This window comes from Gilvirhabdus luticola (assembly GCF_040117515.1).
In the GTDB taxonomy this organism is placed as follows: Bacteria; Bacteroidota; Bacteroidia; order Flavobacteriales; family Flavobacteriaceae; genus Gilvirhabdus; species Gilvirhabdus luticola.
Window position 1 is genome coordinate 519,045 of sequence record NZ_JBEEEN010000002.1, and the last position, 46,669, is coordinate 565,713.

Annotated in this window: 34 protein-coding genes and 2 tRNA genes (1 of these 36 running past the window's edge); 13 read left to right on the plus strand and 23 right to left on the minus strand. The window is 33.0% G+C overall.

The features are described 5' to 3' along the window. The 3 genes from AAFP94_RS06830 to lspA all read left to right on the plus strand — a co-directional run. Nucleotides 1-82 carry the 3' end of a hypothetical protein gene (locus AAFP94_RS06830; protein WP_316661788.1) on the plus strand. The gene continues 398 nt to the left of window position 1, outside the view, so the window shows 82 of its 480 coding nt (coding positions 399-480); the start codon falls outside the window, past its left edge; it ends in the stop codon at nt 80-82. A gap of 107 nt (nt 83-189) precedes the next feature. Beyond that, complete coding sequence (gene fabD, locus AAFP94_RS06835) at nt 190-1,083, plus strand: ACP S-malonyltransferase (protein ID WP_316661789.1); 894 nt, start codon at nt 190-192, stop codon at nt 1,081-1,083. A 3-nt stretch (nt 1,084-1,086) separates the two neighbouring features. Beyond that, a complete protein-coding gene (gene lspA, locus AAFP94_RS06840) occupies nt 1,087-1,593 on the plus strand; it encodes a signal peptidase II (RefSeq protein WP_316661790.1) in 507 nt (168 codons plus the stop codon). Between the two features lie 20 nt (nt 1,594-1,613). Here lspA and AAFP94_RS06845 read toward each other — a convergent pair whose 3' ends face one another. The 3 genes from AAFP94_RS06845 to AAFP94_RS06855 all read right to left on the minus strand — a co-directional run bounded on the left by AAFP94_RS06845 (nt 1,614) and on the right by AAFP94_RS06855 (nt 4,149). Then, complete coding sequence (locus AAFP94_RS06845; RefSeq protein ID WP_316661791.1) at nt 1,614-1,805, minus strand: hypothetical protein; 192 nt, start codon at nt 1,803-1,805, stop codon at nt 1,614-1,616. A gap of 177 nt (nt 1,806-1,982) precedes the next feature. Then, on the minus strand, nt 1,983-3,002 hold the full coding sequence (gene galE / locus AAFP94_RS06850; RefSeq protein ID WP_316661792.1) for a UDP-glucose 4-epimerase GalE: 1,020 nt from the start codon (nt 3,000-3,002) through the stop codon (nt 1,983-1,985). Beyond that, nucleotides 2,995-4,149: a DegT/DnrJ/EryC1/StrS family aminotransferase gene (locus AAFP94_RS06855; RefSeq protein ID WP_316661793.1), complete on the minus strand. Its 1,155-nt coding sequence runs from the start codon at nt 4,147-4,149 to the stop codon at nt 2,995-2,997. The genes galE and AAFP94_RS06855 overlap by 8 nt, the downstream gene beginning before the upstream one ends. An 88-nt stretch (nt 4,150-4,237) precedes the next feature. Between AAFP94_RS06855 and AAFP94_RS06860 the strand changes: the two genes are divergently transcribed. Both AAFP94_RS06860 and AAFP94_RS06865 read left to right on the plus strand, forming a co-directional pair. Then, on the plus strand, nt 4,238-5,473 hold the full coding sequence (locus AAFP94_RS06860; protein WP_316661794.1) for a 3-deoxy-D-manno-octulosonic acid transferase: 1,236 nt from the start codon (nt 4,238-4,240) through the stop codon (nt 5,471-5,473). 108 nt (nt 5,474-5,581) lie between these two features. Continuing rightward, the gene (locus AAFP94_RS06865; RefSeq protein WP_316661795.1) at nt 5,582-5,857 is read left to right on the plus strand and encodes a hypothetical protein; all 276 of its coding nucleotides are present in this window, start codon (nt 5,582-5,584) and stop codon (nt 5,855-5,857) included. A gap of 59 nt (nt 5,858-5,916) precedes the next feature. Here AAFP94_RS06865 and AAFP94_RS06870 read toward each other — a convergent pair whose 3' ends face one another. From AAFP94_RS06870 to mutS, 17 genes are all read right to left on the minus strand, one after another. Next, nucleotides 5,917-6,744: an endonuclease/exonuclease/phosphatase family protein gene (locus AAFP94_RS06870; RefSeq protein ID WP_316661796.1), complete on the minus strand. Its 828-nt coding sequence runs from the start codon at nt 6,742-6,744 to the stop codon at nt 5,917-5,919. 2 nt (nt 6,745-6,746) lie between these two features. Next, nucleotides 6,747-8,594 carry a family 43 glycosylhydrolase gene (locus tag AAFP94_RS06875; RefSeq protein WP_316661797.1) on the minus strand — a complete coding sequence of 616 codons (1,848 nt, stop codon included), beginning with the start codon at nt 8,592-8,594 and terminating at the stop codon, nt 6,747-6,749. Continuing rightward, nucleotides 8,591-10,282 carry a sulfatase family protein gene (locus AAFP94_RS06880; RefSeq protein ID WP_316661798.1) on the minus strand — a complete coding sequence of 564 codons (1,692 nt, stop codon included), beginning with the start codon at nt 10,280-10,282 and terminating at the stop codon, nt 8,591-8,593. Before AAFP94_RS06880 ends, AAFP94_RS06875 begins: the two co-directional genes overlap by 4 nt. Next, nucleotides 10,279-11,166: an alpha/beta hydrolase gene (locus AAFP94_RS06885; RefSeq protein WP_316661799.1), complete on the minus strand. Its 888-nt coding sequence runs from the start codon at nt 11,164-11,166 to the stop codon at nt 10,279-10,281. Before AAFP94_RS06885 ends, AAFP94_RS06880 begins: the two co-directional genes overlap by 4 nt. Continuing rightward, nucleotides 11,167-13,782, minus strand: coding sequence for a glycoside hydrolase family 2 TIM barrel-domain containing protein (locus tag AAFP94_RS06890; protein WP_316661800.1), 2,616 nt, complete (start codon nt 13,780-13,782; stop codon nt 11,167-11,169). It lies immediately after the preceding gene. 5 nt (nt 13,783-13,787) lie between these two features. Then, nucleotides 13,788-16,112, minus strand: a complete 2,325-nt coding sequence (gene bglX, locus AAFP94_RS06895; RefSeq protein ID WP_316661801.1) for a beta-glucosidase BglX — start codon at nt 16,110-16,112, stop codon at nt 13,788-13,790. 2 nt (nt 16,113-16,114) lie between these two features. Beyond that, the gene (locus tag AAFP94_RS06900; RefSeq protein ID WP_316661802.1) at nt 16,115-16,900 is read right to left on the minus strand and encodes a carboxylesterase family protein; all 786 of its coding nucleotides are present in this window, start codon (nt 16,898-16,900) and stop codon (nt 16,115-16,117) included. Nucleotides 16,901-16,910: 10 nt separating this feature from the next. Beyond that, nucleotides 16,911-18,278, minus strand: coding sequence for a glucoamylase family protein (locus AAFP94_RS06905; protein ID WP_316661803.1), 1,368 nt, complete (start codon nt 18,276-18,278; stop codon nt 16,911-16,913). Then, nucleotides 18,275-20,455 carry a glucoamylase family protein gene (locus tag AAFP94_RS06910; protein ID WP_316661804.1) on the minus strand — a complete coding sequence of 727 codons (2,181 nt, stop codon included), beginning with the start codon at nt 20,453-20,455 and terminating at the stop codon, nt 18,275-18,277. The genes AAFP94_RS06905 and AAFP94_RS06910 overlap by 4 nt, the downstream gene beginning before the upstream one ends. Further along, on the minus strand, nt 20,448-21,815 hold the full coding sequence (locus AAFP94_RS06915; RefSeq protein ID WP_316661805.1) for a glucoamylase family protein: 1,368 nt from the start codon (nt 21,813-21,815) through the stop codon (nt 20,448-20,450). The genes AAFP94_RS06910 and AAFP94_RS06915 overlap by 8 nt, the downstream gene beginning before the upstream one ends. A gap of 142 nt (nt 21,816-21,957) precedes the next feature. Beyond that, nucleotides 21,958-24,330, minus strand: a complete 2,373-nt coding sequence (locus AAFP94_RS06920; RefSeq protein WP_316661806.1) for a LamG domain-containing protein — start codon at nt 24,328-24,330, stop codon at nt 21,958-21,960. 18 nt (nt 24,331-24,348) lie between these two features. Then, entirely contained in the window at nt 24,349-25,890 is a 1,542-nt protein-coding gene (locus AAFP94_RS06925) for a RagB/SusD family nutrient uptake outer membrane protein (RefSeq protein ID WP_316661807.1), read from the minus strand. A 12-nt stretch (nt 25,891-25,902) separates the two neighbouring features. Next, the gene (locus AAFP94_RS06930) at nt 25,903-28,932 is read right to left on the minus strand and encodes a SusC/RagA family TonB-linked outer membrane protein (protein ID WP_316661808.1); all 3,030 of its coding nucleotides are present in this window, start codon (nt 28,930-28,932) and stop codon (nt 25,903-25,905) included. 235 nt (nt 28,933-29,167) lie between these two features. Then, nucleotides 29,168-31,969: a LuxR C-terminal-related transcriptional regulator gene (locus AAFP94_RS06935; protein ID WP_316661809.1), complete on the minus strand. Its 2,802-nt coding sequence runs from the start codon at nt 31,967-31,969 to the stop codon at nt 29,168-29,170. Nucleotides 31,970-32,089: 120 nt separating this feature from the next. Continuing rightward, nucleotides 32,090-32,174: transfer RNA gene (locus AAFP94_RS06940), tRNA-Leu, on the minus strand. A 30-nt stretch (nt 32,175-32,204) separates the two neighbouring features. Beyond that, nucleotides 32,205-32,276, minus strand: a tRNA-Gly gene (locus tag AAFP94_RS06945). 96 nt (nt 32,277-32,372) lie between these two features. Further along, nucleotides 32,373-34,952, minus strand: a complete 2,580-nt coding sequence (mutS, locus tag AAFP94_RS06950) for a DNA mismatch repair protein MutS (RefSeq protein ID WP_316661825.1) — start codon at nt 34,950-34,952, stop codon at nt 32,373-32,375. A gap of 144 nt (nt 34,953-35,096) precedes the next feature. Here mutS and AAFP94_RS06955 point away from each other — a divergent pair, with 144 nt between their 5' ends. Next, nucleotides 35,097-35,627: a TrmH family RNA methyltransferase gene (locus AAFP94_RS06955; RefSeq protein WP_316661810.1), complete on the plus strand. Its 531-nt coding sequence runs from the start codon at nt 35,097-35,099 to the stop codon at nt 35,625-35,627. A 201-nt stretch (nt 35,628-35,828) separates the two neighbouring features. Further along, nucleotides 35,829-36,320: a DUF4760 domain-containing protein gene (locus AAFP94_RS06960; RefSeq protein ID WP_316661811.1), complete on the plus strand. Its 492-nt coding sequence runs from the start codon at nt 35,829-35,831 to the stop codon at nt 36,318-36,320. A 174-nt stretch (nt 36,321-36,494) separates the two neighbouring features. Here AAFP94_RS06960 and folK read toward each other — a convergent pair whose 3' ends face one another. Then, the gene (gene folK / locus AAFP94_RS06965; RefSeq protein ID WP_316661812.1) at nt 36,495-37,625 is read right to left on the minus strand and encodes a 2-amino-4-hydroxy-6-hydroxymethyldihydropteridine diphosphokinase; all 1,131 of its coding nucleotides are present in this window, start codon (nt 37,623-37,625) and stop codon (nt 36,495-36,497) included. Nucleotides 37,626-37,697: 72 nt separating this feature from the next. Here folK and AAFP94_RS06970 point away from each other — a divergent pair, with 72 nt between their 5' ends. The 4 genes from AAFP94_RS06970 (at nt 37,698) to rpsU (ending at nt 42,359) form a co-directional block, all read left to right on the plus strand. After that, entirely contained in the window at nt 37,698-38,402 is a 705-nt protein-coding gene (locus AAFP94_RS06970; RefSeq protein ID WP_316661813.1) for a queuosine precursor transporter, read from the plus strand. A gap of 67 nt (nt 38,403-38,469) precedes the next feature. Further along, entirely contained in the window at nt 38,470-41,115 is a 2,646-nt protein-coding gene (locus AAFP94_RS06975) for an AsmA-like C-terminal region-containing protein (protein ID WP_316661814.1), read from the plus strand. 155 nt (nt 41,116-41,270) lie between these two features. Continuing rightward, on the plus strand, nt 41,271-42,134 hold the full coding sequence (locus AAFP94_RS06980; RefSeq protein WP_316661815.1) for a sigma-70 family RNA polymerase sigma factor: 864 nt from the start codon (nt 41,271-41,273) through the stop codon (nt 42,132-42,134). Between the two features lie 30 nt (nt 42,135-42,164). Further along, a complete protein-coding gene (rpsU, locus tag AAFP94_RS06985; RefSeq protein ID WP_316661816.1) occupies nt 42,165-42,359 on the plus strand; it encodes a 30S ribosomal protein S21 in 195 nt (64 codons plus the stop codon). 34 nt (nt 42,360-42,393) lie between these two features. Here rpsU and AAFP94_RS06990 read toward each other — a convergent pair whose 3' ends face one another. Next, nucleotides 42,394-43,185 carry a DUF2797 domain-containing protein gene (locus tag AAFP94_RS06990; protein WP_316661817.1) on the minus strand — a complete coding sequence of 264 codons (792 nt, stop codon included), beginning with the start codon at nt 43,183-43,185 and terminating at the stop codon, nt 42,394-42,396. A 42-nt stretch (nt 43,186-43,227) separates the two neighbouring features. On the opposite strand from AAFP94_RS06990, the gene AAFP94_RS06995 reads away from it, so the two are divergent. Then, nucleotides 43,228-44,751, plus strand: coding sequence for a GH3 auxin-responsive promoter family protein (locus AAFP94_RS06995; protein WP_316661818.1), 1,524 nt, complete (start codon nt 43,228-43,230; stop codon nt 44,749-44,751). Between the two features lie 193 nt (nt 44,752-44,944). On the opposite strand, the gene AAFP94_RS07000 is transcribed toward AAFP94_RS06995, so the two are convergent. Next, entirely contained in the window at nt 44,945-45,841 is an 897-nt protein-coding gene (locus AAFP94_RS07000) for a MerR family transcriptional regulator (RefSeq protein ID WP_316661819.1), read from the minus strand. A gap of 172 nt (nt 45,842-46,013) precedes the next feature. On the opposite strand from AAFP94_RS07000, the gene AAFP94_RS07005 reads away from it, so the two are divergent. Then, nucleotides 46,014-46,669, plus strand: a 656-nt coding sequence (locus AAFP94_RS07005) for a fasciclin domain-containing protein (protein ID WP_316661820.1), incomplete at its 3' end; no start/stop codon positions are given.

Genomic DNA, 46,669 nt, shown 5'->3' on the forward strand with positions numbered 1-46,669 from the left:
TTGTTTAATTGCAGCATTTTTAAATGGTGTCATTTCTTTTATTGTCTTTAAAAGACCAAAAGCTAACCACAACAATATTTAATATGCATTGAGACGCATTTTAAATAAACTGTTAAATGAAACTTCAAAACTATAAATTCCTTTTTGATAATTAATTCCTATTTTTGCAGCACTAAAAATTAATCCAACATGAAAGCCTATATATTTCCAGGTCAAGGTGCACAATTTTCTGGTATGGGATTAGACCTTTACGAGAACTCACCTTTAGCACAAGAACTTTTTGAAAAAGCCAATCATATTCTTGGTTTCAACATCACAGACATTATGTTTGAAGGTTCTGCAGAAGACCTTAAAGAAACCAAAGTCACACAACCAGCTATTTTTTTACATTCAGTCATTCTGGCAAAAACTTTAGGAGATAGTTTTAAACCAGATATGGTTGCTGGTCATTCTCTTGGTGAGTTTTCTGCATTGGTTGCCAATAGTGCCTTAACTTTTGAAGACGGTCTTAAATTGGTTTCACAACGTGCTACTGCTATGCAAAAAGCCTGCGAATTGCAACCGAGCACTATGGCTGCTGTATTAGGTCTTGACGACGATATAGTTGAAAAAATATGTGCCACAACCGAAGGCATTGTAGTTGCCGCTAACTATAACTGTCCTGGCCAGTTGGTCATTTCTGGTGAAATTGAAGCTATCAATAGAGCTTGTGAAGCGTTAACAGCAGAAGGTGCAAGACGTGCTTTGGTTTTGCCTGTTGGTGGTGCTTTTCATTCACCATTAATGGAACCTGCTCGTGAAGAATTGGCTGCTGCTATAGAAAATACAACATTTAGTAAACCTAGTTGCCCAATATATCAAAATGTAACAGCAAATGCAGTAAATGATGAAAGCGCTATTAAAGCCAATTTAATTTCACAATTAACTGCTCCTGTACGCTGGACACAATCTGTACAACAAATGATAGCAGATGGTGCAACAGATTTTGTTGAAGTTGGTCCCGGAAAGGTATTACAAGGTTTAGTAAAGAAAATACACAGAGAAGCAGAAACTTCTTCTGCAACATTCGGTAGCGAAGCATAACCTATGAAACTATCTCGTTCAGCTTTTATAATTGTATTGATCGTTGTAAACATTGCATTAGACCAAATCTCTAAAGTTTTGGTGAGAATATATGTGGCTTATAATGAAATTATTCCTTTAATAGATGATTACCTAATCATGACCAAAGTTGAAAACAAAGGCGCCTTTTTGGGTATGGGAAGTGATTTAAATCCTATTTTAAGACTTATATTGTTACTTATTTTACCTACTGTGGTATTACTATTTGTATTACATTATGTGTTTGTAAACAAGAATATAGATAAGATGTCATTAGTAGGATTTGCTTGTATCATTGGTGGTGGTTTAGCCAACCTTTACGACAGAATAGTTTATGGAGAAGTTACCGATTTTTTACACATTGACCTAGGTGGTGTATTCAGAACTGGCATTTTTAATATAGCAGACATGTCGGTTATGCTAGGTATGGGACTTTTGCTGTTTGGTAATTATAAGCATGGGAAACTGGAAGCAGAAAAAGCTTCGGAGTAAAATCTTAAATTTTTACAAATTTAACTTGCCAGGTTGCAATCTGAACAATCTTTTACTTCACCATAATAGGTTTCTCTGTATTTGTGAAGTGTTTTGTAAGGAATGTTTAAAAACATCTTTTGGATGTAGGTCACTTTGGTAAGTAATTCACCCATTCTTGGTGTATGCCTTTTTTCTGTTCTTGTTTGTCTTTTTACTTTTATCAGTTTCATAATATCATTTATCATTAAACACAAATAAACAAAGCTTTTGATGATTTACAAAAAATAGAAGGTTAAATCATTGTTAATCAGTATATTATTATAAATATGATATTTATTGTGACTAATCATTAACAGATTGATAACTAATCTTGCTATAATTTAAAAATGCCTTAATAGTGAAAAATATTAAAAATTTAAGCTCTTTTGCCACTTCCATGCAGATGCCATAGCATCGTCTAATGAAAGTTTGGCCTTCCAGCCTAATTCAGTATTTGCTTTCTTGGTATTGGCATAAGCAGAAATAACATCTCCAGCTCTTCTATCAGCAAACTTATAATTAAGTTTTTCACCCGAAACACGCTCAAAAGATTGGATAACTTCTAAAACTGTACTACCCGTTCCTGTACCAATATTAAAAACCTCATAATTAGATTTATTTTTATGGCTCATAAGTCTTTCCAAAGCAACTACATGCGCTTTTGCCAAATCTACTACATGAATGTAATCTCTTATACAAGTACCATCAGAAGTTGGATAATCATTACCAAAAACCGAAAGTTCACTACGCAAACCAGCAGCAGTTTGAGTAATAAAAGGCACTAGATTTTGAGGAACACCAATTGGAAGTTCACCAATTTTGACACTTTCGTGAGCTCCAATTGGATTAAAATAGCGCAAAGAAATTGCATTAAAATGTTGGTGAACCTTACAAGTGTCTCTTATAATTTCTTCACCTATTTGTTTAGTATTACCGTAAGGAGATTCTGCAGTCTTAACCGGTGCATCTTCTGTTATTGGTAATTCATCTGCTTGACCATAAACAGTGCAAGACGAACTAAAAATGAAATTTGAATGTTCAAACTTCCCAAATTCTTGTAACAAATAGACTAATGTATTTATATTATTCTCATAATATAAAAGAGGTTTTTCAACACTTTCTCCAACAGCTTTGCTCGCTGCAAAATGCACAACTCCAGTTATATCTTGATATATTCTAAAAAACTCTTGAACTTTGTGTTTATCTCTTAAATCAAACTTCTCAAAAATGGGTTGCTTTCCAGTAATTGCAACAATACCATCTAATACCTTAATTGAGGAATTTGATAAATTGTCAATAATAACGACCTCATAGCCTTCATTTTGAAGTTCAACTACAGTGTGAGATCCTATAAAACCTAAACCACCTGTGACTAATATTTTACCCATTGACAAAATCTATAACTTTTGAAGTAATAAACTCAATTTGTTCGTCATCTAATTCAGTGTGCATTGGCAAAGATATAACTTCTTTTACCAGTTGGTTGGTTACTTCAAAATCTTCTTCTTTATATCTAGAATCACGATATGCTTTTTGGTTGTGAAGCGGAATAGGGTAATAAACGCCACATGGGATTCCATTATCATTTAAATACTTTACTAAAACATCTCTATCAACGCCATTTAATCTTAATGTATATTGATGAAAAACATGGCAATCACAGGTGTCGCAAACACCATCACATCCATTTACAGTTTTTGGTGTTGTAATTTTTTCAATATTTTTAAAGGCAGCATTATATTTTCTTGCAGCTTGTTGCCGAGCTTTAATATAATCATTCAATCTAGGCAGTTTTGCATCTAAAACAGCAGCCTGAATGCTATCTAAACGAGAATTAACCCCAACAACATCATGATGATATCGCTCATACATTCCATGATTAACAATACCTCTAATAGTATGTGCTAAATCATCATCATTTGTAAAAATGGCACCTCCATCTCCATAACAGCCAAGGTTTTTAGATGGGAAAAATGACGTAGAAGCTACATGGCTTATAGTTCCTGCTTTAACTTTTTTGCCATTTTTATAAGTATATGTTGCGCCAATGGCTTGAGCATTATCTTCTATTACAAACAAATTATGGGCTTCAGCAATTTCCATAATAGATTCCATGTTTGCACATTGTCCAAACAAATGTACAGGCACAATGGCTTTTGTTTTTGGTGTAATTGCCCTTTTTATAGCATCAATGTTGATAATAAAATCGTCTGGGTTTACATCAACTAAAACAGGTGTGAGATTAAGTAAAGCAATAACTTCAACTGTAGCTGCAAAAGTAAAGTCTGCTGTTATTACTTCATCACCTGGTTTAAGCCCTAATCCCATCATAGCAATTTGTAAAGCATCTGTCCCATTAGCGCAAGGTATAACATGCTTAACACCCAAATAATTCTCCAAATTTTTCTGAAATTCATGAACTTTTGGACCGTTGATAAATGAAGTGTTATCTATAACTTCTTGTATGGAAGCATTAACCTCATCTTTTATATCACCATATTGACCTTTCAGGTCAACCATTTGTATTTTTCTCATAGGTAGCGAAATTACAAAATTCATTTACGCTAACCAATGTATTTATTTTAAAGAAATGTATTTTAGCAACAAATAAATTGAGTTGAGTTTGATTTATAATATAGGTATAACAGTTGTCGACTTCGGATTGAAGTGTGTTGCTCCTTTTAACAACAAAATTAAACTTGGTGTAAAAGGAAGAGCAAAAACATTTGATATCTTAAAAAGCAAATTAAACAAAAGCGATAAAACTCTTTGGTTTCATTGTGCCTCTTTGGGCGAATATGAACAAGGCCTACCTGTTTTTCAAGACTTAAAGAAGCTTTACAAAAATCACAAAATTGTACTCTCCTTTTTTTCGCCTTCTGGTTATGAAATTAAAAAAGATAGCTCAATAGCTGATATTGTAGTTTATTTACCTTTAGACTCAAAAACAAATGCCTCCAATTTTATAGATATTATTAGACCAGAACTCACTGTTTTTGTGAAATATGAAATTTGGCCAAATTATCTTTCAACATTAAAACAAGGAAATTATAAAACCATTCTAATCTCTGCACTCTTTAGGGAAACCCAAACTTTTTTTAGGTTTTATGGAAAGAAGCTCAAAAAAGCATTATTTGCTTTCGATCATATTTTTACCCAAGACCAACAATCCAAAGACTTATTAAAAAGTATAGGTTTTAATAGCGTTACTGTTTCAGGAGATACAAGATTTGATCGTGTTTTAAATCAATTAGATCAGGATAACTTGCTTCCTTTTATTGAAGCTTTTAAGCAAGATAGTTTGTGCTTTGTAGCTGGAAGCATTTGGCCTGAAGATGAAGAAATATTAGTTGAATATATTAATACCCAATCTTCAAAAAAACTAAAATTTATTTTGGTGCCACATGATATTAAAACTCCGTATATAGAGAAACTACAACAAAAAATTAAATTAAATTCTGTTTTATATTCTAAAAAGGAAAATAAAAACTTAAAAGATTTTCAAGTTCTTATTATTGATACGGTTGGGTATCTTTCAAGAATTTATAAGTATGCTGATATTGCTTATGTCGGCGGTGGTATGGGCACTAAAGGATTACATAACACTTTAGAAGCTGCCGTTTTTGGTATTCCTATTATTATTGGGAAAAATTACTCAAAACATCCCGAAGCCATAAGCATGATTGATCATGGAGGTATGTTTTCAGTTTCAAAACTGCAAGAATTTGAAAAAATTATGGAATTGTTAATTCAAGATTATACAGAACGTTTAAAAATTGGTCAACAAAACTTTAATTTTATTAAAAAAAACAGAGGAGCCGTAATCCAAATCATGGAGTATTCTCGTAAATTAATGTGAATTGTTAAGGTTTTTTAAAAAAATGTTAAAATTCTTGACTTGTTCACTACGAAAATTAACAAGAAGTTACTATTTTCGCGAAATAATTAACACTAAAATTATAAACTAATGAAAAAACTATTATTGAGCCTTGCTTTATTGTTAGCTTTAAGTATATCTTTTACATCATGTAGAGATACTAAAAAAGGTGCTGAAGAAGCTGTAGAAAATGCAACTGAAGCGGTTGAAGAAGCGGCTGATGATGCTATGGATGCAACCGAAGGTGCTATGGAAGAAGTAGGCGAAGCTATTGACGATGCTGTTGATGCTGCTGGTGATGCAGTTGAAGCCGTTGAAGGTGCTGCAAACGATGCAGCAGACGCTGTAAAAGATGCTACAAACTAATTAAGTAGTAAAAATCTTATTTATTAAGAAGCCCTTACAAATTGTAAGGGTTTTTTTTATCAATTAATTCTTATCTCAATTAAAACTGGCAAATGATCTGATGGATATTTCAAATTCCAAGAATCACTTAAAACTGCATATTTTTTAACTTTAATATTAGAGCTTACAAAAATATAATCGATGCGTGCGGTAACAGGCTCATCAAAATGAAATCCGTTATAAGTCCCTTCTGGACCAAATGTCATATTAGAAACGACTTTAGAGTCATTTAAGTTTTTAAGAATAAACTGAATACTTTCATGACTTTCTTCCATATTAAAATCTCCCATTAAAATTACCGGATAGTTTTGTACATTGATTTCGTTAATCCGCTGAATAATCAAGGTGGCGCTATTTTTTCTAGCTTCTACTCCAACATGGTCAAAGTGCGTATTGAAAATCCAAATTTTTCGACTAGTTTCTATGTCTTCAAAAAGCGCATAAGTACAAATTCTGTTACACACTGCATCCCAACCCATAGAGACCTTTTCTGGTGTTTGTGACAACCAAAAAGTCGAAGATTCTAAAACCTCAAACTTATCTTTTTTATAGAAAATAGCCGAGTACTCTCCTTCATCATTACCATCATCACGGCCTACTCCGACAAAACTATAATCTGTTAGAAGGTTATCAATATCCTTCATTTGATTAGGCATTGCCTCTTGAACACCAAACACATCTGGTTCATAAAACTTTAATTGATTTATGAAAAATGGCTTTCTGTTGGCCCAGCTATTTTCTCCTTCTTTTGGATAGTCTAGTTTAACATTGTAAGTCATTACTTTTAACTCTTGTGCTTGAGTGAAAAGAACGATAAACGAAAAAACTCCTAATAAAATCTGTTTCATAATTACTCTACATAAATGATGTCACTTTTCTCTGAAATACCATTTTCATTGAATGCTTCAATACTAAAATAATATGAAGTATCACGGTCCAAACAACGCATAAAATGTTCATTGTTGTCATATACTAACCACGACTGGTATAATTTGTCTGGAGCAATTCCCCAGCGGATGTTATAACCTTGAGCTTCTTTTATTGAATTCCAGGTGAATACTGCATCTCTCCGGTCGTTTTCCCGTTTTATGGTGAATCCTTCTACTTTTGCTGGTACTTTACCAAGTCCTAAACCAAAAACCCTAAACTCCGACATTGCGAAGTTAGCGCCAGGAACTTCTACATTTTTATATCGAATATACTTCCCATTAATAGGCTTATTTAAAGCGATGTAAGCATTTGGTGCATCTTTGTCACTTTGGCTTCTATCAACTACGGTTTGCCAATTGGTTCCATCTTCGGATACTTCAATACTGAAACGGTGTCTTAAACCTTCCGTACGCGTATAAATACCTGATTCATGGTCATGAAAATTCAGCTGGAAAGCATAAATTTTCCCTAGGTTTAACATTTCAATAGTTAACCATTGTTTATCATCGTTCGCTTCGGCCACCCAAAACGTTTTCGGATTTTCATCAGTTAAAACTTTGGAGATAACTTGCCCTTCAGCATTTTTTTCAACCGGCAATTCGGTAACTTCTACTTCGTCATCATTCGATGTGAATTTCATTATTTGTTTTAACGAGGATGATACCGTTACATATCCTTTGTACGATAGCAACATCCAACCGTTATGTTGTCCTGCATTTGTAGGATGATTTGATCCAAAACGAGGATAATCACCATATTCGGTATTGGCGTACATTAAACCTTCTTCATCAAAATAAGTAGGAAACATACACAATCGTCGTTCCCATTGAGCATTAGACGCTAACGCCATAGTTGCAAAATGCCAATATTGTCCATTGGTCTGCTTCACGGTAATACCATGTCCTGCGCCATTGGTAAAACCTCCTGGTTTAAAGCTCATAGGATTATTATTCATGTACTTAAAAGGACCCAGGGGAGTTTCTCCAACATAAACACCATCGGCATACACATTAAACTGCGTGCCTGGTGCTGCATACTGCAAATAGTATTTCCCGTCGTGCTTTGTCATGGAAGCACCTTCCATATAGCCTTCTTTCAATGTTGGATGAAAATTGTTTTCTCCAAAACGTTCCCAACCGTGTTCTTCCTCAACAAGATTGATCAATTCTTTTTTAACACCTGTTTCCAAAAAACGATCATCTTTATTCAACATTTTTACTCTGAGTGGATGAACATTAGATGAACCCCAATACAGATACGTCTTGCCGTCATCGTCAATAAATAATTCTGAATCCTGAATATTGTTAGAAATTGAAGGTGTTGGTTTCCATTTCCCACTTTTCGGGTCGTCACTATAAAGTATACTTCCGTAACCAGCTGGATTACCTGCAAAATAAACCAGCGAATCTTTATAATTAAAAGCTGTAGGTGCGTTGCATCCTTCAAAGAACCATTGTCGAGGTTTAATAAAATTCCAGTTTACCAGATCAGTTGAATGCCAATAGCCAAAAGAACGCGTCACAAACATATAGTATTCTCCACGAAATTCAATAACAGCAGGATCGGCGCCAGAACGATAGGATATATTTCTGCTTGAATTGTAAACCATGTAGGTATAGTCAATATCTAAAGGATTGCAATAAGTATTAAAATTCTTATTGTTTTCTTTATTATTTAATACTTCTGAAGTTTTTACCCCTTCAGTTTGGTCTTCTTGTTTACAAGATGAAAAACTCAATAGTATAGCGAATAATAATATTAGTCTCATGGTGTATAATCTTTATCATTTATAGGATCATATGCCGTTCCTGTATGACCACGTAATCGTTCAAATTGTTTATAGGCCTTTTCAACTTGCTGCTTTGGTGCTTGTTCAAATTCCTGATCGGTAACCTGATATTGTTTTTGTAATTCAGCTAGTTTATTTCTTAATTGGACTTCAATATTGTCGTATTCTGGATTGTTTATTTGATTATGAATTTCATTAGGATCTTCTTCCAAATCGTATAATTCCCATGTATCAATATCGTCATAAAAATGCATCAATTTATAGCGGCTTGTTCTTACACCATAATGTTTTTTTACCATGTGGAATGCCGGATAATCATAATAATGATAATAAACAGAATCTCTAAAATCATCATCTTCTATTGTCTGTTCCAACAGAGGACGAAGTGATTTTCCTTGCATATCTGAAGGGATTTCAACTCCAGCATAATCCAAAAAGGTTTCAGCAAAATCAAGGTTTTGGGTCAATGCACTTATTTCACTTCCAGCTTTGATATGACCAGGATATTTTACTAATAAAGGCATTGCCAATGACTCTTCATACATATAGCGCTTATCAAACCATCCTTTTTCGCCTAAATAAAATCCTTGATCTGTAGTATAAATCACTATAGTATTTTCCGCCAGTCCATATTCTTCAAGAAAATCCAACACTGTCCCAACGCCTTCATCCACTGAAGCAATAGTTGCCAGATATTCCTGTAAATAGCGTTGTCCTTTCCATTCTGCTAAAGCTCTTCCCGATAGGTTAGCTTCATGAAAAGCATCATTTTTAGGTAGATATGCTTTATCACAAGCATCGCGTTGTTCTGGTGTCATTCTTTTAAAATCGTTTGTCCATGGATTCCAAGCCAATTCTGTACTTCCTTTTTCTTTTGTCATTTTTAAATCATGCCCTTCGTACATGTCCTTGTAAATGGTTTGTTGCTGATCTTTTGATCCTAAAGAACCTTCATGAGCCATGAAATAGGTGTCTGGTAATGGAAACTGAATAGAATCATATTTGTTTACATGGCGTAATGCAGGCATCCAATTACGATGTGGTGCTTTGTGCTGAAGCATGAGCATGAATGGTTGATTGTCATCCTTTATACGCTTAAGATACCTTATTCCTTCATCTGTAATGATATCGGTTGTATAGCCAGCAATATCTAAAGTGTCCGCCACTTTTCCATTACTGCCTTGTTTAATAAAGGTTGGGTTGTAATAATTACCTTGATCATTTAAAATATTCCAGTAGTCAAATCCTTCAGGCAATCCATGGAGGTGCCATTTGCCAATTACTGCTGTATTATAACCCGCATTTTGTAATAATTTAGGAAACGTTTGTTGACTACCATCAAATCGGTTTCCATTCATTCTGAATCCATTAATATGGCTGAACTTTCCAGTTAAAACTACTGCTCTACTTGGACCACAAATAGAATTGGTGCAAAAGTTATTTCTGAATAAAGCACCTTCGTTAGCTATTCTGTCAATATTAGGTGTTGGTGCTAATTGACTTATTACATGACCATAAGCACTTATCGCTTGCTCCGCATGGTCGTCAGCCATGATATAGACAATATTAGGCCGTTTGAATTCCTGAATTTCAACTCTTTGTTGATCTTTATTTTTGCATGATTGTAATAGAATAATAATGCATATTAGATATGTATAGATTCTCATTGTGATTTTTTTCTAATAATTTTTGTTTGAATGACTTCGTCATTAATTATAGTTTGTTCAAAAAATTTAAACACTTTATCTAAATCTTTAAAGGGTATAGCAGAAATTTCGTGCCGTGCTTCTTTTACAATATTAAAATAGTATGAAGTTTCAAATTCTTCTAATTTATTTGCTATGATTTCTGAACCATCTAAAATTAAATATCCTGGTTTTTCTGGATCACAATAATGATGAGGTGCCGATGCAAATGGTACTAATTGATCCTTTGTACCATGAAACAAGACACTAGGAATTGCATTATTTTTTGTTATATAATCAGCATTTACCAAAGCTCCAGCACATGAAAAGATACCACTGAATGACACATCTTTATATTTGTCTAAATCATCAACAAAATGTTCTCGCATGTAAACGGCAGTTAATGTGCCTTCTGCGCCAGCACTACTTCCTCCAGCAATTATATTTTTGGTATCAATATGTAACTCTTCAGCATTAGCAACCGTATAAGCAGCAGCATCTAGATAATCAATAGCAGCTTGTTTAAACACTTCTAACTTATCTTCTTTAGTACAATCACATCCAAAACCTGTTTTAGTTCCTTTTCTTAATAATCGATAGGATATTGAAATCCCAATATAACCATTCTGTGCAGCATATTGACATAATTGTGCGTCGTCTTTATAGTCTCTCGAACCTCCAGAAAAGCCACCGCCATGCATCCATAATAGAGTTGGTAATTTATCATTTGGTTTAATCTTCTCTGGTGTATAGACATCTAATTTTAGAGTATCATTCCCTTTTATAGAATATGTATAAGTTGTTTTTGTTTGTGCCGTAGTCAATAAAACGAGCAATAAACAGCAAAGGGTTAAAATATTTTTCATTTAATCTAATTTTTCTATTAAAACACCACTTATTACAGGCTCTCCTTTAAAATCTTTTAGTGAAATGGTTAAGCCGTTATTGTTGGATATTTGTATCGTGCTTGTTAAAGAAACGCCGTACTTTTCTGGGTAAGCACTTGCAAGATTAAATTGTTTTTCAACTAACTGTTCATTAAAAAACACATCAAAAATACGTTGTATTTTGGTTGACGTATTATCGATTTCAGATAAATTATAAATGTTCTCTGTAGGTTTAATTTGAGGTTCTACAAAGAATAAATCCACCTTATAATTGCCATCTGGAACATCAATTTTATAAGTAGAACAGCCTTCCAACATGGTTTGAAATAAAGGTTCTGAAGTTGAATTCTTAATGTTATGAGGTATGCCTTGGTTTTTATCTTTGGTCATTCTAAAAGGTTTGCCATCTAAATAACCGAACCACCCTTTTTTATAAGGCTGATCTGGTATAAATGTGATTTGATGGTTGACATCAGAAAAATAAAAATGTGAGCCTATGTTGATACCGAAGCGATTGAAATCTTTAAAGTCCAAGTTGCTTATTCTTTTAACCTCGACTTTTTTTTCTTCAGAAGTATTTTCTGAAATAATTTTAATATGATTAACTCCATCAAAGAAATGCAATTCCGCTATTGCAAATCCATTCTCAATATTTACATCTTGTACCTTTTCATCATTAAGGAAAACACTTGCCTGTTCTTGGTTAGAAAATACTTGAATTGGATAGCTTTCATTTTCTAATAATGTTAAGCCTGACAAATAATCTGTAGCTATATGAATAAATGGTTTGTCATCATCCAATACAGATTTATACCAATAGTAAATCTCTTTAGGTCTTCTGTCATATTGCACCAAGCCTTTTTGGTTAACATGCGGAATAGCGTCACCACGAAATTCTGATCCAAAATCGGCAAAATTCCAAGCAGTCATTCCAGTCATAAATGGTCTGTCTGTTATTTGTTTATAATATGATTGATGCAATTTGGCTTGATAATCAGTTGAAAAGTCAAACTTTTTTGGTGTTTTAGTAAAAATCCTGACATCTGCTCCTGGACCATATTCGGAAAGCAATAACGATCGGTTTGGATAACGCTTGTGCTGATTGTCCAAGAAAATTCCTAAATCTTGAATTTCTTTGTCGTACCAACCAAAATAAAGATTCCAACCTAAAAGCATTGGTAAATCAGCTATTCCTGTTTCATTATATACTTCATTTAAGTGACAAGCCATTACAGTAATGTGATTTGGAGCTAATTGTCTGGTCAAATCTTCTAATTGCCTTGCTAATTTCAATGATGTTGTCTTTAATTGGTTCTTCTCTTCATCGCTAGATTTATTGTCAAAAGCCAACCGTAAAAAAATCTCATTCATATAACCAAACATGACAACTGAAGGATAATTATAATACTGCTTTATGTGTTCATTTTGCATGTTAATACAAACATCAAAAAAAGCTTTAGAATTGGTGACCTTATTTACTACAGGTATTTCTGTCCATACTAAAATTCCAAGTTTATCGCACAAATCATACAACTCTCGCCTGTGAGGATAATGAGCAAAACGAATTACATTTGCTCCCATGTTTTTAATAAGTTCAATGTCTTTTTTCTGAATTTCTAAAGGCACCGCATTACCATATCCTTGATAATCCTGGTGCCTGTTTACACCTATTAATTTAATTGGTTTTCCATTTAAAAAGAATCCGTTTTCAGAATCTATTGAGACCCATCTAAATCCAATATTAGAAGATTTAGAATCTAACAGATTGCCCTTTTCATCTTGTAAAATTAATTGCAATTTATACAAATAGGGATTATCTGGTGACCAAAGCTTTGGATTGTAAACTTCAGATAATTTAATTTTGACTTCGTTAGCAGCTTCTAAAGGAAGCATCAATATTTCTGTTCTTTCCTTTATTAGCTTTCCCTTGTCATCATAAAGTATTAAATGCAACTTAACATTAGAGTTAGACTTGGAAGCATTCTTTAAAATTGAAGTTATTTCTATACCTGCTTTCTCGTCTGAAACTTCATAATAATCAACATAAAAACCATCTGAGGCAAAATCATCTAAACTAAAATGTTGTTTTGGCAATGTTATTAACTCAACATCGCGATAAATACCTCCGTAAAATGTAAAATCAGCATCTAATGGAGGAATATCAATATTATGAGAATTATCAACCATAACATCTATAAGGTTGTATTCATCATAAATTAGATATGGTGTTACTTCAAAATTAAAAGCTGTGTAACCTCCTTTGTGATTACCTACCTGTTTGCCATTTATATAGACCGTAGCTTCTTGATTTACACCATTAAATTTTAGATAGTGAATCTTATCTTTTTCTTCTGAAGAAATAAACACTTGCTTTTTATAATAACCCATTCCGCGACGATAACCTCTTGTATCATCAAACGCATCATCTTTATTCCATGTATGAGGAATGTTAATGGTTTCCCATGAAATTTTATTTTCTGAAAATTGCCATCCAGAATGTATAGTTTTATGTTGTGAAAAAGAAACTAAAACAAATAAGAAGCATAACAGTAAAATGATATTTTTATTTATAATATGTATTTTTGAGTGCTTCAATTGAATTAATTTGTTAATTCAAATTCTTCCATTATTTCTGTACTAGAATCTGTTCCAACAAATACATGAAACTTTCCAGGTTCTGCTACAAAATCTAAATTGTAATTGTAGAATTTCAAATCCTCTCCGGTCAATTTGAAGGTTATTGTTTTAGTTTCGCCTTTTTTGATCTCTACTTTTTGGAATCCTTTTAATTCTTTTACTGGACGTGTTACAGTGCCAACAAGATCACGAACATAAAGCTGAACTACTTCTTTACCATCATAATCTCCAGAATTGGTAACATCTACAGAAACTGTAATTTCACTATCCATATTGATAGATGATTTATCTAGTTTCAAATTTGAATAATCAAACGTTGTGTAACTTAATCCATAACCGAATGGATAAAGAGGTTCATTACGCACATCGAAATAATTAGATTTAAATTTTTCAAACTTGCCTTCAGAATTCCCTAGTGGCCTACCTGTATTTTTATGATTGTAATAAATTGGAATTTGCCCCACATTTCTTGGAAATGTTGTAGTAAGTTTCCCTGAAGGATTTACATCGCCAAACAACACATCTGAAATAGCCAAACCAGCTTCACTACCTGGGAACCATACATTAAGTATAGCTGGAACAGTGTCGTTTTCTTCCACTAAAACCAGAGGTCTTCCAGTAAAAAGCACCAAAACAACAGGTTTTCCTGTTTTTAATAATGCGTTCAATAAATCCCTCTGCACTTTTGGAATATGAAGGTTTGTTCTACTGCTACTTTCGCCACTATATTCTGCTGCTTCCCCCAAATTAGCGACAATTACATCTGATTTTTTAGCAACATTCAAAGCTTCATCTAACAATTGTTGGTCGGTTCTTCCGTCCCGAGGTATATCTTTACCAAACATAGTACCTCGTTTTTCAAGTTCTAAATCATAATCAACATTACTTCCTTTGGCATAAAGAATTTTAGCATTATCACCAACTACTGCTTTTAAGCCTTCTATAACGGGAATGGACTTTTCTTGATCCGTGGACACACTCCAAGTTCCAGCCATATTAACTGCTGTATTAGCTAAAGGGCCAATTAATGCAATGGTTCCGGATTTTTTTAATGGTAATGTTTGGTTTTCATTTTTTAATAAAACCATAGATTCTGCCGCAACTTTGCGAGCAAAGTCTCGGTTTTGTTGTGTAAAAACTTCGGTTTCAGCTCGGTTTTCATTGCAATACCTATAGGGGTCATCAAATAATCCTAATGTATACTTTGCAGTTAAAACACGTTTAACGGCCTTATCAATATGCTTCATATCAATTTCACCTTGATCCAAAGCCGTTTTTAAATTTTTAATAAAAGCAGCGTCTATTCCTGGAGCATCACCAGCCATATCCATATCCAACCCTGCCTTTAACGCTAAAGATGTTACAGTAACTGCGTCTCCCATTCCGTGAGGCATCATTTCGTAAATTCCAGTGTAATCAGAAACCACAAAGCCATCAAATCCCCAATCGTCACGCAATAATTCGGTTAATAACCATTTGTTTCCAGTAGCAGGAATACCATCAATTTCATTAAAGGACGCCATGACTGAGCCAACGCCTTCTTCTACAGCAGCTTTATAGGGAGGTAAATATTCGTTGTACATTCTCATACGACTCATATCAACAGTATTGTAATCTCTACCAGCTTCTGGTGCGCCATATAGCGCAAAGTGCTTAACGCAGGACATTAAAGTATTGTTGGCAGTTAAATCGTCTTGTTGGTAACCTCTAACCATGGCCCTGGCAATTTCGCTGCATAAATAAGGATCTTCACCATTTCCTTCAGAAATTCTTCCCCAACGCGGATCGCGAGATATATCTACCATTGGTGAGAACGTCCAGTTTATGCCATTCGCACTAGCTTCGGAAGCTGCGACTTGAGCTGTTTTTTTAATCATTTCCATATCCCATGATGATGATAACCCTAACGGAATAGGGAATGTGGTTTTAAAACCGTGAATGACGTCCATACCAAAGATTAACGGAATACCTAAACGGCTTTTTTCTACTGCTATTTTTTGTACTTCGTAGATGTTTTTATGATCTTTTAAATTGAAAAGACCTCCAATTAAACCGTCTTCAATTTTCTTAATAACATCTGTGCTTTTTGAAGAACCAGTTGTTATAGGACCAGTTGCAGGAAGATTTAACTGACCTAATTTTTCTTCAAAGGTCATCAAAGCTAAAATAGAATCTATTTGTTTCTCAAAAGGATTATTATTAGAGTCTTTAGATTTCGTTTCTTCTATATTACATGACACAAATAAAAGTGTCATAGATAGTATTGTAATTAAGGTTAGTTTATTCATGATTAATTTTTTGATTTAGAAAAAAGCCATGGTAAAAGTTGAGGTTCTGCAAATGCTGAATCCCAGCTATTATGATTATCATCAGCATATAAGGTGAAATTGGGTTTTCCTCCATATTTAAGAATGGCACTTACCATATCTACAGATAATTGAGGATTCACGACATCATCTTTAGCGCCATGGAATACCCAAAGTTCTGTTTTGGTTGCGTATTCTTTTGCACTTTCTGGGTTTCCACCACCACAAATAGCAAATGCTGCAGCAAAGATATTTGGTCTTTGATATAAGATTTCAAAAGTTCCCATTCCTCCCATTGAAAGCCCTCCTACATAAACTTTATTTTTATCTACATAAGGTTTACTTAAATAACCTTCGATTAATTGTATAACCAAATCTAAAGGTTTTGTTGGTGGCTTATCCAATGGATATACTAGTGAAATAGGGTTTGTAGATCTGTCGACCGTCGCGTTTGACCAGTAATTGTCTCTTGGGCATTGAGGAAAAATAATTATTGCTGGAAATGCACCTCTAATCATTTGATTGAGAAACAATTTACTGCCATGAACCAATTGCTTTTTATTATCGTTGCCACGTTCACCTGCACCATGTAAGAATAAAACAATAGGATATTTATTCTCTTCAGAAAAGTTTTTTGGGAGTAACATTCTATATCTTAATGTGTCGCCATTATTAAGATATAATTCTTCGGAGTATAAACTTTCCGTTTGGGCATTTAAAGTGCCTGAAAAACCAATCAAAAATAAAAAGAGTATGATTTTGAATTTCATTTCTAATTTTTTAATAATTAAACCCAAGAGCATCCAATCCATTTTGGACATCTTCATTTTGCATAAATAAATTCCAGAGTAATCCAGTACGGTAATTTTCAATCATAATAATTTGGGGACCCTGATCTATGGCTAAATATGCTTCGGCAACCCAGTAGTTATGTCTTGGGCTAAAAGCATCATAAAATCCAGCTGGACCCAGCAATTTGTCTTTTTTACTATAAAAAAAATGCATTGCAGCTAATGATTTTTGTGGTGTATATGAAATTGAGCTTATTGCCGCTGTGGGCGAAACTACACCTGGATCGTTTCCAGGTTTATGTGCGTTATAACCTATTGAACCATCAGAATTTCTGGTATAGCTAGCGGTTAACCCCCAACAATTTGGTCCATAATCCAAATGATTAAGAGGATTGTCTACACAATATTCATAATTAATATTGGTGTGGTTAACATTTAAGTTCCAATAGTTGGCATATTGATCTGTTAATCCATTAGGCTTTAGTCCTAAATAAGAATAATGAGCCCAAAAAAGTGGTCCACTACCCGTACCTGCATGGTCAAGAATTAAAGGAATATTATATTGTGTCTCCGACGTAACAATATTACCATTATTAGCCCAACCATCATGATAGGCCTCTGCTGGAATTGGATAGTCTGGAGAAGCAGCTCCTAGTACATAGGCAATTAATGTTTCGTTATAACCTCTCAATTCTAAATTGATGTCGAAACCATAATTTGGGCTCCAATGCCAAAAAAGTACATTTTGATTTTGAGTGTACCAATTCCATTCTACACCTTTCCATAATGCATCAGCTTTATTCGCAAGTTCTTTTTCTTCATTTGAACCATTTTTAAAATATTCTTTGATACAGATAAGACCTTGTGCTAAAAATGCAGTTTCTACTAAATCTCCTCCATTATCTTCTGTGCCAAAAGGAATAACATTTCCAGAACCTCCATCTATCCAATGTGACCAAGCTCCATGAAAACGATCTGCATTTTCTAGAAAATTAAAGATTTTTGTCAACCTTTCTACACCTTGTTCTCTGGTTACATAACCTCGCTCAATTCCTACTAAAATTGCCATGAGTCCAAAACCTGTTCCTCCAGATGTCACAACATTTTGATCAAGACTTGGATTGCCAGGATGATATCGTTCTTTAGCTCCGCCAGAGTCTGAATTGGCAAAATCCCAAAAATACTTAAAGGTTTCTTTTTGGGTTAAGTCCATTATTTCTTGGTCTGTTAATGGATTAACAACTGGATCAGGATCATCGTCACTTCCTGGTAAATAAGGTTCTTGATAGCCAGGTCCACTATCACCACCGCAACTCAACACTAACAATAATCCAAATATATAGATCAATTTTTTCATGGTTTTTTTCTTTTGTAAGTTTCATTATTTAATTTTTTTAATCCAATTTGAACATCTTTATTGCTCATAAACAAATCCCATATTAATCCTGATCTGTAATTTTCAAGCATTACTACAATAGGAGCCTGATTTAATCCCATATATATGGGTGATCTCCAATGTTCATCCAATGATATTGCGTCATAAAAACCATAATAACCATAAAGTTCTTTACCATGGTTTGTATAATAATTCTTCAAGGCTTTCATAGAAGCCTCTGGAGTATAAGGGAAGCTGGACAGAGCACCCGTTGGAGTCATTTTTCCACGGTCATTATTTGGATTTGGCTCATCGGCTAAATAACGACCAGGACCATCACTTGCTGTAAGTCCCCAAAAATCTTCTCCATATCCTTGATGATTTTCAGGATTGTTTATACAATACTTTTGATTAATCAGAGCAATACGTTGGTTGTTATCAAAGTAATTGCCATAAATGTCTGTGATTTCATGAGGATTCATTCCAAAAAAAGAATAATGCGTAAAAAATAATGGCCCTCCATTTGAAACACCTATTGGCAATTCTATATTGTAGTATGAATTGCCATTTGAATAATTAGAGCCATCATTAGTCTTTCCCCAATTAATACGATAATCTCGTGCCTTTTCAGATTGACTTGCCCAACCAGAATAGTACATAGATGCTGGTACGCTGTGTGTTGGTGAAGCAATTGCTAGGCAATAAGTAATCATGGTTTCGTTCCAACCTATCAATTGATGATCAATAACCCATGATTGATCTGGTGACCAATGCCATGTTAAAAAATCAGGACTGGACTTTTGACGAAACCAATTCCATTCTACCTCTTTCCAAAGTCTGGTGATGTTGTTTCTAATTTCTTGTTCTTTTAAATTGTCTTGGTCAAAAAAAGATCTAGCTGTTAATAATCCTTGCATTAAAAAAGAGGTTTCTACCAAATCAGCTCCATTATCTTTATTTCCAAAAAAAGGAACAACTTTACCTGTTTGACCGTTCAAAAAATGCGGGAAAACACCATGAAAACGATTTGCCATTAACAAATATCTAGTGCTCTTCAAGAAGCGTTCTACTGCATCTTCTCTGGAAATAAAATCTCTGTTAATACCAGCTATTATAGCCATCATGCCAAAACCTGAAGCTCCAGTAGCTATCATAGAGGTTCTACCTGGTATATTTTCTAAAGCTAAACCAGAATTTGGCTCGGCTCCTTCCCAATAATATCTTAAGTGGGATTCTTGTATCATATCCAATAACTCCTCATCGGTCAATTTTCTGGTTTTGGTACTTAAAGAATTAGAAAATGATGTTTTTTGATAGTCTTGGCTCAAAAATGAAAGCTTATATGTAAATGTATCTTTTGATTCGCCAACAAAATCTGTATATCCAGAAATCCAAGGACTTTGTAAACCGATATATTTGAAATCGGATTCATTATTACCCTTACGATATATCTGTACATATCTTATCAATGCATCATTGATTTTTTCCCATGAAAGATCAATGTGTTTCTCATAACCTTTTGCATCAATCAATTTTGGAGCTTTGGTAACAACTCCTGAAGATTGTTCTGGGAGAAATTCTATCTGGTCTATCAAAAAACTTTGGTTGGATTGGCCGGTTTTGTCTTGAGATAAAGACAAGCCCTTAATTTCATCAACAGCAATAGATTGACCAAATTCAGCCAGTGGAATTTTAATTTGAACCCATTGATTAACAGGAAGTTCTTGACAAATTTCATTTAATGATATTGACTGTGTGTATTTTTTTTCAGCCAATTTCAAGTTTACCTTTGGAAGTGAAGAAATAGCTTCTTTATTTGAAAGAAATAACCAAAAAGACAATATTTCGGCTGAAACAAAATGGTTTATTCCCCTAATATCATCATACAAAATTTCTGCAGACCAATATCCTTCATTGGATGACTGATACTCAATTAACAGTGCGTTTTTTGGTGTAAAAAAAACAGAATCATTAACAGGAAGTTTACCATCCACATTTTTAATCCAACTATTTCCAGAAAAATCGACTTTGGAAAAATAGTATGCTTCAGGCATAGAACTGTTTTCAAACAATGTTTTTAAGTATGGCTTTTCTTGTGTATTTAAACTATGCGCTAGAAACAGAAAAATCGTGAATATATATTTTGAATATTTACTCATAGATAAAACCTAATTTGTCCAGTCCTTTCTGAACATCTTCGTTCTGCATAAAAAGTTTCCATAATAATCCTGTTCTATAATTTTCAATCATTACAGGAATTGGTCCTTGGTCAATGGCTAAATATCTTGGTAAATACCAATTATCATGTAAACTAAATGCATCATATGGTCCATATTCACCTATTAAAGAATCATGATCTTTATATAATTTTTTAAGCATCTGCATGCTTTCTTTGGGTGTATATGGGAATGATGAAAAGGCAGCTGTTGGTGAAACAACACCTAGGTCCCTTCCTGGTCTGTGACCAGCATAACCATTTATAGAATAACTTGATGTTAAACCCCAAAGACTATCTCCATAACCTTTATATTGGTTCGGATTATCTTGTGCATATTTATAATGAATTTTTGCATGGTTTTGAGTTAACTTCCAATAGTCAGCATATTGATCCCTTAAACCATTTGGATTTAAGCCTAAATAAGAATAATGAGCCCAAAAAAGTGGTCCAATAGGTGAGTCGTCGTGTTCATAGTAATTTAAAACTAGTGGTATATTATATAGAGAATCTTTTGAAACAATATTACCATCTAATGCCCAACCTTTATCATAAACAGATTTATTTATAGAATGCGTTGGCGATGAAGCTGCTAGCACATACATTATTAAACATTCATTATATCCTCCAACTGGAAAATTCATTTCCCAACCATACGAAGGAGACCAATGCCAATACAATACATCTTCGCCATTTTTGGTATACCAATCCCATTCTACACTTCTCCAAAGTCTATCTATTTTAGAAACAAGCTCTTGCTCTTTTTCATTACCATCTTTAAAATATTCATAAACTGTTAAAAGACCTTGTACTAAAAAAGCAGTTTCTACCAAATCGCCTCCATTATCTTTTTCACTAAATGGATACACTTTTCCTGTCTCTCCATTAAGCCAATGCGGCCAAGCACCATGAAATCTATCTGCATTCTCCAAAAAATCTGTAATCTTAATAAATCTATCTAGTGCTTGTTCTCTTGATATAAAACCTCTTTCTACACCAACTAAAATAGCCATTAACCCAAAGCCACTTCCACCAGTTGTTACCGTATTTTTTGGAGATGTTGGATAATCATCGTCCATATGCAATCTTTCCCTTGCTAAACCAGAATTTGGTTCAGCTGCATCCCAAAAGTAATTGAAGGTTTGTTTCTGAATTGTATCCAACAACTGATCTTCTGTAAGTTTTGAATACATACTTGGATCAGCTTCACTTGATTCACTTTCTTTATTATTTGATTTACAACTATAAAAAGTCGTTATAAAGGAAAAAAAAAGAATGAAAAATATATTCTTAATTAGTTTCATTGATAAAATTTTGAAAATTAATTTTTAGCTGCATTTCAAGATTGAATTGCAGCTAAAATATAAAAAGACTAATTCAAAAAAAGTTATACAAACTCCAGAGTTGAATTGTTAAACCCTGCTCTGGAGTTTTATGAAAAACAAATTATTCTGACATTATTGTTTGTATTTCTTCAACAGTTATAACTCTGTCGAACAGATAGAGTTCATCTATAATACTTGAATCTGATAAATGTCCCCAACCTATAAAATTAGGAGCACCAGATCCTATTGTAACATCTGTACAACCATCCCAACTCATTGCTTTACCAGTCATATCGCCACTGTTGTCTACTGCTACACCATTAAAATATAATTGCGTTGTTGTATCTGAAACTGTAAATGCAATATGCACCCATTCGCCAGCAGTAACGTCAATGACATCTCCATCATTCCATACGTCTCCGCCACCAGCGCCAACTTGTAGTTTTATTCTTTGTTCTGTGGCACTTCCTTCCCTAAATAATCTAAATCCAGATGATCTAACATCTGCATCATCAACTCTTGGAGGTGCTACAGTTAAAATACCTGATCTATCAGGATCTCCATTTACCTTGTACCAAAACGCTCCGCTAAATTCATTTGAGAAAACATTTGCAATTGGGAACGATACGTACGAGTCTGCTGCTCCAAGAAATGCATCACTACCTACAACGCTCTCCCCAGCAAAACCAGGTGTGCCAACTTCTGTTGCATTAGTATTTGTTACCTTATCGATAAACGTACCATCGAAAGGAGAATATAAAGTTGCTCCATGATATGGAGGTACAAAGTCTCCACCAACTATTGCCGCAACCTCTTCTGGACTTAATGCCTTATTAAAAAATCTTAAGTCATCTAGTTTACTATTATCCGATAAGTGACCCCAATAACTAAAAGTATCTCCTCCGGATCCTATAGTGAAGAATTCACAACCGGTCCAGTCTATTGGTGCAGACATGGCAGATGTTCTTACTTCAACTCCGTTAAAATAAATTTTATTTTCTGAATCAGAAATGGTCATTGCAATATGTACCCACTCGCCAGCAGTAACATCAATTACATCACCATCATTCCAGCTTTCGCCTGCTCCAGTTCCGACATTTAATTTAATACGCTGTTCTGTAGCATTCCCTTCCCTAAATAACCTAAACCCTTGTAAACGATCTGTTTCATCATCACCAACAACCAAGATACCGGATCGATCTGGTGAAGAGTCAACCTTATACCACATAGTAGCACTAAATTGACTACTTGCCAAGTTACCTATTGGATGCGTTAAATAAGAATCTGTAGCTCCCATATAAGCACCATCTCCAACATAAGAATCCATAGTAATTGAAGGAGCTCCTACTTCTGAAGCTGCAGTACCTCCAACCAAATTAATGTAACCACTATCAAAAGGCATATAAAAAGATTCTCCATCATATTGAGGTATGTAAGGATTGAAAGAATTTATCATAATTTGAATCTCTGCTTGAGATAAGGCTTTATCGAAAATTCTTAATTCGTCAAAAGCACTATTATCTGATAAATGATTCCAATAACTAAAAGTTTCTCCACCAGCACCAATGGTAAGTGGCCCAACACCGGTCCAATCAATAGGTGCAGCTAAAGTTGAAGAATTCATTTCAATCCCATTAAAATAAATCTTACTTTCTGTTTGTGAGATTGTCATAGTGACATGAACCCACTCGTCTGCTGTAACATCTATAACTCCTCCATCATTCCAACTTTCGCCTACTCCGGTACCAACATTTAATTTAATACGCTGTTCAGTTCCGCTTCCTTCTCTAAATAATCTAAACCCTTGTTGGCGATCAGAGGCATCATCTCCTGCAACTAAAATACCAGCGCGGTCAGGATCTCCACTTGCTTTGTACCAAAAAGCAGCGGTAAATTCATTATTTAACAAGCCGCCTGATGGGAATGTTAAATAAGCGTCAGTTGCTCCTTTATAAGCATTTGTTCCTGCATAACTAGTGCCAGCAAATCCTGGCGTTCCTACCTCATCTGCTATGCTAAATCCAATTAGATCTCTATAATCTCCATCAAAAGGCATGTATAGAATTTCTCCATCAAATAACGGCGTATAAGGTGGTTGCTTACTAAAATTAACTTCTGCTGTTGTAGAATTTCCTTCTAAATCAGTGGCAATTACTGCCAATACGTGATCCCCATCTACTAGATTATTGTAGGTGAATTCTTCTAAAGCTATTCTATAATCTGTAAAACTGCTATAGTTTCTTAATTGGTTGCCATCTAATTGTACTGAAATACTACTAATTTCAATATCATCCACTACTTCAAATTTTACATCTAATGATGTAACATCTTCGAAAACCTGTATAGTACTTCCTTCCAATGGTTTTAAAATAGTTACTTCTGGCGCACCCTGATCTGGTCCAGGATCAACGGCAGTAATAGGATCGATGCCATCGTTGCACGAAACTATTAATAGTGCAAAAATTCCGATAGTATATTTTAGAATATTTTTCATATTGTTCTGTTTAAAATTTTAATTTGTATCTCCTCCTAATGGTAAAGCATCAACTTGTGCTTGTGGGTAGGGCAATAATGCTTTATCAGGTGAAAAAGTTCTTCCATCATAACTTAACTCACTGTAGTTTTCTGATCTAATCATATCGTAATAACGAATGCCCCATTCCATTCCTAACTCTGCAAATTTTTCATCTAATACTTGTGCAGTTGTTACACCAGAAATAGGCAATAATCCCGCTCGATCTCTAACCATATTTACAGCCTGATCTGCAGTTAGTCCACTTCCACTAGCTCCTCGAGTTAAAGCCTCTGCATGCATTAGTAAAATTTCAGCATAGCGAATACAAATAAAATTTTTACCTGCGCTATAGTTATTTCTACCTGCTATAATTTGGTTTGAGGGTAAATAGTGTTTCCCACTTGCAAACAATGCTCGAGCATAGTCGTTAATGACATCTCCATCAGGTGTTGTGTTACTAATCCATGCAGGTAAAGTCGCATAATTTGGATCCGATTGTATTTCGGTAATTCCTCTATCAGTAAACAACACACTAGTTTGCAAACGAACCATTTCACCTCTATCTAACATAAATTTGATAAATTTTAAGCTTGGCTCATAGAAACCCCAACCACTTTGGGCATTTTCTCTTGCCGGAGTCCAACCCTGTGGACCATATGGAGCATATAAATGGTAAAAACTATCTCCAGTACCAGTATTATAATCTGAATACTGCATTTCTAAAAGGTTTTCATTACTTAACTCACCATCAGTTTTAAAAAGTTCGTAATAATCTGGATAAAGTGAAAACTTGTTTGAGTTAATAATGGCACTTGTAGCGTCTGCAACTCCTTGATAATTTTTAAGTTCTAATTGAGCCATAGCTTTCAAAGCCAAAGCCGTATATTTAGTAACGCCACCAGGAAGATCGGTGCGCTCATTTGGGCGCATATCTGGAAGATAAGGTATTGCTTCATCCATTAAATCAGAAATAAACTGCATGACTTCGGCCTTTGTTTTCACTCCTTCATCAATACCTTCGTCAGGTATTGCCGTATTAATAATGAAGATGTCTCCCCAAACTCTTGCCAAATTAAAATGTAACCACGCTCTAAATACTTTGGTTTCTGCCATATATTGGTCTGCTCTGGCATGCTCACTTTCATCAGCAAATTCTTTGTATTGTTGAATTAAATCTAAAGCATTATTAACACTTATAATATCTGAATAATGTATATTCCAAAGCGAATTATACATCCAATAGTCTTTATCGTATGTAAACATATCTGTATCCGCAAAAGGTTGTTGGTCACCAAGGCCACCAGCATTTACGTCATCTCCTCTTACTGAAAGTAACAAAGATTCTTCCCATCCACGTGTTGCCCATGATTGATAAGCGCCAACTAACGGGAGTATCATATCACTAGTGTTAGTATAATCAACATCACCTGTGTTGAGTTGTCCTTCATTTGTTTCAAGTTTGCTATCACAAGCAAAAAGAAACAGCATCACCATTAGTGCAAGAACACTAATACTTAATACATTTTTTAAATTTTTCATATTTGGCATTTTTTAAATTTTTATATTAAGACCTAAAGTGTACGTTCCTGGTACAGGATACACTTCCCTATCTACACCATTAGCGACTTCAGGATTAAAACCATTGTAATCAAAGAAGGTAAACGGCTTATCTGCTGTGAGATAAAATCTAGTTTCAGGCATATTTTTACCGAATAATTTTTCATTTTTAAGCGTATAACCTAATTGTATGTTCTGAACTCTAAAGAAATCACCATCTTCTATCCAGAAATTACTTAACCTTTGGTTCCATCCTTTACGCAATCCTTCTGATGAAGGGTATGTATTGCTAGTGCCTTCACCATGCCATCTGTTAATTGCTAGATCTGCATCCATATTTGTGTCTTGTGTGAAGATAATCTCACCTCGTTTTCGATTTAAAATTTTGTTCCCAGTTTGGCCATAGAAACTAACGGAAAGATCAAAATCTTTATAATTGATACCTAAATTACCTCCGAACATAAATTCTGGTAAAAAAGATCCTAAAACTTTACGATCATCACCGTCTAAAACACCATCAGGTACTCCATCAGGTCCACTAATATCTCTATAAATTAAATCACCTGGAACAAGACCGTTTGCAACTGCTATTGGATCTGCATCTACTTGGGCTTGATTTTGATAGACGCCTGTGGTTTCATAACCATAGAATGCCTGAATTGGTTCTCCAACAATAGTACGTTGACGAAACTCTGCACTACCAGCCTCAATATATCCTCTTGGATCTGTTAAACTGACAGTTTCATTCTTTAAGGTTGTAAAATTAAGCCCTACAGAATAACTGAAATCATCTGAAATTGAATTATTCCAGTTTAGTGCGACTTCAAAACCTTCATTTCTGATTACACCAGAATTTCTTGCTATGGTAGTATTTATGATTGGAACAAATACTGGCATGATGGCATTATTGGTTTCACGAATATAGTAATCGGCATCAACTGATAATCTACTATCAAACATAGTGAAGTTAGTACCAAAGTTCATTTCTTCTATGACTTCCCATGTGTTATTTGTAAAAGTTGAAGAAGACGTAATTCCTCCTGTTTGAATATCATCAAAAGGAACAGAAATCACAGTAATTGTATTACTTCCTGAACTTGCACCTACACTATCGTTACCCAACTTTCCCCAACTTGCTCTTAATTTAAAAAAGTCAAATATGCCATTATCTTGCATGAACGATTCTTCTGTAAGAACCCAGCCAACACCAACGGATGGAAAGTAACCCCAAGGATCTTTGGTGAATTTGGACGAACCGTCTGCTCTAATTGTGCCATATAGCAAATACTTACTGTTAAAGTTATAGGCTGCCCTTGCAAAATAGGATACTCCATAAAGTCTTCCTCCACTATCATTATTTAAAGTAATTGAACTCTCTTCTGCAAAATTCAGGTACCAAGATGATTCAAAATCAATTCCTGAAATATTTTGTCCTCTTACTGATAAGGCATGATTCGCTTCATCTCTAAAAGATGTTCCTCCCATAAGCGTTAAATTATGGTCACCAAAGGAATCATTATAGGTTAAAATATTATCCCATATCTGATTAGAATAAGTATTTTGTGTTTTTGTTAGACCAGAAAGTCTTTCCACATTATTACCTAAAGTATATGGTTTGTCCACATAACGTTCGTCCAACGCAGAAAAGTCATGACTATAGGTTGATTTAAATGTTAATTTTTCTGGTATAAGATGGGCTTCAATATATATGTTTGTTAATAATTTTCTGATTTTTAATTGATTATTACTGTATCGCATTACGGGAAATGGGTTTTGCGTACCACGATAGCCTAAAATTTGCGCATTAGAATACCTAATTGGTGATGCATCAGTATTTAAATCATCAATAACCGGCATAATTGGTACAGCATAATAGGCTTGAAAAAAGGCTGCGGTCTCTGCATTATATTTAGTAGCATTACTAAAAACCATATTACCTCCTATTCTAAACCTATCTGAAAGGTCCACATCTACTTTGGTACGAATATTAAAACGCTCATACTCATTTTTCATATCTAAAATACCTTCTTGCGAATAATAATTAGCTCCTACAGAATAGGAAACATTTTCAGCTCCACCTGATGCACCAATACTATGACTAGAAATAAATCCAGGTCTTAAAATCTCATCATACCAGTCTGTATTAACATTCGGCACATTAGGGTTTACACGACTACGACCAAAACGTTGCATGGCATTTAAAACAAACTGAACGTCTGCAGCTGATCCTGATTCGTAAGCCATTGTTGTAAATTGTTCAGCATTAGCTAATTTAAGAACATTTTGAGCAAATTGAACTCCTGTATAACCATCATATTCAAAAACTGGTTTCTGATCTCTTTTTCCAGTTTTTGTTTTAATAATAATTACGCCATTTGCTGCTCTAACTCCATAAATAGCGGATGATGAAGCATCTTTTAAAACGGTTAATGATTCTATATCTTTACTGTTTAAAAAGTCAATGTTACTATAAAACATCCCATCTACTACATATAATGGATTTCCATTATCGTCCTGATATGAACCAAGACCTCTTAACCTTACTTTTGGAGAATCTCCTGGCGATCCAGTGCTAACAACTTGAACACCAGAAACTTTACCTTGTAATGATTGCATGATATTTGCAGCTGGAGTTCTTTCAATTTCTTCAGTTGCAACAGTGGAAATTGAACCTGTTAAATCTGCCTTCTTTTGCGTACCATATCCTACAATAACAATCTCATCCAGAGCTTCTATATCTGGAACCATTGAAACGTTTATTACTGTCTGGTTACCTACAGTAACTGTAGTGGTTTTAAGGCCAATAGAGCTAAACTCTAATACCTCTCCTTGATTCACTTCAATAGAATACAGACCATCAAAATCTGTACTGACACCTCTACTTGTACCTGCAACAATAACGTTTACCCCAGGTACAGGCATATCATCTTCTGCACTAGTGACTTCACCAGTTATAGTAATATTTTGTGCAAAAGAGCTAATTGAAAATAGAAAAATTAGGATTAAATTAATCTTTGCTTTCATATAAATTGATTTAGATTTGTTAGATATGACTAATTTATATACTATTAAAAAGAATTCGAAAAAAGTCATTACATTAAAAATACGTCATGTGATATTAAATCTATAATTCATGTGTTTGACGTATAGTATAACTTACTTCAATATAGGTAAATATTGGTAAAAATTAAAATTAAGGAATAAAATGACGTAGCAATGGCGTATAAAAAATCGAGAAAAACGTATAATATGAAGTTATTTATTTAATATTTCGCAAGAAATCGGTTAAAGATTTATCATTTTCTAAATTTAACTTGCGTTTTAATCGATATCTATGAGTTTCAACGCCTCTTACTGAAATATTCATTAAAGGCGCTATCTCTTTTGTCAACAAATTCATCTTGATGTAAGCGCAGATTTTTAAGTCTTTATGCGTTAAATGTGGATAATCTGATTTTAGTTGATTGAAGAATTCTTCATGAACCTGATTGAAATTATATTCAAACACTTCCCATTCATCCTGATGACCAATTGAATTGTCAACCTTTTTTAATAACTTTTTAAATGACCAATAATTTCCAAAACTGTCTTTGTTTTGTAAAAGTTCGTTCTTAATCTCCAACATCGACTCATTCTTATTAACTAAAGCCATTGCTGTATTTGCAAGCTGCTTACTCTTTAGTTTTACTTCATTTTCCAGTGATTCTGTCTTTAACTGCATTATTTTCTTTTCATTTTCGATGTTCTTCTGCTTAAGAATTTCTTCTTGCTCTCTTTGAAACCTTTGTTCTAACAATTGTTGCTCTTTACTAATTTTCCTTTTATGTAAAGTGAAAATTAGAATACTAACTGCGAGAATAACAATTAAATATAGCAGCGCTCCTTTTTCACTTTCGTACCATGGCGGTAAAATTTTTAAATTAATCACTTTGCTGGGTGACGTATCTCCAGACGAATTTGCGGCTCTGAATCTTATAGTGTAATTGCCATCATTTAAATTAGAAACATCTAATTTATCAGTATCCATTCGAAACCAATGAATAGAATCAAGATTAGATATTGAATACTCAAAAAAATGACCATTTGATTTAGGAGATGATACTGAAATGCTTACATTCTTGTTGTATGGAGATTCAATAACTTTTAAAGTATCCAAATTAATCAATTCGTTATTAATAGAAATTTTGTCGATTACTGGTTCTATCAATACCTCTTTTTCATAATAGTTTTTAGAATCAATAACCATAAAACCATCATAAAGTGCTAAAGCAAATAATGAATCATTAATTTTTGTAATTTTCTCTGAACCCACGATTAATCTATTCTTAAAAAAATTACTAGTTAGTGTTAGGTTATAATCTTCGTTAGTTAAAGATTTGAAATTAATTTGATTTTTGCTGTCTTTGATTCCAATTAAGTCAGAATCAGATTCTGATATTAAATTTGCATCATTACCGAAATTTTTATTTAATAAATTATGCGGAACAATGCTATCTAATAAGGGCTCATACTTTTGCCAACCATTATTAGTCTTAAAGCAAATATCATTTTTAATTTTATGAACTCTTACGCTATAATTTGACCATAAACCTTTATTTTGATAATCTTTGACCTCTTTGACTTTACCACTTTCCTTATCTAAACTAATTTTAAAGACTCCTTTATATGCATGAGCCACCCAAATAGTATGCTGGTCTTCAAACTCTAAATACTTTATTGGTATTGTGGTTTCCCCAGCGTGACTTGCTACCCATTTATTACCGCTATTTTTAAAATTAACCAACCCAGCATAAGTTCCTTGATAAAAAGAGTTCATTTTTTCAGGTTGTTTCTTTAAAGTCCAGCCTCCAGTAAAATTTGAAATTTTTTCAAGATTGGTCTCTTTCACTATAAATGTTCCATTATTATGACCACATAATAGTTCACCATTTATTTCTGTTAGATCCCAAACCTGCCCTTGGGATCCTTCAACAAACTGTAAATCATCATTATTATTAATATAAAATAATCCTGTATTACTACCTATATAAATAGTATTGTTATATAAAATGATGTCATAAACCGCACCTAATTTCCCTGAATAATCATTATAGAATGTATGATGACTATTTAAATCTATATATGCAACTCCATTGTCTAAACCTACCCAAAGTTTTGTGTTTTCATCGTCAAGGACATGACTTAATATTGTGTTATTAATTAGGCCATTCTCTTTATTTATATGATACTTAATATTCCCTTCATAATCTGTAATATAAATACCATTTTTAATGGTTCCGAATACCATTGTTCCATTTTTAAGCAATGAAAAACTATTGAATTGATGTTCTTTAATTAATTCATTTATTTCAGAATCCCAAGGCATGAAACTATTATTTTTATAAATAAAGGAACCGTTTAAAGCAGTTGAAATCAGCAAATCTCCTTTATATTCAATAATCGAAATCATTCTTTTATCAATTACAAATGGGTCATTAATTACCGGTGTTAAATTTGTGTCTTCAAGAACAAAAACACCATTTTTAAGAGTAGATACATAAAATTTATTTCCAGAAATATTGCATGATATAACTGTTGGTGTAGGACTCTGTTTGTAGATTTTTACAACTTCTCCATTTTTATAAACATACACATTTGAAAATGACCTAAATATTATTGAATCTTTAAAATGTAAGATTTGCCAAAACTCTTCATTAAGTGATACTTTTTCGACTAATAAATCACTCAATGATGTATAAATTAATTCTCCTTTGCGATTTTTCTCCCAATATCCAAATTCTTCATAAGATCCTGTATAAATTAAACCTTGATGTGCTAAAACAGATCTTATAATAGTTTTGTTAGGCAATTGGAAAAATTCCCATTTAAAACCATCAAATTCTAACAAACCATTATTGTTAGCAACGTATATTTTTCCATTATTAGCAACAGAAACTCCCCAATTCTGGTTACCGGCATTATATTGAGACAATGAATAATTTTGAAAATAAGGAGTGTATTGTCCAAATATATTAGTAGAAACAAAAAGAATAAATAAAAATAAACTAAATGTAGACTTCATATTCATCAAATATATAATAAATATGAGTTTTAATTATTGAAATAAATCCAAAGCTTTTTATAGTTTAAATGCTAATCATTAAATTAAAAAGCCTCTATCAAAAATAGATAAAGGCTTTTGTACTGAAGGCGGGACTTGAACCCGCACGGCCATAATGGCCATTGGATTTTAAGTCCAACGTGTCTACCAATTCCACCACTTCAGCATCTTGGCATATTTTTAAGAAAGTTTTCAGAGCGAAAGACGGGATTTGAACCCGCGACCCTCACCTTGGCAAGGTGATGCTCTACCCCTGAGCTACTTTCGCTTAGTTATTTGTATGAACGTTCAATTATAATATTGCGGATGCAAATTTAAAACAATTATAACAATACCAAAGTGTTTTCTTGAAAAAAAGTAGATATTATGCTCTTTTCTTCTTTTGTAACATTCGCTTAATTTCATTAAGCTTCATAAGTGCTTCAACAGGAGTAAGTGTATTAATATCTATATGCAGAATTTCTTCTTTAATTCCTTCTAAAAGAGGATCATCTAAATTAAAGAAACTCAATTGCATATCATCTTTTAATGACTTTACTTTATCTGTAAGTTCTTCACTAGAGTGAGATTTCTCTAACTTTTGAAGTATTTTATTTGCTCTACTAATCACCTGCTGCGGCATTCCAGCCATTTTTGCTACATGAATACCAAAACTGTGCTCGCTACCTCCTTCAACCAATTTACGAAGGAACAAAACATTGTCTTTTAATTCTTTTACTGAAACATTATAGTTTTTTATTCGCTCAAATGTTTCGGTCATTTCATTGAGCTCATGATAGTGCGTAGCAAATAACGTTTTTGGTTTTGAAGGATGTTCATGCAAATATTCACTAATAGACCATGCGATTGAAATTCCATCGTAAGTACTAGTACCACGACCAATTTCGTCAAGCAGAATTAAACTTCTATCTGAAAGATTGTTTAGAATAGAAGCTGTTTCATTCATTTCTACCATAAAAGTAGATTCCCCCATAGAGATATTATCACTAGCTCCTACTCTAGTAAATATTTTATCAACCAATCCCATTTTAGCCGATTCAGCAGGAACAAAACTGCCTATTTGAGCTAACAAAACAATAAGGGCGGTTTGTCTTAAAATAGCTGATTTACCAGACATGTTTGGCCCGGTAATCATGATGATTTGTTGCGTTTCTCTATCAAGAAATACGTTGTTTGTTATGTATGCCTCTCCTAAAGGTAATTGCTTTTCTATAACAGGATGACGTCCTTCTTTGATATTTAATTTATAAGAATCATTAATTTCAGGGTATATATAATTATTGTCTTTGGCTAATTGTGCAAAACCACATAAACAATCTAATTGTCCAATTAAAAAAGCATTTTTCTGAACTTGCTTTATAAAGCTATTCATCCAACTAACAAGTTCTGAAAACAACTGTTGCTCAATAGCCAAAATACGCTCTTCTGCTCCTAAAATTTTGGACTCGTATTCCTTAAGTTCTTCAGTTATATAACGTTCTGCATTCACGAGTGTTTGCTTTCTTATCCACTCTTCAGGCACCTTGTCTTTATGCGAATTCCGTACTTCTATATAGTATCCAAATACATTATTAGATGCAATTTTTAAGGATGTAATTCCAGTGCGTTCACTTTCGCGCTCCAACATCTTATCTAGATATGCTTTTCCAGACGATGACAAACCACGCAATTCATCTAATTCAGATGAAAAACCGCTTGCAATGGTATGTCCTTTTAAAACATTTACTGGTGCATCTTCAAATAATGTTTCTTTTATTTTTTCTCGCAACTCTTCACAATGTTCTATAGAATTTCCTATTTGTTTAAGCGAAGCATTGTCACAGTTTTCTGTTAAAGCCTTTATAGGAACAATAGCTTCAAGTGAATTTTTAAGTTGTACAACTTCACGAGGATTCACTTTTGCAGTAGCCACTTTTGAAATTAAGCGTTCTAAATCGCCAATATGCTTGATGTGACGCTGTATTTTTTGAAGTATCGTTGTATTCTTAATTAAAGAATCAACCACTTCATGGCGCTGATTTATCTTTTCTAAATTCTTTAATGGCAGAGCCAACCAACGTTTTAACATACGTCCACCCATTGGCGAAATAGTTTTATCAATGACATTCAACAAGGTGACAGCATTATTGTTTGTAGAATGATATAGCTCTAAATTTCTGATGGTAAACTTATCCATCCAAACATATTCATCTTCAGCAATTCTCGAAATGGATGTGATATGCTTTAGTTTGTTATGCTGCGTTTCAGAGAGGTAATGCAAAATAGCACCAGACGCTATAATCCCTTCATACAAGTCTTGTATTCCAAACCCTTTAAGTGTTTTGGTGTTGAAATGTTTTACAAGTGTTTCATTCGCATAATCTGTTTGAAACACCCAATCTTCCATATAAAAAGTATGAAAAGCGGTTCCGAAAATTTCTTTAAATTGTTGACGTCTTTGTTTTGATACCAGGACCTCACTAGGATTAAAATTTTGTAACAGCTTATCAATATATTCTGTGTTCCCTTGAGATGTGAGAAATTCACCTGTAGAAATATCTAAAAATGAAATACCTATTCTATGATTTTCAAAATATACAGAACATAAAAAGTTATTTGATTTTGATGATAAGACTTCATCATTTAAAGCAACACCAGGTGTTACCAGTTCTGTAACGCCACGTTTCACAATGGTTTTTGTAAGTTTAGGATCTTCTAATTGGTCACAAATGGCTACACGGCAACCAGCCTTAACAAGCTTTGGTAAATACGTATTCAAAGAATGATGCGGAAAACCAGCGAGTTCAGTTTCAGTTTCACTTCCAGCACCTCGTTTGGTTAATATAATGTTCAGGATTTTGGCTGTTTTTACAGCATCGCTCCCAAAAGTCTCATAAAAATCACCCACGCGAAACAACAACAAGGCATCAGGATATTTAGCCTTGATGGCATTATATTGTTTCATTAATGGTGTTTCCTTTTTAGCCAAGGGAATGTAATTTTAAATCTTATTTTTGTAACCTGAACAGGATTGCTAATGTACTTATTATTTGATGTTTTATAAAACAGAAAATATAGAAGTTATCTACAATTATTCACAAAATTTAACATGCGAAAACTAAAAAATAGTGAACTAGACAGATTAAGTGTTGAAGAGTTCAAAACATCTAAAAAGACTCCAATCATTATCGTTCTTGATAGTATTCGCAGTTTGAATAACATTGGTTCTGTTTTTAGAACAGCTGATGCGTTTTTAGTTAAAAAAATATATTTGTGTGGTATTACTGCAAAACCTCCTCATAAAGATATTCATAAAACAGCTTTAGGGAGCACAGAAACTGTGGATTGGGAATATCTTGAGGATACGTATTCGTTAGTTAAAAAGTTAAAAGTAGAACGTGTAAAAATAATCTCAATTGAACAGGCTGAAAATGCAACCATGCTTTACGATTTTCATCCTGAAAAAGACACAACTTATGTATTGGTTTTTGGTAACGAAGTAAAAGGTGTACAGCAAAAGGTTGTTTCTGCAAGTGATGAGGTTCTTGAAATCCCGCAATTTGGTACCAAACACTCATTAAATATTTCGGTAAGTGTTGGTGTTGTAGTTTGGGATGTGTTCTCGAAGTTAAAAAACTAATGTTTTCTGTCATTCCCCACTTGGTGAGAAATCCATTAGTAATTGAAACTAAAAATTAGATTCCTGCCTGCGTCCTAATGAGAAACATTTAGCTTGATTCTTAATTTAAAAACATCTAACTTCGCTTATCGTCTGATAAAACATTAAAACGCCTTTATATCATATCGTTGGCTGAAATTAAAAATAAATCTTGAAAAATAAATGGAACTAGTTGATATTCTTTCATGGTCTGGTGGTTTAGTTGTTGCTGTTATCACAATTTATTTGACAATTCGTCATTTCAAAACCTCAAAGACCATTTCTTATATCGAAAGATTAAATACTAGTGAAATGGCATCAATCAGAGCGGAAATTGATGAATGGCTAAATTCGGATATGAATGAAAAGCAAAAATGCAAGTTTGCTGTTAAAACCAAAGATTTAAATGCCAAAATCATGGTGTGGTTAAACATTTTTACGGAAATCGGTATTTCTTATAAACAAAGAATTATACGTAGAAAATTAACACGAGAATTGTTTTATCCAATGATTCCCAATTACTGGAAGGAATTACATTTCTACATTAACTACAGAAGAAAAAAAGGTTATCCAATCGGTTATTATTTTGAATATATTGCTAATGAAGTTAGGAAGACTGAAGGTAAAAACAAGTCCACTCTGTTAAAAAGGTACTCCAAAATTGCGAACAATTGAGATGAATAAACTTAAATTCAATAATAATAGCCAACAAAGTATATAATCCATAACTCGGTTAGCGCATTAAGAAGAACTTTGTATGTTTAGGTAGTTATATGATTCCTACTCTGTAAAATCTCTGATTTTCCCTAGCTACGGAATCATACACAATACCGTTAAGCACAGCTCAAGTTATTCTCCACAAATCTTATTCAAAATCCAAAGATAATCTTGTCTGTTTTTTACAAAGTCTTTATCAGAAATATCAATAATTTTAACATTAAACTCTGTTTGGTTCTTTAAAAAGTCTAAATAACCTGCGTTGATTTTTTCAAGATAGTCGTCGGCGATATCCTTTTCATAATCTCTGCCACGTTGCTTTATGTTTTCCTGTAATCGTTCTGTGTTTTGGTACAAATACACATACAAATCTGGTTTGGCTATATCTTTATACATTAAATAAAAGAGTTTCCGGTAGAGCTTAAACTCGTCTTCAGGCAAGGTGATCTTTGAGAAAATAAGCGACTTAAACACGTCATAATCGCTTACAATAAAATCTTTAAACAGATCAAGTTGAGAAAGGTCGTCAGAAATTTGTTGATATCTGTCTGCCAGAAAAGACATCTCCAGAGTAAAGGCGTAACGCTGTGGTTCTTCATAAAATTTTGGCAAAAAAGGATTATCTGCAAAACGTTCCAAAATTAGTTTGGCATTAAACTCATGAGATATCTTTGTCGCTAAACTTGTTTTGCCAGCGCCTATGTTTCCTTCTATAGCGATATAATTGAAGTTTGAAAAGCTATATTGTTTACTTGGATTTTTTAACCAAATATTAATGGGTTGTAAATTGCTTTTATCTTCACATTCTTCTAATAAAACAGACACATCTTTATCAAGTTTTGGATGAATCACTTTAGAAGCAATATCGTTTAAAGGTTGCAAAACAAACTTACGAAGTTGCATTTTTGGATGTGGAATCTTAAGTGTTTTTGTACTGACAATTTCATCTTCTAAAAAGATAATATCTAAATCTATACTACGAGATTCGTAACCTTTCTTTTTGGTTCGAATCCTTCCCAAAGACTTTTCAATAGCAATTAATTCTTTGAGTAGTGTTTTAGAATCAAGTTCTGTTTCTATACAAATACAAGTATTCAAAAACTCATCGCCCTCAAACCCAAGTGCTGGACTCTTATAAACTCTGGATATAATGTTTACCTTTCCTATTTTGGTAAAAATAAGGTTAATGGCGTCTTGTAAGTTTTTAAACTTATCACCTTGATTACTGCCTAATGAAATATATACTTTTGAAGGTAAATTCATATTTAGAGCCAAAATAACTAAAAGAAAATTTAATGCTTTATATTTACTGAAGCTATTTATTCACAATTTTAAATGACCTTAAAAGAAAAACTACTTGCTCAAAGAATTTACCTGTTGTTAGGAGGTTTATTTATCACATCATTAGTAGTTTCAAATTTGATTTTTCAAAAGTTTTTTTATTGGTATCCCGTAGATGTTGAAGTTTTTGGGACTAAACTTTTTGAATTATCAGTCGGTATCTTACCTTACCCAATTACTTTTTTAATTACAGATTTAATAAGTGAGATATATGGTAAAAAAAGAGCAAATGATGTTGTAGTGGTTGGTATTTTTGCGTCACTTTTTTCATTGCTTATTGTTTTGGTATCAAATGCTGCACCTGCGACTAATTGGTCTCCTGTAGATAATGGATTGTTTAAAACTGTTTTTGGGAGTACAGCCATTGCGGTAACAGCAAGCATGATGGCCTATTTGTTTGCTCAATTTATAGACATCCAAATCTATCATTTTTGGAAACGTCTAACTAAAGGAAGGCATTTATGGTTAAGAAATAATTTTTCAACATTCTCTTCTCAATTTGTTGATACTTTTACCATTGTATTTCTATTATGCTCTTTCAATATCATTGAATGGGACAAGTTTTATGGTTTGTTAGTATCTGGCTTTATTTTTAAAGTCTTAATTGCTGTTTGTGATACACCTTTCCTTTATTTAGGTGTTTTTTTATTTAGAAAACGATTCAAATTGAAAGTAAATGAGGAAATCAAACTCGTTTAATACCTTCATTCATTTTATAATTCCATCTTTTAATTTATTTTATACGTATATATTCTAAACCCTTTGCATGAAAAAAGTTTTAAAAATTATTGGACTAACATTAATAATCATCCTATGTTTACTAATAGCCATTCCTTTTGCGTTTCAATCGCAAATTAAAGATATGGTCAAACGCTTTATAAACCAGAGCCTAAATGCCAAAGTAGAATTTGCCGATGTTAGCTTAAGTCTTTTAAGAAGCTTTCCTCAAGCACATGTAAAAGTAGATGATCTTGTAATAACCAACTTTAAACCTTTTGAAGGTGATACTCTTGCTAAAACAAAATCAATAGCTTTCACCTTGTCTGTTAAAGAATTGTTCAAAAAAGCGAGTGATGCCCCTATAGTTGTGAATTCTATACAAATTAATGAGGCATCATTAACTTTAAGCACAGATGAGTTGGGTAATAACAATTATGATATTGTTAAAAAACCTGACAGCTCCACATCTAAAGGAAGTGAGAACTTTTCGTTTGATATTGAAGACTATAAAATAAGCAATAGCACACTTGCATATATTGACCAAAAAAGTAAAACAGAGATTTATGTTTCTGAACTGAACCATAGCGGAAAAGGTTCATTTTCTGCTGAAACATCTGAATTAGTTACACAAACTGAAGCCAATGTTAGTCTTATTGTAGACAGCACAAAATATTTAAACAACAACAAAATAAAGCTAGATGCTTTAATCGGCCTGGATTTAGACAAAAACACTTACACATTTAAAGAAAATAAAGGATACATCAATCAGTTGCCATTGGAGTTTGAAGGTTATGTGCAACAATTGGAGAATGGACAGGAAGTTGATATAACTTTTGAAAACCCAGAATCTTCTTTCAAAGATTTTCTTGCAGTTATTCCTGAAGTTTATTCAAAAAATATCGCTGATGTTAAGACCTCAGGTGATTTCAAGGTAAAAGGTGTCATCAAAGGATTGATTTCTGAAACAACCATTCCAACTCTAGATATAAGCATCACATCTGATAATGCTTCTTTTAAATATCCAGATTTGCCTAAAACTGTTGAAAACATCTCCATCAATACTGTTGTAAAAAACACAACAGGCAATGCAGACGATACCTATATTGATGTAAAAACCTTCAATTTTAAAATTGATAACGATGTGTTTAAATCCTCAGCTACCTTAAAAAACATTACAGAAAATATGTTAGTAAATGCAGATATTGATGGTGTGATAAATCTTGCCAATATTTCTAAAGCATATCCAATAGATATTGAAAAGGAATTGAAAGGAATTTTAATTGCAAAGCTCAACACTAATTTTGATATGAATGCCATTGAAAATAGTGCTTATGAGCGTATAAAAAACAGCGGATATATGAGTGTTTCCGATTTTGTTTACTCATCAAAAGAAATGCAAAACCCCGTATATATTAAAAGTGCTAATATGAAGTTTACACCTGCAACGGTAACTCTTAATAACTTTGAAGCAAAAACGGGTCAAAGCGATATAAAAGCAACTGGAATTATAAAAAACTTATATGGTTTTATGTTTAGCGACAAGGATCTTCAAGGCAACTTTAACCTTAATTCTAATACATTTGTGCTGAATGATTTTATATCTCAAGATAAAAGTGCTGAAAAGAATAGCAATAAAGCAAAGTCACTTAAAATTCCTGAATTTTTAGATTGTACAATCAGTGCAAGCGCTAATTCGGTCGTATATGATAATCTAAATTTAAAAGGAGTTTCTGGTTCTCTTTATATAAAAGACCAAGAAGCTACATTACAAAATTTAACTTCTAATCTTTTAGATGGTATTTTGGCAGTAACTGGTAAAGTGTCAACAAAAACTGATGTTCCAACCTTTAATCTGAATTTGGGCGCAGATAGTTTTGACATTTCAAAATCGTTTGCAAATCTAGATTTAATTAAAGCTTTAGCTCCTATAGCTAATGTGCTTCAAGGTAAAATGAATTCAACTATTAATTTATCTGGTACTTTAAACGAAGAGTTTACACCGAATTTAAATTCTATCAATGGGAAAGCTTTTGTAGAATTGTTAACTACATCCATAAATACGGATCAAGCTAAAGTATTGAATAGTTTAGGTGAAGCTTTAAATTTTATTAATGTAAAAGATATAAATCTTAAAGACCTGAAAACACAATTAGATTTCAGCAATGGCATGGTAAATGTAAAACCATTCAACCTTTCTTACAAAGACATTGATGTTGTTATTTCCGGATCTCATGGCTTTGACAAATCTTTAAATTATAATGCAACTTTTAATGTTCCAGCAAAATATCTAGGTAATGAAGTAAATAGCCTAATAAGCAAAATTAATGATGATAATGTTAAAAAGATTTCCATTCCTGTAACGGCTAACATTACCGGATCGTTTACAAATCCCAAAATAACAACAGATTTGAGTAGCGGTGTTTCAAAACTTACCAAACAACTAATTGAAATAGAAAAGCAAAAACTACTTAATTCAGGCAAAGATAAAATCAAAGAATTACTTGGTGGAATTAGCGGTATTGATAGTAAATCAAAAAATGATACTTCAAAAAAAGATTCAACTACTGTTAAAACCGATTCTGTGAAAGTGGATACAACTACAAAGAAAACGGAAAACCAAGTCGAAGAAAGCATTAAGAATGCTCTAGGTGGCCTGATAAAAAATCGAAAGAAAAAAGATTCAACCAAATAGATTATTTCTCAAAAAAGGTTTAAATCCTTTCATTTTTTTCAATTTCATCCATTTTCAACCTCATTTTGGTAATTTTTTTAATGAAATGATGATTTTTCTTGCTTTTGTCATTTATAAAGTTATGTTGTATAAAAAATAATAAGCAAAATTAATATATGAGGCAATTAAAGATTACAAAACAAGTTACCAACAGAGAATCCAAATCATTAGATAAATACTTACAAGACATTAGCAAGTTACCTATGATAACAGCTGATGAAGAAGTAGAGTTAGCACAACGAATTAGAAATGATGATCAAATAGCATTAAACAAATTGGTAACTGCCAATCTTCGTTTTGTAGTGTCGGTTGCAAAACAATACCAAAATCAAGGCTTAAAATTACCAGATTTAATCAATGAAGGAAATGCAGGGTTAGTGAAAGCAGCAAAACGTTTTGATGAAACAAGAGGTTTTAAGTTTATATCTTATGCAGTATGGTGGATAAGACAAGCTATTTTGCAAGCTTTGGCAGAGCAATCAAGGATTGTAAGATTGCCATTAAATAAAATAGGTTCAATTAATAAAATAAATAAAGCCTATTCTTTTTTAGAACAGGCTCATGAAAGAGCGCCAAGTGCTGAAGAAATTGCGAAAGAATTAGATTTAAGCGTTACAGAAGTGAAGCAATCCATGAAAAATTCAGGAAGGCATCTATCTATGGATGCTCCACTAAAAGAAGGTGAAACATCAAGCTTATATGATGTGGTAAGATCTGGAGAATCTCCAAATCCAGATAAGGATTTAATGGTTGAATCCTTAAGTGTTGAAATTAACAGAGCATTAGAAACTTTGTCTCCAAGAGAAAGTGATGTTTTAAGACTTTACTACGGTTTGGGTAATGAGTCTCCTTTAAGTTTGGTGGAAATAAGCGAAACCTTCGATTTGACTAGAGAACGTGTAAGACAAATTAGAGAAAAGGCTATAAGAAGATTAAGACATACCTCAAAAAGTAAAATATTAAAAACATATTTAGGATAGTCTTAAATATATCAACAGAAAAAACTATTTATGATAAAAATTGAAATTAAAGAAGGTGAAAATATTGAAAGAGCTTTAAAGCGCTACAAACGTAAACATCGCAACGTAAAAGTGATGCAAAACATAAGAGAGAATCAATTTTTTACAAAAAAATCAATTAAAAGAAGACGAGAAATACAAAAAGCCTCTTATATACAAAATTTAAGAGATCAAGAAGAATATTAAAATAATTAAAAAAGCACTCGTATTGAGTGCTTTTTTAAATTGAGATATTAACAACCAATCCTTCATTTGATCTAATATTGAAAACAGTTTGGTCTTCAAATATTAAATACTGTCCCTTTATTCCAACAAGCTTTCCTGAATAATTATTTGATTTTACTAAATTTAGGCTTTTAGGTTTCTCTGGATATTGAAGCACTGGAAATTCTAAATTAGTTTCGGTGTTAGATTGAATAAAATACGCTTTAGCTTCATCAGGTATGTATTGCTTAAGACGTTCTCTCCAAGAAACTAGGTCTTCATCCTTAATTTCGTTCTTTAACATAGAACGCCAGTTGGTCTTATCAGACACATGATCTTTTAAAGCAACTTCTGTGATACCAGCCAAATAACGATTTGGCACTTCAACAATTTCTATTGCCTCATGTGCTCCTTGGTCAATCCAACGTGTGGGTACTTGACTTCTTCGAGTCACACCTACCTTAACATCGCTCGAATTTGCAAGATATACTATGTGAGGTTGCAATTGTACTTTCTTCTCATACTCCAAATCCCTATCTTCTTTATCCAGATGTGCTGTGCTTAATTCAGGACGCATGATCCAATCTGCAGCTTGAGGAATATCAAAAAAACAACTTTTACAAAAGCCTTGTCTAAAAATTGGTTTATTTAAACCACAATTTAAACATTGATATTTTATGAACTCAATCTTTATAGTTTTATCCAAAAGTTGGTTTACATTTATAAAATCATTTTCAAACACCAAATAATATTGTATAGGGTTTGCAAACTCACTCTCCATTTTTGTTAAAACACCTTGGTAGGTCATAAAAAAAAGTGTTAATTTTAAAAAAATAAAGATACTATAAATATGCCAATCCCTTTAGTTAATTCTATTGCTTCATGGTTCTTAAAAAAACGATTTCATCAAATTGAATTGTTTTTAAAATATCCTAATGAAGTACAGGAAGAGTTGTTATTTAATTTACTAGATACTGCTAAAGACACACAAATTGGTAAGCAATATAATTTTGCTTCTATAAAAAACTATAAAACTTTTGCAGAGCGAATTCCCGTATCTACTTATGAAAATTATCAGGATATTATAGAAAGGTCTCGAAAAGGTGAGACCAATATATTTTGGCCTACACCAATTAAATGGTTTGCCAAATCTAGTGGAACGACCAATGCAAAAAGTAAGTTTATTCCGGTAAGTGAAGATTCTCTTGAAGATTGCCACTATGCTGCTGGAAAAGATTTATTATGTATGTATCTAAATAATAATGAAGATTCTCAATTATTTACAGGAAAAAGTTTGCGACTTGGTGGAAGCAAAGAATTGTACAGAGAAAACGGAACTGTTTTCGGAGACCTTTCGGCCATTTTAATAGATAATATGCCTTTTTGGGCTGAATTCAGTAGTACTCCAAGTAATAAAGTTTCTTTAATGAGTGACTGGGAATACAAAATGCAAGCTATTGTTGATGAAACAATTAATGAGAATGTTACGAGTTTAACTGGAGTTCCTTCTTGGATGTTGGCATTATTAAATAATGTACTTGAAACAACTGGGAAAAACAATTTGTTTGAGGTATGGCCAAATCTAGAAGTATACTTTCACGGTGGCGTAAGTTTTATACCTTATAAAGACCAATATAGAACCATTTTGCCTAAAAAGGATTTTAAATATTATGAAATCTATAATGCTTCAGAGGGATTTTTTGCGATTCAGGATAAAAATAATTCAAGCGAACTTCTGCTCATGCTGGATTATGGGATTTTTTATGAGTTTATTCCAATGAAAACTTATGGAACTAAAGATCAGAAAATCATAAGATTAAGTGAGGTTGAAAAAGACAAGAATTATGCGGTTCTAATTACTACTAATGCTGGATTGTGGCGTTATAAAATTGGTGACACTGTAAAGTTTACTTCTATAAATCCATATCGGATTAAAGTTACTGGAAGAACAAAACACCATATTAATGCATTTGGAGAAGAGCTCATTATTGAAAATGCTGAACAAGCTTTAAAGAAGGTCTGTAATAAAACCAATGCAGAAATTGTAGATTATACTGCTGCGCCCATTTTTATGAAAGGAAAAGAGAAAGGCGGTCACGAATGGATAATTGAATTTAAAAAACCTCCAGGTGATATTGATTATTTCAATGAATTGTTCGATAACGCGCTAAAGGCAATCAATTCTGATTATGAAGCTAAACGCTATAATAATATGACATTAAACAAGCCTGTTATTCATATCGCTAGAAATCAATTATTTTATGATTGGTTAAAACAAAAAAATAAACTTGGCGGACAACATAAAGTTCCTAGGCTTTCAAATACTAGAGATTATTTAGAAGAATTAATCGAGTTGAATAACAATATTGGTTGAACACTTAATCGTTAAAAATAGTATCCAAAATCTTTTAACCGAGTTTAATAATCTTTATATCTAAAAGATAATTAGAATACTTGTATTTATTAATTAATAAATTAATTTTATAAAGCTTTTAAGCAAGACAATGAAATAATTCGTAATGTTGAATTGTTAATTAAATATCCATAAAACCAAAATATAAAACCACTCAAGCATGAGTGGTTTTTATGTTTTTGGCACTTAAAAGCTCCAATTGCATTATCAATTCTTCCGGAGATTTTAATTGAATTAAATCTTTATGGCTATTATTTTCAAAAAATTCTGGATTTCCAGAAACTAATAAAGGAATATCAGGATTCAATAAGAGTTCATCAAGTATAGAAAGAAAATTGTTGTGTGTAGATACAATAAACATAGTTAGCATTGCATTTGGGTGTATTTCTTCTACAACAGCATTGATATTCTCTGTTGGGACATTTTGACCAAGATAATAAACTCTCCACCCTAATTTTTTGGCAATAAAGTGAGCTAATAATAGACCTATTTCGTGATGCTCGTTTTCTGGCAAAAACATTAAGATAGATGGAGCATCAGCATGAGGCAATGGTAAAAGGTCAATACTCGAAAACATCTTCTGCTTAATTAAACTGGACACAAAATGTTCTTGGGCAGGTATTATTTTATCAATTCCCCAAAGTACACCTACTTGGTTTAAAAATGGATAGATAATTTTAGTAGTGGTAGTTAATAACCCATTGTTTATGATATGCGATTTTATAATTTTGTCAAACTTATTTTCATCAAACTCAAGCATACTTATTATTAAGGCAGTAATTTCGTCTTCTTGATTAGAATCAATTAATATATCTTCTATTTTTTCATAAATATCCTCATCGGACATTTTATCAATTTTTGAAATCTTAAAACCATTCCTTAATAATACACTAATATTTAATAGTTTTTTTAATTGACTATCAGAATAGTATCTAATATTGGTTTCTGTTCTATGCGGTTCAAATAAACTATATCTAGTTTCCCACTTTCTTAATGTTGGTGCTTTAATTCCTGAAAGTGCAACAACCTGTGCTATTGTATATATACTCATGTCTAACTTTTATGGTGTAAAGTTAAACAAAATTATATAAATAAACCAAATAAAATATATGTAAAATAAATTTTTGTCTAATTTTTTTTCTTTTTTATTTGACAATATCAAATTTATTTGTATATTTGTCCAAATTATAATAAAAAACATTAGACACTAATTATTAGAAATTATGAAAACAAAGATTTATTTATTACTTATTTTAAGCTTGTCACTTTTTACATTATCATGCAGTGACGATGATGACAACCAACCGATGGTCGATACAACCCCGAATATTGTTGAGGCGGCTATGGCTACTGGAGATTTAAGTTTACTTGTAGACGCACTTGTTCAAGCTGACGCTGGTTTGGTAGATTTATTGCAAACAAATGGACCATTCACAGTATTTGCTCCTACAAACGAAGCCTTCGCTAATTTGTTAGACTCACTTGGTGATGACTACAATAGTTTGGCCGATTTTGATACTGCAGAAGAAAAAGCACTTCTTGCCGATATATTAACATACCATGTTGTAGCTGGTGCTGCTGCTTATTCTACAGATTTATCTGATGGGCAAATGATAGAAACAGCTCAAGGCGAATCAATCACTGTTAGTTTAACAGGCGGTGTATTCATTCAAGATGCCACTGATACAGATGCTCAAGTTACTGCTGCTGATGTGGCTACTAGTAATGGTGTTGTACATATTATAAATAAAGTTATTTTACCTCAATCTGTAATAGACGCTTTAACACCAATGCCAAACATCGTTGAAACTGCTATGGCAGTCGCAGATTTAAGTTTACTTGTGGATGCACTTGTTCAAGCTGATGCTGGTTTAGTTGA

Bases quoted from the DNA above. Each gene is read 5' to 3' on its own strand.
- AAFP94_RS06930 (WP_316661808.1), bottom strand. From the start codon at position 28,932: ATGAAAGCAAAGATTAATTTAATCCTAATTTTTCTATTTTCAATTAGC.
- AAFP94_RS06910 (WP_316661804.1), bottom strand. From the start codon at position 20,455: ATGAGTAAATATTCAAAATATATATTCACGATTTTTCTGTTTCTAGCG.
- AAFP94_RS06855 (WP_316661793.1), bottom strand. From the start codon at position 4,149: ATGAGAAAAATACAAATGGTTGACCTGAAAGGTCAATATGGTGATATA.
- rpsU (WP_316661816.1), top strand. From the start codon at position 42,165: ATGATAAAAATTGAAATTAAAGAAGGTGAAAATATTGAAAGAGCTTTA.
- AAFP94_RS07000 (WP_316661819.1), bottom strand. From the start codon at position 45,841: ATGAGTATATATACAATAGCACAGGTTGTTGCACTTTCAGGAATTAAA.
- AAFP94_RS06935 (WP_316661809.1), bottom strand. From the start codon at position 31,969: ATGAAGTCTACATTTAGTTTATTTTTATTTATTCTTTTTGTTTCTACT.
- lspA (WP_316661790.1), top strand. From the start codon at position 1,087: ATGAAACTATCTCGTTCAGCTTTTATAATTGTATTGATCGTTGTAAAC.
- AAFP94_RS06900 (WP_316661802.1), bottom strand. From the start codon at position 16,900: ATGAAATTCAAAATCATACTCTTTTTATTTTTGATTGGTTTTTCAGGC.
- galE (WP_316661792.1), bottom strand. From the start codon at position 3,002: ATGGGTAAAATATTAGTCACAGGTGGTTTAGGTTTTATAGGATCTCAC.
- AAFP94_RS06920 (WP_316661806.1), bottom strand. From the start codon at position 24,330: ATGAAAAATATTCTAAAATATACTATCGGAATTTTTGCACTATTAATA.
- folK (WP_316661812.1), bottom strand. From the start codon at position 37,625: ATGAATTTACCTTCAAAAGTATATATTTCATTAGGCAGTAATCAAGGT.
- AAFP94_RS06845 (WP_316661791.1), bottom strand. From the start codon at position 1,805: ATGAAACTGATAAAAGTAAAAAGACAAACAAGAACAGAAAAAAGGCAT.
- AAFP94_RS06880 (WP_316661798.1), bottom strand. From the start codon at position 10,282: ATGAGAATCTATACATATCTAATATGCATTATTATTCTATTACAATCA.
- AAFP94_RS06995 (WP_316661818.1), top strand. From the start codon at position 43,228: ATGCCAATCCCTTTAGTTAATTCTATTGCTTCATGGTTCTTAAAAAAA.
- fabD (WP_316661789.1), top strand. From the start codon at position 190: ATGAAAGCCTATATATTTCCAGGTCAAGGTGCACAATTTTCTGGTATG.
- mutS (WP_316661825.1), bottom strand. From the start codon at position 34,952: ATGAAACAATATAATGCCATCAAGGCTAAATATCCTGATGCCTTGTTG.
- AAFP94_RS06905 (WP_316661803.1), bottom strand. From the start codon at position 18,278: ATGAAAAAATTGATCTATATATTTGGATTATTGTTAGTGTTGAGTTGC.
- AAFP94_RS06875 (WP_316661797.1), bottom strand. From the start codon at position 8,594: ATGAGACTAATATTATTATTCGCTATACTATTGAGTTTTTCATCTTGT.
- AAFP94_RS06915 (WP_316661805.1), bottom strand. From the start codon at position 21,815: ATGAAACTAATTAAGAATATATTTTTCATTCTTTTTTTTTCCTTTATA.
- AAFP94_RS06955 (WP_316661810.1), top strand. From the start codon at position 35,097: ATGCGAAAACTAAAAAATAGTGAACTAGACAGATTAAGTGTTGAAGAG.
- AAFP94_RS06960 (WP_316661811.1), top strand. From the start codon at position 35,829: ATGGAACTAGTTGATATTCTTTCATGGTCTGGTGGTTTAGTTGTTGCT.
- bglX (WP_316661801.1), bottom strand. From the start codon at position 16,112: ATGAATAAACTAACCTTAATTACAATACTATCTATGACACTTTTATTT.
- AAFP94_RS06990 (WP_316661817.1), bottom strand. From the start codon at position 43,185: ATGACCTACCAAGGTGTTTTAACAAAAATGGAGAGTGAGTTTGCAAAC.
- AAFP94_RS06975 (WP_316661814.1), top strand. From the start codon at position 38,470: ATGAAAAAAGTTTTAAAAATTATTGGACTAACATTAATAATCATCCTA.
- AAFP94_RS06865 (WP_316661795.1), top strand. From the start codon at position 5,582: ATGAAAAAACTATTATTGAGCCTTGCTTTATTGTTAGCTTTAAGTATA.
- AAFP94_RS06885 (WP_316661799.1), bottom strand. From the start codon at position 11,166: ATGAAAAATATTTTAACCCTTTGCTGTTTATTGCTCGTTTTATTGACT.
- AAFP94_RS06980 (WP_316661815.1), top strand. From the start codon at position 41,271: ATGAGGCAATTAAAGATTACAAAACAAGTTACCAACAGAGAATCCAAA.
- AAFP94_RS06970 (WP_316661813.1), top strand. From the start codon at position 37,698: ATGACCTTAAAAGAAAAACTACTTGCTCAAAGAATTTACCTGTTGTTA.
- AAFP94_RS06870 (WP_316661796.1), bottom strand. From the start codon at position 6,744: ATGAAACAGATTTTATTAGGAGTTTTTTCGTTTATCGTTCTTTTCACT.
- AAFP94_RS06925 (WP_316661807.1), bottom strand. From the start codon at position 25,890: ATGAAAAATTTAAAAAATGTATTAAGTATTAGTGTTCTTGCACTAATG.